We start from the raw sequence: 55,981 nt of genomic DNA, 5'->3' as shown, positions 1-55,981 counted from the left end.
GTGTTTCGTTGAGCAGGGCGATCAGCTCACCGGGCGAGGCTTCGTAGATCCGCTCCTCGTAGACGGTTTTCGGCCGCTGTGGGAACTCATGGACGGCGAGCTTCCACGTCTCGCGGGTGCGGGTCGCGGTGGAGCAGACGGCCAGGTCGATGGGGATACCGCTGTCGACCAGCTTGCGCCCGGCGACGGCGGCGTCCTTACGACCCCGCTCAGCGAGCGGACGCTCATGGTCGGTCACCTGCGGCCAGTCGGCTTTCGCATGGCGGAAGAGGACGATCCTGCGGGGTTCTTCGACGCTCATGAGTCCCAGCTTCGCATGAAACAGGCCACGGGGCGCAGGGAGTTGACATGCGGCTTCACCAGCGGTCCTGAGGTCCGCCCTAGCGGGTGACCAGCTGTTGCACGCGCTCGACGAGGTGGGTGATCGCCGGGTCGCCGGTGGCCGCGTGGGCGTCGGCGGGGTTCAGTATCAGCACCAGCAGGGTGACGAAGGCGAGCGTCGGGAGCGCGAGGGCCCACCAGGGCAGCCAGGTGTCGACGCCGCCCGAGGTGGCCGGGTGGGGCCGGGTGTGCGTAGGGGCCGACATGGGTGCCTCCGCTGTCTTCGAGTGGTCCGTGGACCTTGGCAGGTGGTCCGCGTCCTGCGGCCACACCTCGAAGTTACGGAATCGGCTGCCCTCAACCCATCCGGTGATCCACCCACTTGACCCTGACCCTCACCCCCTAGGGGACAGGGGGGTTAACCCCACCCCGGCCACTCGGACGGGATCGCGGGGACGGGATCGCGGCAGGGCCGATGCGGCCGGCCGTCACGGCCGGCCGTCACCTCTGGGTCGTCACGTCTGGGCAGTCACGGCCGGGCCGTCAGGGCGAGGCGATGGTCGCGATGACGGCGATGACGACGAAGATGGCGAAGAACGAGCCGAAGACGATCAGCATCTTCTTCTGACCGTTCTGGGGGTTCGGGTCGAGCACTGGCATACGGCAAGTCTCGCACCCCGCGTCCTCCGCGGTCCCGCCGGGGTCAGCGGGCGGCCTCCTCCTCCACCGTGCGGTCCCGGCCGGCCAGGACGCCCACGACCGTCTGCGGGACCATGAGGGCCGCCATGAGCGCGAGGGGCAGGCCCCAGCCGCCGCTGTGCTGGTAGAGCACCCCCACCAGGAGCGGGCCGGGGATGGAGATCAGATAGCCGGCGCTCTGCGCGAACGCCGACAGCTGCGCCGCCCCCGCGCCGGTCCCGGCCCGCATCCCGACCATCGTGAGGGCCAGCGGGAAGGCGCAGTTGGCGATGCCGAGCAGCAGGGCCCAGACCCAGGCGCCGCCGGCCGGCGCGAGGTACAGGCCGGCGTATCCGACGAGGCCGCAGCCGCCGAGCGCGAGCACGATGGGGCCCTGGTGCGGCAGCCGGGTGGCGACGCGCGGGATGACGAAGGCCAGCGGCACGCCCATCGCCATCGTCACGGCGAGCAGCAGCCCGGCCGTGCTCGCGGGCACCCCGGCGTCCCGGAAGATCTGCGGCATCCAGCCCATGGTGATGTACGCGGCGGTGGCCTGGAGACCGAAGAAGACGGCGAGCGCCCACGCGGTACGGCTGCGGGTGATGCGCAGCGGGGCGGCCGACGGCCGCGGCACGCGCGCGTGGACCCGCGGGGCGGGCCGCGGTCCCCGCTCCTGCCGCTCGCCCTCCGTACGCGCTCCGCCCGGTGCCGTCCCGCGGTGCCGTGCGAGCGGCAGCCAGGGCAGGACGGCAGCCGCCGCGAGGCCCGCCCAGAGCGCGAGGCCGGTCTGCCAACTGCCGCCCAGCGCCTCGGTCATGGGCACGGTGATCGCGGCGGCGGCGGAGGTGCCGAGGGCGAGGGCCATCGAGTACAGGCCGGTCATGGTGCCGACCCGGTCGGGGAAGTGACGCTTGACGATGACCGGCATCAGGACGTTGCTGACGGCGATGCCCATGAGGGCGAGGGCACTGGCGGCGAGGAACCCCGCCGTGCCGCCCGTGTAGGGGCGCAGGAGCAGCCCCGCCGTGATGGCGACCATGCCGGCGCACACCACCGCTCCCGGCCCGAAGCGGCGGGCGAGACGGGGTGCCATGACGCCGAAGACGGCGAAGCAGAGCGGGGGCACGGAGGTGAGGAGCCCGGCCACGCTGCCGCTCATGCCGAGCCCGTCGCGCACCTCTTCGAGGAGGGCGCCGAGGCTCGTGATGGCGGGCCGGAGGTTGAGGGCGGCCAGCACGATGCCGACGACGAGCAGCCGTGTGCCCCAGTCCCACGCGCGGGGGGCCGTTCGCGGGGGCTCGCCCGCGGCCGAGGTGCGGGTGGTCGGGGGTGTCGTCGTCCGGGTCTGCTCGCTAACCATGCCGACCATCATAGAATCATAGGATGATTGGTTGTCCATGCTCGAGTTCCCCTCGGCGGCCCCACCCGTGCGAAGGTGTGCCATGCCCCTGAGCCATCCCCGCCGCTCGGCGCTGTCCGAGCAGGTCATCGCCGCACTGCGCACCCAGATCACCTCGGGCGAGTGGCCGGTCGGCGCGCGCATCCCCACGGAGCCCGAACTGGTCGAGCAGCTGGGCGTCGCCCGCAACACGGTCCGTGAGGCCGTCAGGGCGCTCGCGCACAACGGGCTGCTGGACATCCGGCAGGGCTCGGGCACCTACGTCGTGGCGACCAGTGAACTGGCGGGCGTGATGCACCGCCGCTTCGCCGACGCCGACCCCGGCCACATCGCCGAGCTGCGCGCCACGCTGGAGTCGAGCGCGGCGAAGCTGGCGGCCGCACGGCGCACGGAGAAGGACCTCAAGCAGCTGGACGCGCTCCTCCTGCGGCGCGAGGAGGCCTGGGACTCGGGCGACACGGAGGCGTTCGTGACGGCGGACTCGACCTTCCACCTGGCGGTGGTGGCGGCCTCCCACAACGACGTCATGAGCGCGATGTACGCGGACCTCGGCGAGGTGCTGCGCGACTGGCTGCGCGAGGACGTCGGCGCGGAGCTGACGCCGGAGACGTACATGGACCACACGCGGCTGGTGGACGCGATCCGCGCGGGTGACGCGGAGGCCGCCGCCGTCGAGGCGGCCGGCTATCCCCTGCTGTGCCGGCCCGGCCGGTTCACGGCTTCTGGTGGCTGACCCAGGCCGAGCGGACCTCCTTCCAGCAACGGCCGGTGAGCCGTACGGTCTGGGCGGGGCCCGCGTCGGCGGGGGTGCCGTCGGTGTCGAGATCCCACCAGCGGTCGCACTCGATGTGCAGACGGACGCGGTCGGTGTCGGCGTAGGGGTTGTGGCAGTAGGCGACGACTCGGGAGCCGCGGATCTCGGTGCGGCACTCCGCGCCGAACGGCTCCTCGGGTGCGGCGGCGGCCTGCCGGGCCGGCACGCGCGCGTGGGACAGCGCGTCGTACGGCAGCGACAGGACGAGACAGACGGCGACGGTCACTGGGGCCAGGCTGCGAGACAGGCGCACAAGGGGACCTCCTCGGCCGTGCTGGGGAGGAAAGCGCGGTAAGGAACCCGCACTTCAGAGTGCCTTGCAGGGGCACTCCCCCGCCCGGCCGGATGGGCCGAACGGGTGACGCCCCGCTCCCCCGCGCGCGAGCGGGGGAACGGGGCGTCGACGGCGTGTCGGTGATCAGGCTCCGATGGCGTGCAGGCCACCGTCGACGTGCACGATCTCGCCCGTGGTCTTCGGGAACCAGTCGCTCAGCAGGGCGACCACACCGCGGCCGGCCGGGCCGGGGTCGTTGAGGTCCCACTCCAGCGGGGAACGGTCGTCCCACACGGACGCCAGCTCGGAGAAGCCCGGGATGGACTTGGCCGCCATGGAACCGATGGGCCCGGCGGAGACCAGGTTGCAGCGGATGTTCTGCTTGCCCAGGTCACGCGCCATGTAGCGGCTGGTGGCCTCCAGGGCCGCCTTGGCGGGGCCCATCCAGTCGTACTGCGGCCAGGCGAACGAGGCGTCGAAGGTGAGGCCGACGACCGAGCCGCCGTTCTGCATCAGCGGCAGACAGGCCATCGTGAGTGACTTCAGGGAGAACGCCGAGACGTGCATGGCCGTGGCGACCGACTCGAACGGCGTGTTGAGGAAGTTGCCGCCCATGGCGTCCTGCGGCGCGAAGCCGATGGAGTGCACGACGCCGTCGAGACCGCCGAGCTCCTCGCCGACGATGTCGGCCAGCCGGCCGAGGTGCTCGTCGTTCGTCACGTCGAGCTCGATGACCTTGGTGGGCTTCGGCAGCTTCTTGGCGATGCGCTCGGTCAGCGTGGGCCGCGGGAACGCGGTCAGGATGATCTCGGCACCCTGCTCCTGGGCCAGCTTGGCGGTGTGGAAGGCGATGGAGGACTCCAGCAGCACGCCGGTGATCAGGACGCGCTTGCCCTCGAGAATTCCGCTCATGGTGATCAGTGACCCATTCCCAGTCCGCCGTCAACGGGAATGACGGCTCCAGTGATGTACGAGGCGTCGTCCGAGGCGAGGAACCGCACCGTCGCGGCGATCTCCTCCGGCTGCGCGTACCGGCCGAGCGGGACCTGCGAGACGATGCCCGCGCGCTGCTCGTCGGTGAGCACCTTGGTCATGTCGGTGTCGACGAAGCCGGGCGCGACGACGTTGAAGGTGATGTTGCGCGATCCCAGCTCACGGGCGAGGGAACGCGCGAAGCCGACCAGGGCGGCCTTGGAGGCGGCGTAGTTCGCCTGCCCGGCGGAGCCGAGCAGACCCACGACCGAGGAGATCAGGACGACACGGCCCTTCTTGGCGCGCAGCATGGCGCGGTTCGCGCGCTTGACCACGCGGAAGGTGCCCGTGAGGTTGGTGTCGATGACCGAGGTGAAGTCCTCCTCGGTCATGCGCATCAGGAGCTGGTCCTTGGTGACGCCGGCGTTGGCGATCAGAACCTCCACGGGGCCGTGCTCGGCCTCGATCTCCTTGTAGGCCTGCTCCACCTGCTCGGAGTCGGTGATGTCGCACTTGACCGCGAAGAAGCCGGCCGGTGGCTCGCCCGAGCGGTACGTGATCGCGACGTTGTCGCCGGCATCGGCGAACGCGCGGGCGATGGCGAGGCCGATGCCCCGGTTTCCTCCGGTGACGAGAACCGAGCGGCTCAACGGATCACCCTTTCGATTGGGGTCTGACGCACCCGCCCGGAACACGGAACGGCAGGTGGCTTCCCTCGAAACCTATCGGTCTGCCTCGTCCGACGGACATTCGGGCACCGACAGTGGCTCACCGGACTGGCTGTGGGGTCTCTACAGAAAGTTTGCGGAAGCGGGGCGGAAACGTGTGGTCCGGGGCTGCCGGGCGCGACATGATCGAGGCCTTCACACGTGACGACACCAGGGAGAGACGTAGGTGCCCCACAGCATCGATGAAAGTTTCACGGCCCTACCCCTACGCGCCCTCGCCGACGCCGCTCTCGCACGCGCGCGTGCGCTGGGGGCGGAGCACGCGGACTTCCGGTTCGAGCGGGTGCGCAGCGCCTCCTGGCGGCTGCGGGACGCCAAGCCCTCCGGGTCCTCCGACACGACCGACCTCGGATACGCGGTGCGGGTGGTGCACGGCGGCACGTGGGGCTTCGCGTCCGGCGTGGACCTCACGATGGACGCCGCGGCCCGGGTCGCCTCGCAGGCCGTGGCGATGGCCAAGCTCTCCGCGCAGGTGATCAAGGCGGCCGGTTCGGACGAGAGGGTCGAACTGGCCGACGAGCCGGTGCACGCCGACAGGACGTGGATCTCGTCCTACGAGATCGACCCGTTCACCGTGCCGGACGAGGAGAAGGCGGCGCTGCTCGCGGACTGGAGCGCGCGGCTGCTGGCGGCGAACGGGATCAACCACGTGGACGCCTCGCTGCTCACCGTCCACGAGAACAAGTTCTACGCCGACACGGCCGGGACGGTGACCACCCAGCAGCGGGTGCGGCTGCACCCGGCGCTGACCGCGGTGTCGGTCGACGAGTCGAGCGGCGAGTTCGACTCGATGCGCACGATCGCGCCGCCGGCCGGGCGCGGCTGGGAGTACCTCACGGGCACCGGGTGGGACTGGGACGACGAGCTCGACCGGATCCCGGAGCTGCTCGCCGAGAAGATGCGGGCGCCGAGCGTCGAGCCGGGACTGTACGACCTGGTCGTCGACCCGTCGAACCTGTGGCTGACCATCCACGAGTCCATCGGGCACGCCACCGAGTTGGACCGGGCCCTCGGCTACGAGGCCGCCTACGCCGGCACCTCCTTCGCCACCTTCGACCAGCTCGGCAAGCTGCGCTACGGCTCGGACCTGATGAACGTCACGGGTGACCGCACCGCCGAGCACGGCCTGGCGACCGTCGGCTACGACGACGAGGGCGTCGAGGGCCAGTCCTGGGACCTCGTGAAGGACGGCACGCTCGTCGGCTACCAGCTGGACCGGCGGATCGCGAAGCTGACCGGCTTCGAGCGGTCCAACGGGTGCGCCTTCGCCGACTCCCCCGGCCATGTCCCGGTGCAGCGCATGGCCAACGTGTCGTTGCGGCCGGATCCGGCCGGGATGTCGACCGAGGGGCTCATCGGCAGCGTCGACCGGGGCATCTACGTCGTCGGCGACCGGTCCTGGTCCATCGACATGCAGCGCTACAACTTCCAGTTCACCGGTCAGCGGTTCTTCCGGATCGAGAACGGGCGGATCACCGGCCAGCTGCGGGACGTGGCCTATCAGGCGACGACCACCGACTTCTGGGGGTCGATGGCGGCGGTCGGCGGCCCGCAGACGTACGTCCTCGGCGGCGCCTTCAACTGCGGCAAGGCCCAGCCGGGCCAGGTCGCGGCGGTGTCGCACGGCTGCCCGTCGGCCCTCTTCAAGGGCGTCAACATTCTGAACACCACGCAGGAGGCCGGTCGATGAGCGCGGGCACCAACAAGGGGCAGCAGCCGCACGAGATCGTCGAGCGCGCCCTCGAGCTGTCGCGGGCCGACGGCTGTGTCGTGATCGCCGACGAACAGTCGACGGCGAACCTGCGCTGGGCGGGCAACGCGCTCACGACCAACGGCGTCACGCGCGGGCGCACGCTCACCGTGATCGCCACGGTCGACGGCAAGGAGGGCACCGCCTCCGGTGTCGTCTCGCGGGCCGCCGTCACCAAGGACGAGCTGGAGCCCCTGGTCCGCGCCGCCGAGGCCGCCGCGCGGGGCGCGGCTCCCGCCGAGGACGCGCAGCCGCTGGTCGCCGACGTCGCCCGGTCCCCCGAGTTCACCGAGGCGCCCGCGGAGACCTCGTCGGCGGTCTTCGCCGACTTCGCACCCGCCCTGGGCGAGGCGTTCGCACGCGCGCGTGCGGGCGGTCGCGAGCTGTACGGGTTCGCCAACCACGAGCTCGTCTCGACGTACCTGGGCACGTCGACCGGGCTGCGGCTGCGGCACGACCAGCCGACCGGGACGCTGGAACTCAACGCCAAGTCCCCGGACCGGACCCGCTCGGCGTGGGCCGGTCGCTCGACCCGGGACTTCAAGGACGTCGACCCGGCGGCGCTCGACGCCGAACTGGCCGTACGGCTGGGCTGGGCGGAGCGGCGGATCGAGCTGCCCGCCGGGCGGTACGAGACGCTGCTGCCGCCGACCGCGGTGGCCGACCTGATGATCTACCAGCTGTGGTCGGCTTCGGGCCGGGACGCCACCGAGGGCCGGACGGTGTTCTCCCAGCCCGGCGGCGGCACCCGGATCGGGGAGAAGCTGTCCGACCTGCCGCTGACCCTGCGCAGCGACCCGAACGAGCCGGGCCTGGAGTCGCCGCCGTTCGTCATCGCGCACTCCTCCGGCGGCGACCAGTCGGTCTTCGACAACGGCCTGCCCGTGCGGCCCACCGAGTGGATCTCCGCGGGCGAGCTGAACCGCCTGACGACCACCCGGCACAGCGCGGCCCTGACCGGCCTGCCGGTGGCGCCCGGGGCCGACAACCTGATCCTGGACGGCGGCGAGGACCGCTCCCTGGAGGAGATGGTCGCGGCCACCGGACGCGGGCTGCTGCTGACCTGCCTGTGGTACATCCGCGAGGTCGACCCGGCGACCCTGCTCCTCACCGGCCTGACCCGGGACGGCGTCTACCTGGTGGAGAACGGCGAGGTCGTCGGCGAGGTGAACAACTTCCGGTTCAACGAGTCGCCGGTCGGCCTGCTCGGGCGGGCGACCGAGGCGGGACGCACGGAAAAGACGCTGCCCCGGGAGTGGAGCGACTGGTTCACTAGGGCTGCGATGCCCGCGCTGAGGGTGCCGGACTTCAATATGAGCTCTGTCAGTCAGGGCGTATAACCTCGTAGCCGGTGGTCGCTCGACCGCCCGAACACAGTCTGAAGATCATCAAGGAGATATGAGAACCGTGACGGACATCGTCGACGAACTGCAGTGGCGCGGGCTGATCGCCCTCTCCACTGACGAGGACGCATTGCGCAAGGCGTTCGCGGACGGTCCCGTCACGTTCTATTGCGGCTTCGACCCGACCGCGCCCAGCCTGCACCTCGGCAACCTCGTGCAGATCCTGACGATGCGCAGGATCCAGCAGGCGGGCAACCGTCCGCTGGGTCTGGTCGGGGGCGCCACCGGGCTGATCGGCGACCCGAAGCCCACCGCGGAGCGGACGCTGAACTCGCCCGAGGTCGTCGCCCAGTGGGTCGAGCGGCTGCGCGCGCAGATCGCGCCGCTGCTCGACTTCGACGGCCCGCACGCGGCGGTCATGGTCAACAACCTGGACTGGACGCAGGGCCTGTCGGCCATCGATTTCCTGCGGGACGTCGGCAAGCACTTCCGCGTCAACAAGATGATCGCCAAGGAGGCCGTCTCCCGGCGGCTCAACTCCGAGGCGGGCATCGGCTACACCGAGTTCAGCTACCAGATCCTCCAGGGGATGGACTTCCTGGAGCTGTACCGGCGGCACGGCTGCACGCTCCAGACCGGCGGCAGCGACCAATGGGGCAACCTCACCTCGGGCACCGACCTGATCCACCGGGTGGAGTCCGACGCCGTGGTGCACGCGCTGGCCACCCCGCTGATCACCAAGGCGGACGGCACCAAGTTCGGCAAGACGGAGTCCGGCACGATCTGGCTCGACCCCGAGATGACCACGCCGTACGCCTTCTACCAGTTCTGGCTGAACGCGGACGACCGGGACGTGTCGAAGTTCCTGCGCATCTTCAGCTTCAGGTCCCATGCCGAGATCGAGGAGCTGGAGCGGCAGACCGAGGAGCGTCCGCAGGCCCGGGCCGCCCAGCGCGCGCTGGCCGAGGAGCTGACGACGCTGGTGCACGGCGCCGACCAGACGGCCGCCGTGGTCGCCGCGTCCAAGGCCCTCTTCGGCCAGGGCGAGCTCGGCGAGCTCGACGACCGGACGCTGGCCGCGGCCCTCTCCGAGGTGCCGCACATCAAGGTCGCCGAGCTCGGACCGGTCGTGGACCTGTTCGCCGAGGTCGGCCTGGTGGCCAGCAAGTCCGCCGCGCGGCGGACCGTGAAGGAGGGCGGGGCCTACGTGAACAACGTCAAGGTCACCGCGGAGGACGCCGTCCCGGCGAAGGACGAGCTCATCCACGGGCGGTGGCTGGTGCTGCGGCGTGGGAAGAAGAACCTGGCCGCGGTCGAGGTCACCGACGTCTGAGGGGCGCGGTTGCGCTTCGCGGATTGCGCGTAGGGGGTGCGCCGTAGGGGTGCGGGTTTCTGCCGGCCGCGGCTTTCGTCGTGGCTTGTCGCGCAGTTCCCCCGCGCCCCTCCCGGGCGCCCTGCTCAGGCGCGGGTCTTCCTCTTGCCCAGCGTCGCCATGTAGAGCATGTCGCCCAGGGCGACGATGATGATCGCGGCGATCAGCTGGAACAGGTGGCGGCTCCAGTCGATGCCGGACGTCTCCTCGACCCCTGCCGCGCGGGCGATCGAGTTGCCCACGATCGCGCCCAGCATGCCGAAGATGGTGGTCAGCCAGAGCGGGCTGTGCTGCTTGCCCGGGATGATCGCCTTCGCGATCAGGCCCAGCACGAATCCCACGATGATCGCCCACAACCAGCCCATGGCTGCCTCCTCGTACGGCTCTACGTGAGCATTGCACCCAAGTCTCGGTCCGCTCGCCGTACGGCGCATGTCGGGTGCGGCCATACGCGGCACGGCGCAGAACGTTCGCCCGGGCGGCGAGTGACCCGGTCTCGAAGGCGGCGCAGTCGCGGCGTAACGTGGACGGTGTCCGGGCCCGGCTCCCCGATCGGGTGCGGGCCGGAGAGGAGCCGGGGCAAGGCCGATGCTGGCGGACGGTGGAATGTGATGCGGAAGCAGGGTGGCGGCGGCAACGTCCAGGTGTTCCGGATCACCGGTGCGCGCCAGGGACTCCAGGACGACGTACGGGGCCGGCAACGGCGGTACATCATCTCGATGTCGATCCGTACGCTCTCGGTGATCCTCGCGGCGACCTTGTGGAACGTGGAACGCCATGTGGCGATCGTGGCGTTGGTCCTGGGGGTGGTGCTCCCCTATATCTCGGTGGTGATCGCCAACGCGGGGCGGGAGAACGTGCCTTCGCTCCCCTCCACTTTCCTGACCGTGCCCGTGCGCACCATGATCGCTCCGGCGCGGGCCGAGGGTGAATCCGTGGATTCGGCGCCGGAAGAGGAGGGCTTCGCGGAACCTCTCCGGAAGGAAGCGAAGCCCGATCCGGCTGAGCGTCAGCCGTGAACAGGCCATGAGCGCACTGTGCTCCAAGCTCAGGAAGAGCTCAGATCAATCATGTTGTTCCAGTGCCGTGCGGACCGTGAGCCGTGACATACTTCGTACGCGCTCCGCATCCCCCGTCGGAGCGACGGACCGACGCCGGGCAGCTCCCCCCGTGGCTGCTCGGCGTCGCCTTTGTGTGCGTGTGGTGAGACGAATCCGTGAGTGACGAGACCCCGATCTGTTCTGCCAAGGGCTGCCGTGTCGACGCGGTGTGGGTACTGGCGTGGAACAACCCGAAGCTGCACACGCCGGAGCGGCGCAAGACGTGGCTCGCGTGCGAGGAGCACCGGGAGCATCTGTCGCAGTTCCTCGGCGTCCGGGGCTTCCTCAAGGACGTCGTCCTGCTGGCCGAGTGGGAGTCCCCGGAAGCTTCCTAGCCGCCGATCGCCGACATCGGCCTGTCCGGCTGGAGGAACGTCGGGTCGTCCAGGCCCGAGCCCGCCTTCTTGCCCCACATCGCCAGTCGCCAGATACGGGCTATCTCCTCGTCGGGCGCGCCGGAGCGCAGGGCCGCTCGCAGGTCCGTCTCCTCGCGGGCGAAGAGACAGGTGCGGACCTGGCCGTCGGCCGTGAGGCGGGTGCGGTCGCAGGCTGCGCAGAACGGGCGGGTGACGGAGGCGATGACGCCCACGCGGTGCGGGCCGCCGTCCACCAGCCACCGCTCGGCCGGGGCGGAGCCGCGCTCCCCCTCGCCCTCGGCGGTGAGGTCGAAGCGGGTGCGCAGGGAGGCCAGGATGTCGCCGGCCGTGACCATGCCGTCGCGCTTCCAGCCGTGCTGGGCGTCCAGCGGCATCTGCTCGATGAAACGCAGCTCGTAGTAGTGCTCGACGGCCCAGGCGAGGAGGTCGGGGGCCTCGTCCTCGTTCACGTCGGGCATCAGGACCGAGTTGACCTTCACCGGGGTCAGGCCTGCCTCACGGGCGGCTTCGAGGCCTTCGAGGACGTCCTTGTGACGGTCCCTGCGGGTGAGGGTCTTGAAGACGTCGGGCCGCAGGGTGTCGAGGGAGACGTTGACCCGGTCCAGGCCTGCCGCCTTGAGGGCGGTGGCGGTGCGGCGCAGGCCGATGCCGTTCGTCGTGAGGGACATCTGGGGGCGGGGTGTCAGGGCCGCGACCCGCTCGACGATGCCGACCAGGCCCGGGCGCAGCAGGGGCTCGCCTCCGGTGAAGCGGACCTCCTCGATGCCGAGTGTGGAGACCGCTATGCCGATGAGGCGGACGATCTCGTCGTCGTCGAGCAGATCGGGCTTGGCCAGCCACTGCAGGCCCTCCTCGGGCATGCAGTACGTGCAGCGCAGGTTGCACCGGTCCGTCAGCGAGACCCTCAGGTCGGTGGCCACTCGGCCGTAGGTGTCGATGAGCACGTGGGCCCCCTCCCTCGTAGCGATCGGTCTTCTTTTCCGTCCCCTGCGAGCCTACGTGACAGGGCTGACAACGACAGTGCCCGATCCCACTGGATCCTACGGAGCGGAATGCGGCCGCGTCGTAGGGATCTACGACGCGGCCGCGAGGGAGGGACGGTCAGCGGTTGCTCAGTGGGCTCCGGTGCCGGTCAGGGAGCGGACCTCCAGTTCGGCGTACTTGGCCTTGTCGGGCTCCTCCTTCGACAGCAGGGTGCCTACGACGCCCAGCAGGAAGCCGACCGGGATCGAGATGATGCCGGGGTTCTCCAGCGGGAACCAGTGGAAGTCGACGTCCGGGAACATCGAGGTGGGCTTGCCCGAGACGACCGGCGAGAACAGCACCAGACCGACCGCGGTGACCAGGCCGCCGTAGATCGACCACAGGGCTCCGGAGGTGGTGAACCGCTTCCAGAAGAGGCTGTAGAGGATCGTCGGGAGGTTGGCGGAGGCGGCGACCGCGAAGGCGAGGGCGACCAGGCCGGCGACGTTCAGGTCGCGGGCGAGGGCTCCCAGGAGGATGGAGACGGCCCCGATGCCGACGGTGGCGTAGCGGGCCGCGTTGATCTCCTGCTTCTCGGTGGCGGTGCCCTTCTTGATGACGTTGGCGTAGATGTCGTGGGCGAACGACGAGGACGACGCCAGGGTGAGGCCCGCGACGACCGCGAGGATGGTGGCGAAGGCGACCGCCGAGATGGTGGCCAGCAGGATCGCGCCCCAGTTGGAGTCCACACCGCCGAGATGGAGGGCGAGCAGGGGCGCCGCGGTGTTGCCCGCCTTGTTGGAGGCGGTGATCTCGTCCGGTTTGATCAGCGCGGCGGCGCCGAAGCCGAGGGCGAGGGTCATCAGGTAGAAGGCGCCGATCAGGCCGATGGCCCACAGGACCGACTTTCGGGCGGCCTTGGCGGTGGGCACGGTGTAGAAGCGGATCAGGATGTGCGGCAGGCCCGCGGTGCCCAGGACCAGGGCGATGCCGAGCGAGATGAAGTCCAGTTTGGTGGTGCCGGTCGCGCCGTACTTCAGGCCGGGCTCCAGGAAGGCCGCGCCCTTGCCGCTGTTGTCGGCGGCCGAGCCCAGCAGGTCGGAGAGGTTGAAGTCGAACTTCAGCAGGACCAGGAAGGTGAGCAGGAGGGCGCCGGCGATGAGCAGGACCGCCTTGACCATCTGGACCCAGGTGGTGCCCTTCATGCCGCCGATCGTCACGTAGACGATCATCAGTACGCCGACCAGGGCGACGATGCCGATCTTGCCGCTGTCGCTGGTGATGCCCAGCAGCAGGGAGACCAGGACGCCGGCGCCCGCCATCTGGGCCAGCAGATAGAAGATCGACACCACGATGGTGGAGGTGCCGGCCGCCGTGCGGACCGGGCGCTGGCGCATGCGGTACGCGAGGACGTCGCCCATCGTGTAGCGGCCGGAGTTGCGCAGTGGTTCGGCGACCAGGAGCAGGGCGACCAGCCATGCGACCAGGAAGCCGATGGAGTACAGGAAGCCATCGTAGCCGAAGAGGGCGATGGCGCCCGCGATGCCGAGGAAGGACGCGGCGGACATGTAGTCGCCGGAGACGGCGAGGCCGTTCTGGAAACCGGTGAACTGGCGGCCGCCGGCGTAGAAGTCGGCGGCGTCCTTGGTCTGGCGGCCGGCCCAGACGGTGATGACGAGGGTCGCGGCGACGAACACCGAGAACAGGATGATGATCAGCGTGCGGTGCTCGCTGGCCTCGCCTGCGGCGAGCAGGGTGTGCTGTGCGGGGCTCATGCTCCGCCCTCCATCCGGGACTTGATGGCCTCGGCCTTGGGGTCGAACCGCGCGGCGGCGGTCCGCGCGTACCACCAGGCGATGAGGAAGGTGGTGAGGAACTGGGCGAGGCCGAGGGCCATGGCCACGTTGAAGTTGCCGAAGAGCTTGGTGCCCATGAAGTCGCCCGCGTAGTTGGAAAGCAGGACGTACAGCAGGTACCAGGCGATGAAGGCGACCGTGAGCGGGAAGGCGAAGCTGCGGTAGGAGCTGCGCAGTTCACCGAACTCCGCGCTCTCCTGCACCGCGACGAACTCCTCGGGGGACGGGAGTTGGGCTGGGGATTTCGAGGGGGGCGGTGTCTCGGTGGCCACGAAGTCTCCTCGTTGCGGATGCGGGTCGGACGGCGAAGGGAGGCGAGTGTCCTCGCGCTCCCTGCCCAAGGTCACGGCGCCGCACATGGACGGGTTCAACGCGTCGGGCGGGTTTGTCGAAGTCGCCTTCGGCAGGTCATGACCAACGAGCGTGGGCCGCGTCAGGTCATGGGTCGGCAAACTCGCCGCCTGGAAGTCATTGCTGGCCGGCGAGTCAGGGAGATAGCTTCGGGCAAGCACCACCCGTCATGTACCTGCCCAAGCAGCACCTGCGCTTGGGTCAGGTCCCGTTTCCGGATGATGTGGAGACCCCATGGCTCATCTGCCTTCCAGACGCCGCCTCGCGCTCGCGGTGCCCGTCGTGCTGTCGCTGACCGCTTCCCTCGGCTTCCTGCCGACGGCGGCCTCCGCGGCGCCCGTCACGACTTCCGCCACCCAGACGGCCGATGCCGGAACCCTGGCGTACGTCGTCAACACGAAGGTGGACCACCGCACGATCGGGTCGGTGAAGAAGGCGATCGCCGCGGCCGGCGGCACCGTCGTCGCGGCGTACGACAAGATCGGCGTCCTCGTCGTCCATTCGGCGAACCCTGACTTCGGGCCGCAGATACGCGCGGTGCGCGGCGTGCAGTCGGCCGGCGCGACGCGTACCGCGCCGCTGAGCGCCGCGGGGACCACCGACGAGGGGGCCGCGCAGGTCCTCTCCAAGGCGGAGGCCGCGAAGATCGAGAAGGCGTCCGACGCGGCGGGCCAGAGCGAGCCGCTCGAGGCCGACCAGTGGGACCTGCGCGCGATCGGCGCCGACAAGGCAGCCGGGATCAACCCGGGCAGCAAGAAGGTGACCGTCGCCGTGATCGACACCGGCGTCGACGACACCCACCCGGACCTCGCGCCGAACTTCTCCGCGTCCCAGTCGGCGAACTGCGTCGGCGGCGTCGCGGACACCAGCGAGGGCGCCTGGCGCCCCTACACCGCGGACGACTACCACGGCACCCATGTCGCGGGTGAGATCGCCGCGGCCCGCAACGGCATCGGCGTGGCGGGCGTCGCGCCCGGCGTGAAGGTCGCCGGCATCAAGGTGAGCGACCCCAAGGACGGCCTCTTCTACCCGGAGAACGTCGTCTGCGCCTTCGTGTTCGCCGCCGACCACGGCGTCGAGGTCACGAACAACAGCTACTACGTCGACCCGTGGCTGTACAACTGCATGGACGACCCCGACCAGAAGGCGATCGTCGACGCGGTCAACAGGGCCCAGCTGTACGCCCAGAAGAAGGGCACGATCAACGTCGCCTCGGCGGGCAACTCCAACCACGACCTGGACTCCGACTCCCTGGTCGACGCCTCGAGCCCGGACGACTCCACGCCGGTCGAGCGGACCGTCGACCCGCACGAGTGCTTCGACGTCCCGACCCAGCTGCCCGGTGTCGTCACCGTGAGCGCGACGGGCGTCAAGGGCACCAAGTCGTACTACTCCACGTACGGCCTGGGTGCGATCGACGTCGCGGCTCCGGGCGGCGACAAGTACCAGATCCCGGACACCCCGTCCGCCAACGGCCGCATCCTGTCGACGCTGCCGAACAACACCTACGGCTTCCTCCAGGGCACCTCGATGGCGTCCCCGCACGTCGCCGGTGTGGCCGCGCTGCTGAAGTCGACCCATCCGCACGCGAGCCCGGCCCAGCTGCAGGCCCTGCTCAAGCTCCAGGCCGACAGCACGGCGTGCCCGACCGAGCCGTACGACGGCAACGGTGACGGTGTCGTGGACGCGACCTGCGTGGGCGGCAAGCGCCTCAACGGCTTCTTCGGCTTCGGCGTCGTGAACGCGCTGCGTGCCGTGAAGTAGTCGCCCGAGAGGCGGTGGGAGGGCCGGGCGGACATCCGCCCGGCCCTTCGTGCGTGTACGCGGCGTGCGGACATGCGGGTCGGCGGGTCGGCGGGTCGGCGGGTCGGCGGGTCGGCGGGTCGGCAGTGATGCATGTCGTGGCGTCTCCCGCGTGCACTCTCGACGCTTATGTTGATTGAATCAATAATGCATAGTGCAGTCATGACTGGAATCAGGTTTGCCTGGTCGGAGCTGGGCGGCGATCCCGCCCTCCTCGCGCGCGTTTCGACCGTCGTCCGGGAGGGCGCCCTACAGGCACGTCTTCCCGTACGGGAGCTGGCGCGCGCCTGTGTGGGCGTGTGCGCGCTGGCCGCCGCCGAACTGGGGGCGCGGCGGGCCGGCCTCCCCGAGGTGCCCGGGGTGCGGGTGGACGACGCTGCGGTGGCCACCGCGTTCGCCAGCGAGCGGCAGCTGCTGGTCGACGGGCGGGCGCCGGTCGCCTTCGCCCCGCTGTCACGGTTCTGGCGGACCGCCGACGGATGGGTGCGCACCCACGCCAACTATCCGCACCACCGCGCGCGGTTGCTCAGGGCGCTGGCGCTGCCGCAGGGCGCGGACGCGGCCGCCGTCGAGGCGTCGCTCGCGGAACGCTCCGCCCTGGAGGTGGAGGACGCGGTGTACGCGGCCGGGGGCCTGGCCGTCGCGTCCCGCACACCCGAGGAGTGGGCGGAGCACGAGCAGGCGGCCATGATCGCGGCTCGCCCCCTGGTGGAGCGAGGCCGGTCGGACGAGGCACGCGTGCGTACGTTCGCGCCGCTGGAGAGCGGCCCGCTGCTGCCCGCCGCCGGACTGCGCGTCCTGGACCTGACCCGGGTCCTGGCCGGGCCGGTCGCCACCCGCACGCTCGCCCTGCTGGGCGCGGACGTCCTGCGGGTCGACGCTCCCCGTCTGCCCGAGCTGCCCGACCAGCACGCCGACACGGGTTTCGGCAAGCGCTCGACGCTGCTGGACCTGACGACGGACCGGCGCACCTTCGAGGAACTGCTCGCGACGGCGGATGTCGTGGTCACCGGCTACCGGCCGGGCGCCCTGGACCGCTTCGGACTCTCCCCGCAGGCGCTGGCCGAGCGTCGGCCCGGGCTGGTCGTGGCGCAGGTGTCGGCGTGGGGCGCGTACGGGCCGTGGGGCGGGCGGCGCGGCTTCGACAGCCTGGTCCAGGTGGCCACCGGCATCGCGACCGTCGAGGGCTCCGCCGGGCGGCCGGGCGCACTGCCCGCACAGGCCCTCGACCACGGCACCGGCTATCTGCTGGCGGCGGCCGTGCTGCGGGCCCTGACCGAGCAGTCGTACGACGGCGGCAGCCGGTTCGTGAGGCCGGCGCTGGCCCGGACCGCGGGGTGGCTCACCGAGGGAGCCTGGGCGAGCGGGAGCGAGGCCCTCCACGGCGGGGGCGGCGGGCCCGTGGACATCCGAAGCGAGGGCGTCCGGATGGACGAAGGGGACGGCAAAGGGATGACCAAGGCGCGGGAACGGCAGGTGAGCGGGGGTGAAAGTGTCGATCCCGGCCGCCGGCTCGCGGAGACCGACAGCCCTCTCGGGCGGCTGCGCCACGCCCTTCCACCGGTGTCGTTCGACGGTGGGCCGGGCGACTGGGCACGCCCGCCGGGGCCTTGGGGAGCCGATCCGGCGCGCTGGCTCTGAGCCCCCGGACCATCGACTCCCGTGCCGACACCGGACCCACCTGACCGGTTCAGAATGAGTTGCCCTGTTTTGCCGGTGATGGTGAAGATCCTGGCATGGCCCTCATACGACCGACCGAAGCGACCGAATCCGTACGCCGTACCGGCCCGGGCCGGGCGGTGGCGCTGCTCGTCCTGGTGGGGCTCGCGGCCCTGATCCCGCTGCTCGGGCCCTCCGTCGCCACTCACGGCACCGGAGAGACCGCCCCCGCGTACTCCGGCGTGGTCGCGCTGCTGCGGGTGCTCGTGTTCGCGGCGCTGTGCGTGCAGGTGGGCGAGCTGTTCGCGGCCGGTCTCACCCGGTGGGTGCCCGGCGCCCCGCCCGGCCGGCCGGTCGGCTGGGCGCCGTACGCCGCGGTCGTGGGGTTCTCGGCCGCGGCGGCCGCAGGTGAGCTGGCACCGCACGGCCACGGCTCACGGGGCGGCGTTCTCGCGCTGCTGGAGGCGGTCGCGTTCGCCGTGGCGGGGCTGTGCGCGCTCACGCGCCGGCCGAACCGTCAGGCGTGGCCGCTCGCGGCGGTGATCCTGGCGGAGGCGCTGCGCGCGCACCCGCCGACCGAGTCCACTCCGCTGATCGGCTCCGGGCTGACCGTGGCGCATCTGACGTGCTCGGCACTGTGGGCGGGCGGTCTGCTGAACGTGCTCCGCATGCTGCGGGGGTGGGGTGACACCAAGGCGGGCGCCGCGCTGCTGGGGCTCTACGCGCGCGTGGCGGCCGTTCTGTTCGCCGGGGTCACCACGACCGGGCTGTGCAGTTCACTGCGCCGGATGCCGTCGGAGGCGGTGCTCGACCAGTTGACGACGACGGCGTACGGGCGCGTGCTGGTCGCCAAGGTGCTCGTCGTGGGCGCGGTCGCCCTGCTCGCCCTGTGGGCGCGGACCCGGCTGCGCCAGGCCCCCGACCCGCTGGCCGCCTGTTCCCCCGCGCGCGTGGAGATCGTCGCGCTGGGGGTGGTGGTCGCGGTGTCGGGGCTGTTGACCGCGTTGCCGCTGCCGGTCAAGGGTTGAGGAGCACGGCCTGATGATCAATGGTTGAGGCGCATGGGTCGCGGGTCAGGGCCGGCGATCCATGGTTGAAGCGCACGGGCCGAGGATCAAGAGTTCACGATCAAGGGCGGCCGCGGGTCAACTGTCGTATGACGGGGGCCTGTTGCGCCCAGAGCCAGCAGCACCTGTGCGGCGATGTAGGTGAGCATGATCCACAGGTCCGGACGCGGAGGCTGCGGCCAGTCGGCGACACCGGTGGCGATGAGGGTGTCGGAGAGCAGGAACAGCGCGCCACCGGCACCGGCGACCGGGCCGAGCCGGGTGGTGGCGAAGTACGCCATGGCCGTGAGCAGGGTGCTGTATACGGCGACGGGGAGACGCAGGTCCGCGGGGAGGTCGGGCCACAGCAGGACGACGGTGGCGATCAGGGCGGTGGCGTAGCAGGGGGCGAGGAGGGCGCCGCGCGCGTGGGGTCGGCCGATGCGGGCGAACAGCGCCAGATAGCAGACGTGCCCTGCGGCGAACGACGCCATGCCGGCGAGGAAGGCGGGGTCGGCGTCGGACAGCAGCAGGGTGTCGCCGCCCCAGCCGCACAGAAGGGCGGCGACCAGGAGCCGGGACGCGCCCCGCGAGGCCGCCCAGGCGGCCAGGAGCGGCATCAGAAGGGGCTTGGCCGCCGTGTGCCCGGCGTCGGAGCCGACCGCGAGGGCGAGCAGGTCGACGGCCGCGGCGAGGGCGAAGAGGCCGAGGAGGACGCGGGAGCGGGTCACGCGGCCGTGGCCTCCTCGGCCGTGGTGGTGGAGGCCGTGGCGGCCGAGGCCGTGGTGGTGGAGGCCGTGGTGGAGGGTGCCGGAGCGGACGCGGGCTGCCAGCCGGGCCCGCGGAACACGCGTCCCGTCCGCTCGCGCCAACTGGCCGCCGCCTTCACGTCCTTGAAGATCGCGACGTACTCATGCGTGGCCACCTTGATCGGGTTGAACGTGTTGATGTTCTTGGTCAACCCGTAGACGGGCCGGTCGACCTCGGGCACGAACGACCCGAAGAGCCGGTCCCAGACGATGAGGATGCCGCCGAAGTTGCGGTCCAGGTAGCCGCCCTGCGAGGCGTGGTGGACGCGGTGGTGGGAGGGCGTGTTGAACACGAACTCGAACCACCGGGGCATCCTGTCGATCCGCTCGGTGTGGATCCAGAACTGGTAGACGAGGTTGACCGAGGAGCAGAACGCGAGTGCGGCCGGGTGGACGCCGAGGGCGATGAGCGGGACGTAGAACGGCCAGACGGTCAGCGTGGTCCAGGGCTGGCGCAGGGCGGTGGTGAGGTTGAACTTCTCGCTGGAGTGGTGGACGACATGACAGGCCCACAGCACGCGGATGACGTGGTGGCCGCGGTGCGACCAGTAGTAGAAGAAGTCCTGCGCGAGCAGCATCAGCAAAAGCGTCCACCACAGGACCGGGACTCGGAGCGGGGTCAGTTCGTAGATCGCTGTGTAGATCGCGACGATCGGGATCTTCCAGACGAAGTCGAACACGAGACTCCCGAGCCCCATACCGACGCTCGTCGCGGCGTCCTTCGTCTCGTACCCGGCCGCAGCGCCCTCGGCGGCAGGATGGAGCCGGACGCTGATCACCTCGACAACGGTGAGCAGCACAAAGGCGGGTATCGACCACAGCACGACATCGGGCAGGTTCGGCATGGGGGCACCGTAGAACGGCTGATGGGCTGCGGCTAGACGTTGTTACCCACAAGTATTACCGACGGTACGCGCTTGCTTGTTGGCGATCTCCGCCAATCGGCGGGCGGGTCATGCCGACGACGCCGAGGAGGGACGCGACTTCGCGCCATGGCGTTCGCCGGCAAGCCTCCCGACGCCGTCAGCGGTCGTGGCCACACGGAAGGCCCTGGGCGCGGCGGGCTGATCCGCCCTCAGGAACCCACCCACCGGGCACAGGACGTTGCCTCCATGTCTCTGTATCTCCATATCTCCATGCCTCTGGTCTGCGGTCTCCGGCCTCTGGTCTCCGGCCTCTGGTCTGCGGTCTCCGGTCTCCGGTCTCCGGTCTCCGTCCTGACCCTCACACCCCAGCTGCCCCCAGCAGCGATCCGACGAGGTATGTCACCCCCATCGCCAGCGCCCCGCCGCCCACGTTGCGCAGGACCGCGCGGCCCGGTGCCGCCGCTCCCAGGCGGGCGCTGCTCCAGCCGGTGCCGGCCAGGGCCGCCAGGACCGAGGCGACCGTCACCGGAAGGCGCCAGTCCGCCGGGGGCAGCACGATGGCGAGCAGCGGGAGCAGGGCGCCGACCGTGAAGGCGAGAAAGCTGGCCCAGGCCGCGTGCCAGGGGTTGGTGAGGTCGTCGGGGTCGATGCCGAGCTCCACGCGCGCGTGGGCCCTCAGGGCGTCCCGTTCCGTGAGCTGGACGGCGGCCTCCCGGGCCACGTCCCGGGACAGCCCGCGTTCCTCCAGCAGCCCGGTCAGCTCGGCCAGCTCGGCCTCCGGCTGCTCGCGCAGTTCCCGCCGCTCCAGCGCGAGGGCGGCCTTCTCGGAGTCCCGTTGGGTCGACACGGAGACGTACTCCCCCGCCGCCATGGACATCGACCCGGCGAGCAGACCGGCGAGGCCCGCCGTCAGCAGGGCCGAGCGGTCGTCCGTCGCGCCGGCCACGCCGACGACGAGGCCTGCGGTGGAGACGATGCCGTCGTTGGCGCCGAGGACCGCGGCCCGCAGCCAGTTCAGCCGGGATCCGAGCGAGCCTGCGTGGGCCTCGGCGTGGGTGGGTTCCGTCACAGCACGGAGGATGGCACCCCGGGAGGCTCGTGCCCCGTACCGACGCTCGCCGCCGCGGGAGCGGGCCCGGGACCGGGCGCGACGGGCCGGGTGGACGGGAGCGTGAACCGTCGCCCGGCAGGCCGGAGTCGGCCGGGCATCGGCCGGCGGCCGCAGGCACGCGCGCGTGCGCCCCGCGAACTCCCGTACGGCCCTGAGGGCTTCGCACGGCCCCTCTTCGGGGCGGGTGCCGCAAGCTGTCAGTGGGGGCCCGTATCCTCAATGACCATGCTCGAAGACCACACGACGACAGCGTCCTCCCCCACGGAGTGGCCGACCGCGTATCCCCAGGGATACGCGGTCGTTGACGTGGAGACCACCGGCCTCGCCAGGGACGACCGGATCATCTCCGCCGCCGTCTACCGGCTGGACGCGCGCGGCGAGGTGGAGGACCACTGGTACACGCTGGTCAACCCGGAGCGCGACCCGGGCCCGGTGTGGATCCACGGTCTGACGAGCGATGTGCTCGAGGGTGCGCCCCTCTTCCAGGAGGTGGCCGCCGAGTTCGCCGCCCGGCTCGACGGGCGGGTGCTCGTCGCGCACAACGCGGTCTTCGACTGGCAGATGATCGCGCGGGAGTACGCGCGCGCGGAGCGCGAGGCGCCGGTGCGGCAGCGGCTGTGCACCATCGCGCTCTCCAAGGAACTCGGCCTTCCGCTGCCCAACCACAAGCTGGAGTCCCTCGCGGCCCACTTCGGCGTGGTCCAGCAGCGGGCCCACCACGCGCTGGACGACGCGCGTGTGCTCGCGGAGGCGTTCCGGCCGAGTCTGCGGGCCGCGGCGGCGGGCGGGGTCAGGCTGCCGCTGCTCGAGTGCCGGCCGCTGACCGAGTGGTCCGACCGGCCCGCGCCTCTGATCGGCCGCCAGGCGAGCGGTTCGGGCGGCGGCTACGGCAGCTACCGGCCCGGCAGTTGGCGACCGTCCCGCAAAAGGCCCGCATGCCCCCATCCCAACCCCGGTCGTTACGAAGACGGCAAAAGGCTCAAGCAGGGCATGCGGGTCGCCTTCTCGGGCGACACGTCGGTCGAGCGGGAGCTGCTGGAGGACCGCGCCGCCGAGGCGGGGCTGCACGTCGCCACGAGCCTGTCCCGGCTGACCAGCCTGCTGGTCACCAACGACCCCGACTCGGGCACCTCGAAGGTGGTGAAGGCACGCCAGTTCGGGACACCCGTCGTCGACGAGGCCGCCTTCGGGCAACTCCTGCGGGATGTGGAGCCCGCCGACGAGTGACCCGTGCTCAGGGGTGACCGTGCTCATGGGTGACCCGCACGCAGGGGTGACCCGTACGTACGGGTGATTGCCACGCGACTCGCCCGCCGACCGCTCGCCCGCGCGCGGGTGACGGCTCACCCTGTGGCGCATGGCGAGATGCGAAGTTTGCGGCAATGACTACGGAATGACCTTCGAAGTGCACGCGCAGGGCGCGATCCATGTCTTCGACTGCTTCTCCTGTGCGATCCACCGCATGGCCCCCATCTGCGAGCACTGCCGAGTACAGATCATCGGCCAGGGCGTCGAGGTGGAGGGTCACTGGTACTGCGGCGCGCACTGCGCCCGCGCGGAGGGCAGGGCGGGCATCGTCGACAAGGTGTGAGCCGGCCCCGCGGCTCCCGGGTACCGACGTCCGACGACACTGCCTTGCGGTACCCGGCCGAATGCGCCCCACGACCGAGTTGTACGGTCGTGGGGTGTACCGCTTCCTGTTGTCCCGGCAGTGGGTGATCCTCACGCTGGTCTCCCTCCTCCTCATCCCCACGATGATCAGGCTGGGCTTCTGGCAGATGCATCGCTACGACGAGCGCACCGCCCGCAACCAGCTGGTCTCCGACGCGCTGACCGCCGACGCGGTGCCCGTGGAGAAGCTGACCACCCCGGGGCACGCCGTCACCCGCGACGAGCGGTACCGAAGTGTCACCGCCACCGGCTCCTTCGACACCGAGCGCGAGGTCGTCGTCAGGCGCCGGGTCAACGCCGACGAGACGGTCGGCTTCCACGTCCTCACCCCCTTCGTCCTGACGGACGGCAAGGTGCTGCTGGTCGACCGGGGCTGGATCCCCGCGGACGCCCCGAGTCAGACCTCGTTCCCCGAGGTCCCCGCGCCGCCCGCCGGCCGGATCACCGTCACCGGGCGGCTGATGCCCGACGAGACGACCGCCGCGAGCGGCATCAAGGACCTCAAGGGCCTGCCGGACCGGCAGGTCATGCTGATCAACAGCGAGCAGGAGGCCCGGCGGCTCGGCGCAAAGGTGCTCGGCGGCTACATCGCGCAGACCGCGCCCGAGCCGAAGGGCGACAGCCCGGAGCTGGTCGGCCGGCCAGGCAGCGAGGACGCGGCCCTGAACTACGCGTACGCCATCCAGTGGTGGCTGTTCTCCGTGGGCGTCCCCGTCGGCTGGGTGATCCTGGTCCGCCGCGAGACCCGCGACCGGGCCCAGGCCGCCGTACGAGAGGCGGAGCAGGCCGAGCCGGCGACGGTCTGACGGACGCGAACGCGGGCCCGGGCCGCGGACACAGACCCGGCGGGCGCGGGCGCTTCCGACGGCCTCGCCGTCACTCGCCCGGCCGCAGCCCTGATTGCCCCCGGGGCCCGCCGGGAACCCGGAACTGCGTGCACCCCCGCATCGAGGACTACGCGCTCATCGGCGACGAACAGACCGCCGCCCTGGTCGGCCTGGACGGTTCCGTCGACTGGCTCTGTCTGCCCCGCTTCGACTCCGGAGCCTGCTTCGCGCGTCTCCTCGGCGAGGAGGAGAACGGCCACTGGCGCATCGCGCCCCAGGGGGTGCGGGGTCCCTGCACGCGGCGTGCCTACCGGCCCGACACCCTCGTCCTCGATACCGAGTGGGAGACCGACGAGGGCGCGATCCGGGTCACCGACCTGATGCCCCAGCGCGACAAGGCCCCCGACGTCGTACGCATCGTCGAGGGGCTGCGCGGCAGGGTCACCGTCCGCAGCGAGCTGCGGCTGCGCTTCGACTACGGCTGGATCATCCCGTGGATGCGCAGGGCCGACGGCCACCGGGTGGCGATCGGCGGTCCGGACGCGGTCTGGTTCCGCAGCGAGCCGGAGGTGCGCACCTGGGGCGAGGACTTCACCACGTACGCGGAGTTCACCGTCGCCGAGGGCGAGTCGGTCGCCTTCGTGCTGACCTGGCACCCCTCGCACGAGTCGCGCCCGCCGCTCGTCGACCCGTGGGAGGCGCTGCGGGTCAGCGTCGACGACTGGCAGGCGTGGGCCGCCCGCTGCCGCTACGACGGGCCTCACCGGGACGCCGTCGTCCGCTCCCTGATCACCCTCAAGGCCCTCACCTACGTCCCCACCGGCGGCATCGTCGCCGCGCTCACCACCTCCCTGCCCGAGGAGATGGGCGGGGTCCGCAACTGGGACTACCGCTACTGCTGGCTGCGCGACTCCACCCTCACCCTCGGCGCCCTCCTGGCGGCCGGCTACCAGGACGAGGCCGAGGCCTGGCGCAACTGGCTGCTGCGCGCCGTCGCGGGCGACCCGGCGGACCTCCAGATCATGTACGGGCTGGCGGGCGAGCGGCGGCTGCCCGAGTTCGAGCTGCCCTGGCTGTCCGGCTACGGGGACTCCAGGCCGGTGCGCATCGGCAACGGCGCCGTGGGCCAGCTGCAACTGGACGTCTACGGCGAGGTCATGGACTCGCTGTCGCTGGCCCGGACCTCGGGCATGCCGCCGCGGCCGCACATATGGTCGTTGCAGTGCGCGCTGATGAAGTGGCTCTGCGAGAACTGGCGGCAGCCGGACGAGGGCCTGTGGGAGGTGCGCGGTGGCCGGCGCCAGTTCGTGCACTCCAAGGTGATGGTGTGGGTCGCCGCCGACCGGGCCGTCCGCGCGCTGGAGGAGCACCCCGATCTGAGCGGTGACCTGGCGGGCTGGCGGGCGCTGCGCGACGAGGTGCACCGCGAGGTGTGCGAGCGGGGCTACGACCCGGAGCGGGGCACGTTCACCCAGTACTACGGCTCGCGCGACCTGGACGCCTCCCTGCTGCTCATCCCGCGCGTCGGCTTCCTGCCGCCGGACGACCCGCGGGTGGTCGGGACCGTCGACGCGGTCCGTGCGGAGCTGGGGCACGGCGGTCTGCTGCGCCGCTACAGCACGGACGGCGCGACCGTCGACGGCCTGCCGGGCGACGAGGGCACCTTCCTGGCCTGCTCGTTCTGGCTCGCGGACGCGCTGCACATGACGGGCCGCACGGACGAGGCGCGCGAGCTGTTCGAACGGCTGGTGGGCCTGGCCAACGACGTGGGGCTGCTGGCCGAGGAGTACGACCCGACGGCCGGCCGGCATCTCGGCAACTTCCCCCAGGCGTTCAGCCACATCGGCCTGGTGAACACCGCCCTCGCCCTGTTCGGCGCCGAGAAGGCAGGATAGGGCCATGGATCTTGGACTGAAGGACCGGGTGTACGTGGTCACCGGGGCGACACGCGGCCTCGGCAACGCCGCCGCGCGCGAGCTCGTCGCGGACGGCGCGAAGGTGGTGCTCACCGGGCGGGACGAGAAGCGCGTCGCCGACGCCGCGGCCGAGCTGGGGCCGAACGCCGTCGGACTCGCCGTGGCCAACGCCGAGCCCGAGGCCGCGGCGCGGCTGATCGCTGCGGCGCGTGATGCCTTCGGCGGCTTCGACGGGGTGCTGGTGAGCGTGGGCGGTCCGCCGCCCGGGTTCGTCGCGGACAACACGGACGAGCAGTGGCAGGCCGCGTTCGAGTCGGTGTTCCTCGGGGCGGTCCGGCTGGCGCGGGCGGCCGCCGCCGAGCTGGAGGCGGGCGGGGTCATCGGGTTCGTCCTGTCGGGGTCGGTGCACGAGCCGATTCCCGGGCTGACCATCTCCAACGGCCTGCGGCCGGGACTGGCCGGGTTCGCCAAGTCGCTCTCCGACGAGTTGGGGCCCCGGGGGATCCGGGTCGTGGGACTGCTGCCGGCCCGTATCGACACCGACCGGGTGCGGGAGCTGGACGGGATGTCGGCCGACCCCGAGGCCACCCGGGCCGCGAACGAGTCCCGGATTCCGCTGCGGCGGTACGGGACCCCGGCGGAGTTCGGCCGGACGGCCGCGTTCCTGCTGTCGCCGGCGGCCTCCTATCTGACGGGCCTCATGGTGCCGGTCGACGGGGGGATGCGGCACGGGTTCTGACCGGTCCCGCGCCGGGCGCGGGACCGGTCACGCTCACGCGGCAACGCCGCGGACCGTCGCCCTCCCCGCACTCCCGGGCAGCTCAACCGACCCTTTCGGCCTTGTGTCCGACGCCCTTCATCCGCACCTCCGCGGGCAGTGCCGCGAGCGCCGCCGAGTCCCGCGCATGGGTCAGGGCCCGCGCCGTCAGGTGGTCCAGCGCCGTCGCCGGGTCCACGTGGGGCTCCAGCACCAGGCGGACCCGTGCCTCGGGCGCCTCCCTCCTGCCCTTCAGCGCCACATGGGCGTGGGCGACGCCGTCCAGCCGCTGAGCCTCGGCGGCGAGTACGCCCTCCAGGGCGCGGCCGCGCAGCAGCGCTCCCGCGCCGTCGCCCGTGTCGACGAGCAGTTCGCCCAGCCGGCGGCGGCGCAGGACCGCCGTCAGCCACCACAGGGTCAGCAGGACGAGGAGCGCGAGGACGGCGATCACCGTCGGCCACCACCAGGCCTCGGCGCGCCAGCGGGTGCGTTCCGCGGTGGTGAGAAGGACGTCGTGCGGGCCCTCGTGGAGCCACCAGGAGGGCGCAAAGGCGCCCAGGCCGACGGCCAGCACCGCCCCGCCGACGGCGAGCAGTACCACGCCGACGACAGCGATGAGCACGCGGTTGACGGTACCGAGCATCGTCCTCACCCCTTCTTCCCGGGTCGCCGCACATGGACCGACAGGGAGAGCGGCCGGACCAGGCCCAGGCCACGGATCGCGTCGGTGAGGACGGCGTCCAGGTCGGCGTGCACGTCGTCCAGGTCGCGGAAGTGGGACAGCGCGCGGACGTCGGCCCTGCGACGGCCCGCGCGCACCCGTACCGACTGCACGCCGGCGACCTCCATGGCCCGGTCGCGCAGCACCAGGGCGGCCGCGTCCCGGTGGAGGCCCGCCCGTACGTCCGGGTGGGTGCGGCGCATCGGCAGGACCTCCCTGAGCCCCGGGGTCACCGCCAGGACGATCAGCCACAGACCGAAGGCCGCCGCGGCCCCGGCGCCGAGCAGCACCCAGATGTCGTCGAGGGGGCGCTCGGCGAGCTGCCGGGCGAGTCCGGTCCGCCAGGCCATGGCGGACCGGTGGGCGCGTACGGCGACCACGTCGTAGAGAAAAGCGGCCGCGACGACCAGCAGCAGCGCCGCGACGACTGCCGCCGGGACGCGGCGCGCCGACCAGAAGCGGTGGCCGGCGGGGCCCGCCGCGCCGGGGCGTTCTTCTTGCGTGGGTTTCTCCAGAACAGGCAGTGTGCCGCCCTGCAAGCCTCCGGGCTCGCTCATCGCGCCCTCCCGTACGCCACGCCCGGGGCCGCTGTCAGGTGCAGCCGTTCCACCTGGACGGCGACCTCCGGAACCTCCATTCCCACCAACGCGCCTACCCGCTCGGTGACATGCCGACGCACACGGTGACAGCGTCCGCCGATATCGGTCGGGTAGTCGAGTTCGAGATGGACCCGGACATGCGCGGTCTCGTGGCGGACGGCGACGGTGGCGTGCGGTCCCGCGGCGTCGGACGGCAGGGGGCCGACCGCCTCGCGGGCGGCCTGGGCGGCGATCTTCGCCACGACGCGGTCGGCGATGCGGGTCGCGCCACGTGCGCCCGGGGGAACGACGGACGGGCGTCCTGCGACGGCGGCGCCCTCCTCGTCCACGGAGGTCACCGGCGCCGGTCGTCGCGGGTACGGAAGAGGTCGCCGAGTTCCAGGTCCCCCTCCAGGAACCGGCCGACGACGAACCCGACGGCGCCCAGTGCCGCCACCAGGAGGAAGGCCCCGAACCCGCCGAAGTATCCGGCGAAGCCCAGCGCCATGCCGGCGATCATGCCGACTACGGCCATGCTCAAGGTGTTCTCCCCTCGGCGGTCCGGTCACCCGGCCGTCGTCTGCGTGTCACTGGATCCGGGGCTCCGGCTCCTCGTCCTCTTCGTCGGGCAGCTTGACGTCGCTCACCGCGATGTTGACCTCGACGACCTCCAGTCCGGTCATCCGCTCCACGGCCGCGATCACGTTCTCCCGCACGGCCTGCGCCACGTCGGCGATGGCCACGCCGTAGTCGACGACGATCTCCAGGTCGAGCGCGGTCTGCACCTCGCCGACCTCGGCCTTCACTCCTCGGCTCACCGACTTCGAGCCGCCGGGCACCCGGTCCCGTACGGCGCCGAAGGTGCGGCTGAGTCCGCTGCCCATCGCGTGGACGCCCAGGACGTCCCGTGCCGCGAGGCCCGCGATCTTCTCGACGACGCCGTCGGCGATGGTGGTCCGCCCCCGGGTCGCCGGGTCACCGCCGCCGCGCTTGGTCGTCCTGCGGGTCCCCAGCGGCTCGGCGCCGCCGTCGGAAACCTGCGTCCGGTGCTGCTCCGCTGCTGCCTCGGTCATCGCCGTACGTCCTTACGTCCGGTTCGTTGCTCGTCTCTTCCACCACGGTAAGCGCGGTTGCCCGACCGCGCGCCAGGGATGCGGCAGGCTGGAGCAATGACGGCGGACGGATGGACGAGCGCGGTACGGCATCAGCTGAGCCTCGGCAGGCTGCTCCCGCTGGGCGGGCCGCGGGACGGCGCATGGATCACGGAGGCGGCCGCCGAGGCGGTGCTGCGGCGGGCTGTGCGGGGTGTGGAGGGCGTGCGGATGGACGCGCTGCGGATCGCGGTGGCCGACCCGACGGGGGTGTACGAGCCCGCCGTGCCGCCTCCGCCGAGCGCCCTGCCGCCCGGGCCGCTGCGGGTGACGGCGGACATCGCCGCGTCCTCGTCCGGGCCCCTGCCGACGACGGCGTCCCACCTGCGCACGGCACTGGCGGCGGCCGCGACGGACCGGCTCGGCCTGGTGGTGTCGGAGGTGGACCTGCGGGTGACGGCCCTGCTGGACGAGGACCCGGAACCGGAGGCGGTACGGCCCGGTCCCGAGCCGCGGCACGTCGGGACCGCACAGCACGGCGACGAGGCACGCGCGACCGTCGCCGCGCTGTCGGTCCCCGGCGTGACCCGCCTGACCGACGTCGTCGGCAGGGCGGTGCACATCGAGGAACGACAGCACACGACCACCCTGCCGAACCGCCACGCACGCGTGCAGATCGCGGTGAGTGCGCACCACCGCGCCCTGGACGTGGCCAGGAGGGTGCGTGCGGGGGTGTCGGAAGCGCTACGGGATCACCCGACGGTGGCCGTTCTGGTCACGGCGGTGGAGTGACCCGGGCTCGCGAGGAGGCGGCTCACTCGCCCACGCCGGCCAGGTCCCGCAGACGGCGGCCCTGGGCGGCGCGCTCGGCGGCGCGCTGCTCGTCGTAGGTGCGGTCGCCTGCGCCGCGCAGCAGCGCCTTGGTCTCGATGACGGCCTCGCGGGGCGCGGCCAGGATCGCCGCGGCCAGCTCACGCGTCGCGGTGTCGAGGTCCTGCGCGGGCACGGCGATGTTGGCCAGCCCGGAGCTCACCGCCTCCTCGGCGTGCACGAACCGGCCGGTCAGGCAGATCTCGGCCGCACGGCCGTAGCCGACCAGGGAGACGAGAGGATGCGTGCCGGTCAGGTCCGGCACGAGGCCGAGGCCGGTCTCCCGCATGGCGAACTGCACGTCGTCGGCGACGACCCGCAGGTCACAGGCCAGAGCCAGCTGGAAGCCCGCACCGATGGCGTGGCCCTGGACGGCGGCGATGGACACGAGGTCGTTGCGCCGCCACCAGGTGAAGCCCTCCTGGAACCCGGCGATGGCGGCGTCGAGTTCGGCGTCACCACTGCGCGCGAGGTCGATGAAGGACGGCTCGCCCTCGATCCCCTCGGGCGTGAACATCTGCCGGTCGAGCCCCGCGGAGAAGGACTTGCCCTCGCCGCGCAGCACGACCACGCGGACGGAGCCCGGCACCAGCCGCCCGGCTTCTGCGAGCGCCCGCCACATGGCGGGGCTCTGCGCATTGCGCTTGGCCGGGTTGGCCAGCGTCACCGTGGCGAGCGCGTCGTCGACGGTGAGCCGTACGCCGTCCTTGTCGAGCAGAACGAGTTCCTGGTCGGGCGTGGCCATGAGGAGCCTCCGATGAGTGCGGTCAGCTAGCGGTCAGCTAAGTGACTGCACAGTAACCACCCGGCCGGTCGGACAACCGACCGGGTGGCCACCATCGAAAGCGGTGGGCCGCCCGGGTCAGGACGAGGCAGCCTTCTTGCCCCGGGTCGCCCCGCCACGCCCACGCAGCGTGACGCCCGACTCGCTGAGCATCCGGTGGACAAAGCCATACGAGCGACCGGTTTCCTCGGCCAGCGCCCGGATGCTCGCACCGGAGTCGTACTTCTTCTTCAGGTCTGCCGCGAGCTTGTCGCGCGCGGCGCCGGTCACCCGGCTGCCCTTCTTCAGAGTCTCGGCCACCCGTGCCTCCTCATGGGAAGTGCGCTCTGGTCATCCTCATGATCACCCCTCCGGCGCGCGATGGCCACCCATTCGGCAAGGTCCGTGCAACAGGGTTTTGACGACAGGAGCGCGTCCCCACAAGTGGAATCTGTGATTCCACCCGGTGGTGTTCGTGGGGCCGAACGGGTTGTCGCGCGAAGTGGCAGGTCAGAGACGCGCAACGGCCGATCCCTTGTCGACAAAGGGATCGGCCGCGAAATCGATGTAGGACACACCTCGATACGAGGAGATCTCACACAGATGATGGATCACCGGTAGGCCGAATGATCCAGACGAATGATCCAACATCGTGGATCACTTCCTGGATCACGTCCTGCGGCACGCTGTCGACCACGCGCTGGAGCACGACGTGGATCACGCTGTGGATCAGGCGTGGAGCCCGTGTTCGGTCAGGCGAGCGCGACCAGATCCGCGTAGTCGGCACCCCACAGGTCCTCGACACCGTCGGGCAGCAGGATGATCCGCTCGGGCTGGAGCGCCTCCACGGCGCCCTCGTCGTGGGTGACGAGGACGACCGCGCCCTTGTAGGTGCGCAGCGCGCCGAGGATCTCCTCGCGGCTGGCCGGGTCGAGGTTGTTGGTGGGCTCGTCGAGCAGCAGCACGTTGGCCGAGGAGACCACGAGGGTGGCGAGGGCCAACCGGGTCTTCTCGCCGCCGGAGAGCACGCCGGCGGGCTTGTCGACGTCGTCGCCGGAGAACAGGAACGAGCCGAGCGTCTTGCGGACCTCGACCAGATCCAGGTCGGGGGCGGCGGAGCGCATGTTCTCCAGGACCGTACGCTCCGGGTCGAGCGTCTCGTGCTCCTGGGCGTAGTAGCCGAGCTTGAGGCCGTGGCCCGCGACGACCTCGCCGGTGTCGGGCTGCTCCGCCCCGCCGAGCAGACGCAGCAGGGTCGTCTTGCCGGCTCCGTTCAGACCGAGGATGACGACCCGGGAGCCCTTGTCGATGGCCAGGTCGACGTCGGTGAAGATCTCCAGCGAGCCGTAGGACTTCGACAGGCCCTCGGCCATCAGAGGCGTCTTGCCGCAGGGCGCGGGCTCGGGGAAGCGGAGCTTGGCGACCTTGTCGGACTGGCGGACCGCCTCCAGGCCCGAGAGCAGCTTGTCGGCGCGGCGGGCCATGTTCTGCGCGGCGACCGTCTTGGTGGCCTTGGCGCGCATCTTGTCGGCCTGCGAATGGAGCGCGGCGGCCTTCTTCTCGGCGTTCTGGCGCTCCCGCTTGCGGCGCTTCTCGTCGGACTCGCGCTGCTGCTGGTAGAGCCGCCAGCCCATGTTGTAGACGTCGATCTGGGAGCGGTTGGCGTCCAGGTAGAAGACCTTGTTGACGACCGTCTCGACCAGGTCGACGTCGTGGCTGATGACGATGAAGCCGCCGCGGTAGGTCTTGAGGTAGTCGCGCAGCCAGACGATCGAGTCGGCGTCGAGGTGGTTCGTCGGCTCGTCGAGGAGCAGGGTGTCCGCGTCCGAGAACAGGATGCGGGCCAGCTCGACCCGGCGCCGCTGGCCGCCGGAGAGCGTGTGCAGGGGCTGGCCGAGCACCCGGTCGGGCAGGTTGAGCGCGGCGGCGATGGTGGCGGCCTCGGCCTCGGCGGAGTATCCGCCCTTGGTGAGGAACTCCGTCTCCTGGCGCTCGTACTGGCGCATCGCCTTGTCGCGGGTGGCGCCCGAGCCGTTCGCGATCCGCTGTTCGTTCTCGCGCATCTTGCGGATCAGGATGTCCAGTCCGCGCGCGGAGAGGATGCGGTCGCGGGCCAGCACGTCGAGGTCGCCGGTGCGGGGGTCCTGCGGGAGGTAGCCGACCTCGCCGGATCGGGTGACCTGGCCGGCGGCCGGGATGCCCTCGCCGGCCAGGACCTTGGTCAGCGTGGTCTTGCCGGCGCCGTTGCGCCCGACCAGACCGATGCGGTCACCCTTGGCCACACGGAAGGAGGCGTTCTCGATGAGGATGCGGGCACCGGCGCGCAGCTCGATGCCGGAGGCGGAGATCACGGACAGACTCCAGAGCGGGGGTCGTTGGCAGGATGGACGGCCGAGGACGTTCCCGCCGTCTAATGCGCGAGGAGAATGGCCATGAGGGCCAGTCTAACGGGACCGTGCAAGCACTTTTTCTGGGTTCAGGTGTTCGATCTTTCCGCGCTCCCGACGGATCTTCCTCCCGGGGGCGTTGTCGGTGGTGGGTGCCAGACTGGGCGGCGGATGACGGATCCGGCATGCATCACAAGGGAGTGATCGGCATGGCAGGCACGAACAGCGGGCGCCCGAGCATCTATCCGACGGTGCTGTACACCGACGCGAAGGCGGCGATCCGGCAGCTCACGGAGGCGCTGGGGTTCGCGGAGCTGTCCGTCTACGAGGGCGAGGACGGCTCGGTCGTGCACGCCGAGCTGGTGCAGGGCAACGGCGCGGTGATGCTGGGCTCGAAGGGCCGCGGCGGGGTCTTCGACACGGCGATGAAGGACGCGGGTCCGACCGGGGTGTACGTCGTGGTGGACGACGTCGACGCACACCACCGGCGGGCCGTGGAGCACGGCACGGAGATCCTGATGCCCCCGACGGACCAGGACTACGGCTCCCGGGACTACATGGCGCGCGATCTCGAGGGCAACCTATGGAGCTTCGGCACCTACGCGCCCGAGATACAGGGCTGAGAGGCCCGCCGGAGCCCGCGCGGAACCCGCGCGGAGCTCGTTCGGATTCAGCTGCCCCCGGTGTGCACCTGGAAGGCGGCCCGGCGGACGGCCTTGGCCAGCGCCGGGTCGGGGTGCGCGGCGGCGAGCGCCACCAGCACCTGCACGGTGCGCGGATGTCCGACGGCGCGCACCTCGGTCAGCAGGGCGGGGACGGTCGGCTGGAGCGCGGACTCCAGGTGACGTACGAGCATCGGCGCCTCCCCGTGGTCGGCGACGGCCGCGGCGGTGTCGACCCACAGCCAGGTGGCCTCCTGCCGGGTGAGCACCTCGTGGGCGTCCTCCGGGTCGACGCCGTCGTGCTCGGCGAGCCACAGCAGCGCGTACGGCCGCAGAGCGGGTTCGTCGACGACCGCGCGGACATCGGGCTCGGCGGGGGCGCCCACGACGCGCAGCGCCTCGAAGGCGAGACCGCGCAGCAGGGCGTCGTCGCCGCGGGCGGCGAACAGCAGCTCGGCGACGGCGCTGCCGACGGTCCGGGCGGCGAGCCACGCGCGGTACTCGGAGCGGGCCGCGTTGGGGCGCAGCTGGGCGCAGCCGCGGAGCATGGCCTCGGCGGACTGCTCGATGTTGCCGGCGGGGCTCTGCGCGGCGACGCAGATCTGCTCCAGCTTGACCCAGACCGCCCAGCTGCCCAGCGGCGTGAGCGTGGCCTGCCCGGCGCCGTAGGTCAGGGCGCCCACGGCGGCGAGGGCGTGCAGGGCCCAGTCGAGGAGCGGGGCGAGTTCGGCGTCCTGGGCGGGCTCCGCCGGGTCGGCGTCGACGGAGAGGACCGGGGCGATGGGGGTCGCGGGTTCCGAGCCGGCGCCGTAGGGCACCTCGCAGCGCTCGGTGCGCAGTTCGGTGACCCGCTGGCGCAGCAGGTCGAGGAGCTGCTCCACGGGGACGGGCCCGGCGGAGAGCTGGAGGAAGGAGAGCACCTGGGGCATGGCCGAGACGACCTCGGCGACGGCGGCGGGCTCCTGGTCCCCGGGTTCCGGGGAGGCGAGCGACCAGGCGTCGAACAGGGCGACCCAGCCGCGCAGGACGGCGCTGTCGTCACGGTTCCAGGCGCGCAGCCGCCAGCCGGGGCGGGCGCTGTCGCCGTGCACCTCGACGAGACCGGCGAGCCGGGCGGTGTCCCAGTCGGCGCGGATCCGGTCCGTGGTCAGGCCCAGATCACTGGCGGCCCGTTCGGCGGTCGCGTCGGAGAGGGTGGCCTTGCCGTCGGTCGTGGCGGCGTCTCGGCCGGGGCCGAGGGCGTTGTCGGCCCAGCGGGCGACACGGGCCGCGGCGGCCAGTCCGGAGCGCGCCATTCTGGCCAGCTCCGCGGGGGCCGGGGTGCCCTCCGGCGGGCGGGGTGCGGGGCGGCGCGGGCGCCGCTCGTTCACAGCTGAGGGGGCGGCGGCCAGGGGTCGCGGGCGGACGAGTCGAAGCCTGGAGTCGCGCGGGATACGGGACGTCACGGGTGCAGTCTTCCGGTTGACGGTCCGAAAACCCAAACGGAATGTCACGGGCGGCTACGGGACTGGCCAAGGCACGGGGTTCCGTGACGGGCCGAGAGGCGCCTTCAGGCCAGTGGTACGGGCTTAAACGGAACCTGCGGCACCGGTCCGGCGCCCTGTCGGGGCGCGGCTGCGCGCGTCGCGTCGGCGGGTCACATGAGCGGGGTCAGGAAGCGGCGCAGGGCCTCCTCGTAGGCAGCGGGATCGGGGTTCCACATCGCGCCGTGCGGAGCGTGCGGGACGGTGTGCAGGGTGACCAGCTCGGGGCGGAGGCCGGCGAGCCGACGGGAGGCGCCCCAGGGGGCGACGGTGTCGTCGGGGCCGTGCAGGACGAGGGTCGGGACCCTCAGCCGGTCCGGATCGGCGGCCGCGTCACCGTGGCCGCCGGGCCCGGCGTGCAGACGGGTGCGGCCCTCGGCGGCGCGGACGGCGAGCGGCAGCAGCGCGCCCGGGGTGTGCCGGGCGGCGGCCAGGGCGCGCACCGTCGTCCGCCAGTCCAGGACCGGGGAGTCCAGCACCAGCCCGGAGACGAGATCGCGCAGCCCCGAGTCGGCGGCGGCCCGCAGGGCCATGGTCGCTCCGGTGGACCAGCCGAACAGGACGACGCGTTCGGCGCCGTACCGCACGGCGTACCGCATCGCCGCGTCCAGGTCGCGCCACTCGGTGTCGCCGAGGTGGTTCAGGCCGTCCGGGGAGCGGGGCGCGCCGAGGTCGCCGCGATGGGCGAGGGCGAGGACGGGGAAGCGGCGGCGGTGCAGGAAGCCCATGATGTTGAGGGCGTGTTCCCGGGTGGTGCCCAGGCCGTGCACGGCGATCACCCAGGTGCGGCGCGGGCCGGGCACGAACCAGGCGGGCAGGCTGCCCAGCTCGCCGGGGATGTCGATGTCGGCGTGGTCGAGGCCGAGGGCTCTGCCGGGGTTGCCGACATACAGGTTGGGGGTGAGCCAGACCGCGTCGCCGGCGTTCAGGGTGCCGTGGGTGACCCGCTCCAGGCGCCGTACGACGGTGTCGGCGGAGTGCGGGGCGGTCGGCAGGACGGGGCCCACGACGGCGTGGGAGCCGTTGCCGGAGAGGCCGTAGGTGCCGGGGCGCAGTGCGGCCAGGTCACGGGTGAGGGTGATCTGGCCGGCGGCCGTGCCGTGCACGGTGAGCCGGGGTTCGGTGGGCAGGGGCCGGCCGGGCGGCGCCTTCAGTGCCGCGTCGCTGGCCAGCCGGCCGGCGGCGACACTGACGGCGGCGGCGGCCAGGACTGCGGTGACGGCGGCGGCCGTCGCGTTGACAGTGCGCACCCGTCCAGTGTCCTGGCCCGCCTTCCTCCCGGCCAGTGGTGGAGCCCGTCGGGGGACGGGTGTTCACTCCGGCTGCCCGTACCCGCGCAGTCGCTCGCCCGCCTCCGCGACCTGCGCCTCCGTCAGGAGCGTGGGGTTCAGGCCGGGCACGGACGAGGCCGTCAGCCACAGGCGGCACATCCACTCCAGTTGGGCCGTACGGTCGTACGCCTGGTCGAGGGTGGTGCCGTGGGTGAGGGTGCCGTGGTTCTGAAGGAGGCAGCCGCTCCGGTCGGCGAGGGCGCGGAGCATGTTCTCGGCCAACTCCTCGGTGCCGTAGGTCGCGTAGGGGGCGACCCGGACGGATCCGCCGAGCGCGCCCGCCATGTAGTGGACGCGGGGAAGCTCGGTGACGAGGGTCGAGACGGCGGTCGCGTGCACGGCGTGGGTGTGGACGACCGCTACGGCGTCCGTGGTGCGGTAGACGGCGAGGTGCATGGGCAGCTCGCTCGTCGGGCGCAGGGTGCCGAGCACCTGCCGGCCGGCCAGGTCGACGCCCGTGACGTCGTCCGGGGTGAGCCGCTCGTACGGTACGCCCGACGGGGTGACCAGCACGGTGTCGCCGACGCGTACGGATACGTTGCCGGAGGTGCCGACGACCAGCCCGTCGGTCACGGTGCGGCGGGCCGCCGTCACGAGGGCCTCCCAGGCTCTCGCCTCCTCGAGGACCGCATGCCTCCCCCGGCGCTCCGCCACGTTCTGTACGCCGTCCCGGCCACCCCGGGCGTCCCCCTGCTCGCGTCGCTGCTCAGCCATGCGGCGATCCTGCCAGGAGGCGCCGGGGAACGCCGGGGGACGCCGCCGGGCTGTTCCGCGGCGCGTGCCGCCTCGCTCTGCCGGACAAGGGCTCGGGCGGGGAGCGGGCCGGGTGGTTCGTACACAATGGCGGCGGCCTGAGCGCCGACGGCCGGACCCCGCCGTCCGCGCTCGACGCCCGGCGCCACCCTGCGGCAGGGGCGCCGGTGCCACGTCCCGACCGGGGCCCGGACGGTCCCGTGGATCACGCCCTGTGGGTCGCCCGTCACGGGGCGTCCGACGCCGGGACACCGCCGACCGGACAGCAGACAGGGGCCTCCCCACGGCACTTCTGACAGTACGCCGACAGCGGCGGCCGCCGGGTGACCGAAATCTCTTCTGCGGCTCCGCGAGCCGGTTGCGCGGGCTCGCCGAAGACGGGCGACCGTACGGCGCTTGACCCCGGCCCCGGCGGTGCGACGGAGGACCGCCGCACCCCCCTTGCACATACACCCGGATGCCCTTCCCAGTTCATCTTCCGTTCACCCGGATTGCTTACGGTCAACGCGCCAATGACTTCGAACGATTGCCTGGGTAAATGGAAAACTTCTCGCTGATCCTCGCGATTGTGGTCGTCACCGCACTCGCGTTCGATTTCACGAACGGTTTCCACGACACCGCCAACGCGATGGCCACCACCATCTCGACCGGTGCCCTCAAGCCCAAGGTTGCGGTGGCCATGTCCGCCGCGCTCAACCTTGTGGGAGCTTTCCTCTCGGTGGAGGTCGCCAACACGATCTCCAAGGGTCTCGTCGACGAGACCGGCATCCGTCCCGAGGTCATCTTCGCCGCCCTGGTCGGCGCGATCCTCTGGAACCTCCTGACCTGGCTGGTGGGCCTGCCCTCCAGTTCCTCGCACGCCCTGATGGGCGGTCTGATCGGCGCCACCATCGCCTCGGCCGGCATGGGCGCGGTGCACGGTGACGCCCTGGTCACCAAGGTGCTGATCCCGGCGATCGCGGCACCGATCGTCGCGGGCGTCGCGGCGATGCTCGCGACCCGCCTCTCCTACACCCTGGGCAAGAAGGCCGACGGCAAGGCGGCGGCCAAGGGCTACCGCGCGGGCCAGATCGCCTCGGCCGGCCTGGTCTCCCTCGCGCACGGCACCAACGACGCGCAGAAGACGATGGGCATCATCACCCTGGCCCTGGTGGCCGGCGGTGCCGTGGCCCCCGACTCCGACCCGCCCACCTGGGTCATCCTCTCCGCCGGCCTGGCCATCGCGCTCGGCACCTACCTCGGCGGCTGGCGCATCATCCGCACCATGGGCAAGGGGCTGACCGACCTCCAGCCGCAGCAGGGCTTCGCCGCCCAGACCAGCGCGGCCACGGTCATCCTGGCCTCCTCGCACCTCGGCTTCTCCCTCTCCACCACCCACTCGGTCTCCGGTGCGGTGATGGGCGCGGGGCTGGGCCGCAAGGGCGGTGTGGTCCGCTGGTCGACGGCGACCCGGATGTTCGTCGCGTGGGGCCTGACGCTCCCGGCCGCGGCCCTGGTGGGCGCGCTCGCCGAGTCCGTCACCGGCCTGGGCGACTGGGGCACGGCCCTCGTCGCGGTCTTCCTGATCGCCTCCAGCGCGGCCATCTGGAAGATCTCCCGGCGCGAGGTCGTCGACGCCTCGAACGTCAACGAGCACGACGAGCCGGCGGGCGTCGTCACGACGGCGATCGCCGCCGTCACCCCGCCGCCCCCGGGCACCCTGGCCGAGGACCTCGCGGACCTGACGGCCACGATCCCCGGCCCGGCGGCAGAGCCCGCGACCCCCGCCGCTCCCCCGGCCGCGGCCGTCTGAGCCCGCGCACCCGGCACGAAGGAAGAGAAGCAGCATGAAGATCGACTGGGCAGCCCTGGGCTCTGTCTTCGGCGTCAGCCTCGTGGTCACCGTGGGCCTCGTCGCCCTGTTCACCCTCGGCGTCATGGGCCTGTCGCGGCAGGAACGCGCGTCGGCGCAGGGCGGCTCGGCCACCCTCGCGGTGACCGGCGCGTACGCGTGCTTCGCGGCCTGCGCGGCGGCGGTGGCGTACGGGATCTCACTGATCGTCGCCTGACGCGCCATCCGGACACCCTCGAGGTGCGGGACGGATCACCGTCCCGCACCTCTTGTCGTTCGCGGCCCCGCCGACGCGCCCTGTGTGGGGTTCTGCACACTCGAGCCGCGCAGGTCAAAGGCAAGTTGACGGCTCTTGCGGGCCGTGGTGGACTGCCCGAGCCATGTACGGCAGCAGAAGAGGAAGCCGGTGTGAATCCGGCGCGGTCCCGCCACTGTGACCGGGGTAGAAACCCCCGGGAGCCAGGAACTCTCGCCGCCGGTCTCGTCGAACCAGGGCGTGGACACCCTGAGTGAGGACATATCGCCATGCTCGCTCGGCCGTTGAGGTACAGCACCAGGTCGCTGCCCGACCCCACGGCCGGCTGAGCCGATGCGTGCCGATCGCCTCTACGCGTACGGCGCCGCCACCGGCCTTCTGGGCGACCTGCTGTTCGGAGATCCCCGCCGAGGGCATCCCGTCGCCGCGTTCGGGCGGGCCGCCGGCGCCGTCGAACGGCTGCTGTGGCGGGACCACCGGGGACGCGGTGCCCTGCACGCCGTCGTGTGCGCCGGCGGGGCCGTGGCCCTGGGAGCCGTCGCTCAGCGGGCCGTACGCCCCTCCCCCGCCGCCACCGTCGCTCTCGTCTCCGCCGCCACCTGGGCCGTGGTCGGGGGCAGTTCGCTGGTCCGGGAGGCGCGGGCCATCGGCCGGGCGCTCGAGGCGGGGGACGTCGAGGCCGCCCGGGAGCGGCTGCCGCGTCTGTGCGGGCGGGATCCGCAGGCGCTGGACGCCGACGGGATCGCCCGCGCGGTCGTGGAGTCCGTCGCCGAGAACACCTCCGACGCCGTCGTGGGGGCGCTGGTGTGGGGGGCCGTGGGCGGGGTGCCGGGCCTGGTCGGGTTCCGGGCCGTCAACACCCTGGACGCCATGGTCGGTCACCGGTCGCCGAGGTATCTGCGCTACGGCTGGGCCGCCGCCCGTCTCGACGACGTCGCCGGATGGCCGGGAGCCCGGCTGACCGCCGTGCTCGCCGCCCTCGCGGGGGACGATCCGCGGGGCGCCGTGCGGGCCTGGCGGGCCGACGCCCGACGGCATCCGAGCCCCAACGCCGGTCCGGTGGAAGCGTCCTTCGCGGGCGCCCTCGGGGTGCGGCTGGGCGGGACCCTGTCGTACGCCGGGCGGGTCGAGCACCGGCCCGTGCTGAACGGCGCGGCCGGGCGGCCCGTCGTCGCCCGGGACATCGAACGTGCCGCGCGGCTCTCCCGCCGCGTCGGCCTCCTCGCGCTCGGCGTCACCGTCGCCGCGCGCGCCGTCGCCACGAGCATCGTCGCGGGCGAGGGGCGCAACCGGATCAACCAGCTGAAGGGGCGTACGACATGAGCGGGGGTCTCCTCGTCGCCGGCACCACCTCCGACGCCGGCAAGAGCGTCGTCACGGCCGGGATCTGCCGGTGGCTGGTGCGGCAGGGGGTGAAGGTCGCACCGTTCAAGGCGCAGAACATGTCCCTCAACTCGTTCGTGACGAGGGAGGGCGCCGAGATCGGGCGGGCCCAGGCCATGCAGGCCCAGGCCTGCCGGGTGGAGCCGACCGCGCTGATGAACCCCGTGCTGCTCAAGCCGGGCGGCGAGCAGAGCAGTCAGGTCGTGCTCCTCGGCAAGCCGGTGGGCGAGATGACCGCCCGTGGGTATCACGGAGGGCGGCAGCAGAAACTCCTCGGAACCGTCCTCGACTGCCTCGCCGAGTTGCGGGGCACGTATGACGCGGTGATCTGTGAGGGGGCGGGCAGTCCGGCCGAGATCAATCTGCGGCGGACCGACATCGTGAACATGGGGATCGCGCGGGGCGCGCGGCTGCCCGTGCTCGTCGTCGGCGACATCGACCGCGGGGGCGTCTTCGCCTCCTTCTTCGGCACCGTCGCCCTGCTCTCGCCCGAGGACCAGGAACTGGTCGCCGGGTTCCTGGTCAACAAGTTCCGGGGGGACGTCTCCCTGCTGGAGCCGGGCCTGGACATGCTGCACGGGCTCACCGGGCGGCGGACGTACGGCGTGCTGCCGTTCCGGCACGGGCTCGGCATCGACGAGGAGGACGGGATGGGGGTCCCCCCGCTCGAGCGAAGCCGAGAGTGGGGGAGGGTCTCGCTGCGCGGGACCGTGCGGGAGTCCGACACCGCCCCGCCCGTCGGCGAGGACGTGCTGCGCGTCGCCGTCTGCGCCGTCCCGCTCATGTCCAACTTCACGGACGTGGACGCGCTGGCCGCCGAACCCGGCGTCGTCGTGCGGTTCGTGGACCGGCCCGAGGAACTGGCCGACGCCGACCTGGTGGTGATTCCGGGGACCCGGGGAACCGTGCGCGCCCTGGAGTGGCTCCGGGAGCGGGGGCTGGCCGAGGCGATCCTGCGCAGGGCCGCCGAGCAGCGGCCCGTCCTCGGCATCTGCGGTGGCTTCCAGCTCCTCGGCGAGCACATCGAGGACGAGGTCGAGAGCCGGCTCGGACAGGTGGCGGGCCTCGGAGTCCTCCCGGTCCGGGTGCGGTTCGCCCGCGAGAAGACCCTGACCCGGCCGGTGGGGGAAGCCCTCGGCGAGCGGGTCGAGGGGTACGAGATCCATCACGGGGTCGCCGACGTCCAGGGGGGCGAGGCGTTCCTCACCGACGACCGAGGACACGGCCTGGACGGCTGCCGGGTCGGACAGACCTGGGGCACGCACTGGCACGGCTCGCTGGAGTCGGACGGATTCCGGCGGGCCTTCCTGCGCGAGGTGGCGGCCGCCGCGGGCCGCCGCTTCGTGCCCGCCGCCGACACCTCGTTCGCCGGGCTGCGCGAGGAGCAGCTCGACCGCCTCGGCGACCTGATCGAACAGCACGCGGACACCGACGCGCTCTGGCGGCTCATCGAGTCGGGCGCGCCGCAAGGACTGCCTTTCATTCCACCGGGAGCGCCCGCATGAGCACAGTGTTGTTGTTGTCGACCGCCGACACGGATCTGCTGGCGGCCCGGGCCGCTTCCGGCGCCTCGTACCGGATCGGCAACCCGACCCGGGTGGATGTCGCCGGGGAACTCCCCGCGCTCCTCGACGGCGCCGACCTCGCGGTCGTGCGGCTGCTCGGCGGCAAGCGGGCCTGGGAGGACGGGCTCGCCGCGCTCAAGGCGTCCGGCGTGCCGACCGTGCTGCTGGGCGGCGAGACCGTGCCCGACGCGGAGCTGATGGCCGAGTCGTCGGTGCCCGCCGGTGTGGTGGCGGAGGCGCTGCGGTATCTCGTCGAGGGCGGCCCGGCCAACCTGACCGAGCTGGCCCGGTTCCTCTCCGACACCGTGCTGCTGACCGGTGAGGGTTTCGTCGAGCCGCAGAAGATGCCCGAGTACGGCGTCCATGGCGAGCGTGCCTTCGTCGAGGGCCGGCCGACCATCGGGGTGCTCTTCTACCGGGCGCACGAACTGAGCGGCAACACCGCCTTCGTGGACACGCTGTGCGACGCCGTCGAGGCACACGGCGCCAACGCCCTTCCCGTGTACTGCGGTTCGCTGCGCGGGGCGGACCCGGGGCTCTACGAGATCCTCGGGCGGACCGACACCCTCGTCGCCACGGTCCTCGCCGCCGGCGGCGCGCACGCCTCGCAGGCCTCGGCGGGCGGGGACGAGGAGGCCTGGGACATCGGCGCGCTCGCCGACCTCGACGTCCCCGTGCTGCAGGGGCTGTGCCTCACCTCGTCGAAGAGCGCCTGGGAGGAGTCCGACGCCGCGCTCTCCCCCATGGACGCGGCGATGCAGGTCGCCATCCCGGAGTTCGACGGACGGATCATCACGGTCCCCTTCTCCTTCAAGGAGCAGGGCCCGGACGACGTGCCGGTGTACACCGCCGACCCCGAGCGGGCCGCACGCGTCGCCGGGATCGCCGTACGGCACGCCCGGCTGAGGCACAAGCCGAACGGCGAGAAGAAGCTGGCGCTCGTCTTCACCGCCTACCCGACCAAGCACTCGCGGGTCGGCAACGCGGTCGGCCTCGACACCCCCGCCTCGGCCATCCGGGTCCTGGACGCGCTGCGGGACGCCGGGTACGGGGTCCAGGGGCATCCGGACAACGGCGACGAGCTGATCCACCGGCTCATCAACGCCGGTGGCCACGACGTCGAATGGCTCACCGAGGAGCAGCTGGCCGCCGCGCCCGCCCGGGTCCCGCTGGCCGACTACCGGGCCTGGTTCGACAAACTCGACCCGCGCCTGCGCGACGGCATGCTGGAGGCGTGGGGCGAGCCGCCGGGTTCGCTGTACGTCGACGGGGACGACGTCGTACTGGCCTCCCTGCAGTTCGGGAACGTCGTCGTGATGATCCAGCCGCCGCGCGGCTTCGGCGAGAACCCGATCGCGATCTACCACGACCCCGACATGCCGCCGTCGCACCACTACATGGCGGCCTACCGGTGGCTGGAGAACAGTTTCGGCGCCGACGCCGTCGTGCACATGGGCAAGCACGGCACGATGGAGTGGCTGCCGGGCAAGGGCCTCGGGCTGAGCGGGGGCTGTGCACCGGACGCCGTCCTCGGTGATCTGCCGCTCGTCTACCCGTTCATCGTCAACGACCCCGGCGAGGGCACCCAGGCCAAGCGGCGCGGGCACGCCACCGTCGTGGACCATCTCGTGCCGCCGATGGCACGCGCCGACACCTACGGCGACCTGGCCAAGCTGGAGCAGCTCCTCGACGAGTACGCGCTCGTCTCCGACCTGGATCCGACGAAGGCACCGGCCGTGCGCGCGCAGATCTGGACGCTGGTGAAGGCGGCCGAGCTGCACCACGACCTGCACGTCGACGACCAGCCGGACGACGACGCGTTCGACGAGTTCGTCATGCACATCGACGGCTATCTGTGCGAGATCAAGGACGTGCAGATCAGGGACGGGCTGCACATCCTCGGCGGCGGTCCGGTCGGCGAGGCGCGGGTGAACCTCGTGCTGGCCGTGCTGCGCGCCTCTCAGGTGTGGGGCGGTCAGGCGAACGCGCTGCCGGGACTGCGGGCCGCGCTGGCCGCCCATTTCGGGCTGGCCGAGAAGGAGCTGCTCGCCGAGCCGGGCGCGCCGGTGAAGGTGCCGGTCGAGCTGACGGATCTCGTCGAGGGCCCCTCCCGTACCGGAGCCGACGCCGTCGACCTGCTGGAGCAGCTGTGCCGGCGGATCGCGGAGGGCGCGGAGGAGCACGGGTGGGCCGTCGCCGGGAGCCGGGCGCTGGTCCGTGAGGTGCTGGGCACCGAACTCCCGGACGCCGTCGCGGTGCTGGAGTTCGCGTGCACGGAGGTCGTACCGCGGCTGGAGCGGACCACCGACGAGATCGGGCACATCCTCAAGGCGCTGGACGGCGGTTACGTCCCGGCCGGTCCGTCGGGCTCGCCGACGCGCGGACTGGTCAACGTCCTGCCGACCGGCCGGAACTTCTACTCGGTCGACCCCAAGGCCATTCCCTCCAGGCTGAGCTGGGAGGTCGGGCAGTCCCTCGCGGACTCCCTCGTGCAGCGGTACCTCCAGGACACGGGCGACTACCCCAAGTCCGTCGGCCTGACGGTCTGGGGCACCTCCGCGATGCGCACCCAGGGCGACGACATCGCCGAGATCCTGGCGCTGCTCGGCTGCCGTCCGGTGTGGGACGACGCCTCGCGCCGGGTGACGGGCTTCGAGATCGTGCCCCTGGACGAGCTGAACCGGCCGCGCATCGACGTCACGGTCCGTATCTCCGGGTTCTTCCGGGACGCGTTCCCGCACGTGGTGGGGCTGATCGACGACGCGGTGCGGGCGGTGGCCGAGCTGGCCGAGCCCGCCGAGTCCAACTTCGTGCGCGCCCACGTGGACGAGGACGCCGCCGAGCACGGCGACCGGCGGCGCGCGACGGCCCGTATCTTCGGCTCCAAGCCGGGGGCCTACGGTGCCGGTCTGCTGCCGCTGATCGACGCCCGCAACTGGCGCTCGGACGCCGACCTCGCCGAGGTGTACGCCGTCTGGGGCGGCTACGCCTACGGGCGCGGGCTCGACGGGCGGGCGGCGCGCGGGGACATGGAGACGGCGTTCAAGCGGATCGCCGTCGCGGCCAAGAACGTGGACACGCGCGAGCACGACCTCGTCGACGCCGACGACTACTTCCAGTACCACGGCGGCATGGTCGCCATGGTGCGGCACCTGACGGGCGCCAACCCCGAGGCGTACGTGGGCGATTCAGCGACACCGGACCAGGTCAGGACGCGCACGCTCGGCGAGGAGACGCACCGCGTGTTCCGGGCCCGGGTGGTCAACCCGCGCTGGATGGCGGCCATGCGCCGGCACGGCTACAAGGGCGCCTTCGAGATGGCGGCGACCGTCGACTACCTCTTCGGGTACGACGCCACCGCCGGAGTCGTCGACGACTGGATGTACGAGAAACTCAGCGCCGAGTACGTCTTCGACGCGGAGAACCGGGACTTCATGAAGAAGTCCAACCCGTGGGCCCTGCGGGGCATCACCGAGCGGCTCCTGGAAGCCGCCGACCGCGGACTGTGGGCCGAGCCGGACGCCGACACGATCGAGCGGCTGCGCGCCACCTATCTGGAGCTGGAAGGCGACCTGGAGGGCGACGAGAAGTGAGTACTCCTTTCCCGTTCACGGCCGTCGTAGGCCAGGACGACCTGCGGCTCGCGCTGCTGCTGAACGCCGTCTCGCCGAAGGTGGGCGGGGTGCTGGTCCGTGGGGAGAAGGGCACCGCCAAGTCCACGGCCGTCCGCGCCCTCGCGGCGCTCATGCCCGCCCTGGACGTGGTGGTCGGCTGCCGGTTCTCCTGCGACCCCGACTCCCCCGACCCCGCGTGCCCGGACGGACCGCACGAGCCGGGGGCCTTCGAGACCCGGCCGGCCCGGATGGTCGAACTGCCCGTCGGCGCCTCCGAGGACCGGCTGGTCGGCGCCCTCGACATCGAGCGGGCGCTCGCCGAGGGCGTCAAGGCCTTCGAGCCCGGACTCCTCGCGGACGCGCACCGCGGGATCCTGTACGTCGACGAGGTCAACCTCCTGCACGACCACCTGGTCGACCTGCTGCTCGACGCGGCCGCCATGGGCGCCTCGTACGTGGAGCGCGAGGGTGTCTCCGTGCGCCACGCCGCGCGGTTCCTGCTCGTCGGGACCATGAACCCCGAGGAGGGCGAGCTGCGGCCGCAGTTGCTCGACCGGTTCGGGCTGACGGTGGAGGTGGCCGCCTCGCGCGAGCCCGACCAGCGGGTGGAGGTCGTCCGGCGCAGGCTCGCCCACGACGACGATCCGGCCGCCTTCGCCGAGCGGTGGGCGGACGAGGAGAGCGCCCTGCGCGGGCGGATCGTGGCGGCGCGCAAGCTGTTGCCCTCGGTGCGGCTGGGCGACGGGGCGCTGCGGCAGATCGCGGCGACCTGCGCCGCCTTCGAGGTGGACGGCATGCGGGCCGACATCGTGATGGCGCGGACGGCCACCGCGCTGGCCGCCTGGGCCGGGCGCGGGGACGTGCTCGCGGAGGACGTACGGCAGGCGGCGCTGCTGGCGCTGCCGCACCGCCGGCGCCGCAACCCCTTCGACGCCCCGGGGCTCGACGAGGACAAGCTGGACGAGACGCTGGAGGAGTTCGCCGGCCCGGACGACGAGGACCCCGACCCCGACCCGGACGGGCCCGGCGGCGGGGACGGCGGGGAGCCGCCGCGGTCCGACGGTGACGGGCCGCAGGGCGACGACGACACCGCCGCCCGTCCCGAGACGGACGACAGCACGGCGGGCACGGAGAGCGGCGAGGGCGGGGAGCCGCGGCCCGCCGGTTCCGGTGCCGGGGAGCAGTCCGCCGTACGGGCCGCCGAGCCGTTCCGTACGAAGGTGCTGAGCGTGCCCGGGATCGGTGAGGGCGCGGCCGGACGGCGCTCACGCGCGCGGACCGAGCACGGGCGCACGACGGGTGCGCGGCGGCCCCGCGGGACGCTGACCAAGCTGCACCTGGCCGCCACGGTGATGGCCGCCGCCCCGCACCAGCGGCAGCGGGGGCGGTCCGGGCGCGGGCTCGTCGTCCGCCGGGACGATCTGCGGCAGGCGACCCGGGAGGGGCGTGAGGGCAACCTCGTGCTGTTCGTCGTGGACGCGTCCGGGTCGATGGCGGCCCGGCAGCGGATGAGCGCGGTGAAGGGCGCCGTGCTGTCGCTGCTGCTCGACGCCTATCAGCGGCGCGACAAGGTGGGGCTCGTCAGCTTCCGGGGGACGGCCGCGGACCTCGCGCTGCCGCCCACCTCGTCGGTGGACGCCGCCGCCGTACGGCTGGAGTCGCTGCCCACCGGCGGGCGGACGCCGCTCGCCGCCGGGCTGCTCAGGGCGCACGACGTACTGCGGGTCGAGCGGCTGCGGGATCCGGCGCGGCGGGCGCTGGTCGTCGTGGTGACGGACGGACGGGCCACCGGCGGCCCTGAGCCGGTCGCCCTCGCCGGGCGGGCGGCACGGTTGTTCGCCGCCGAGTCGATCGCGTCGGTGGTCGTCGACTGCGAGTCGGGGCCCGTGCGGCTGGGGCTCGCGGGGCAGCTCGCGAACGAGCTGGGGGGCAGCGCCGTGACGCTGGACGAGCTGCGGGCCGACTCCATCGCCGGGCTGGTCAGGGACGTGCAGGGGACTTCGAGGAGGGCCGCGTAATGCCTCAGGGACAGCCGAGTGTGGTGCCGGACGACGGGCTGACCACACGTCAGCGACGCAACCGGCCGCTGGTCGTCGTGCACACGGGCGTCGGCAAGGGCAAGTCCACCGCCGCCTTCGGACTCGCGCTGCGGGCCTGGAACCAGGGGTGGCCCATCGGGGTGTTCCAGTTCGTCAAGTCGGCGAAGTGGAAGGTCGGCGAGGAGAACGCGCTGCGCGTGCTGGGCGCCTCCGGCGAGGGCGGGAGCGTCGACTGGCACAAGATGGGCGAGGGGTGGTCCTGGGTCCAGCGGGACTCCCAGACGGACAACGAGGAGAAGGCCCGCGAGGGCTGGGAACAGGTCAAGCGGGATCTCGCCGCCGAGACGTACAAGCTGTACGTGCTCGACGAGTTCGCGTACCCGATGCACTGGGGCTGGGTCGACACGGACGAGGTCGTCTCCGTGCTGCGGGACCGGCCCGGTACCCAGCACGTCGTGATCACCGGGCGGAACGCGCCGGACAAGCTCGTCGACGTCGCCGACCTGGTCACCGACATGTCCAAGGTCAAGCATCCGATGGACGCGGGCCAGAAGGGGCAGCGGGGTATCGAGTGGTGACGCCGTGCTGACCTCCCCGTCCTCCGTGCCCCGGCTGGTCGTCGCCGCGCCCTCCTCGGGCTCCGGCAAGACCACCGTCGCCACCGGGCTGATGGCCGCGCTCACCGCGCGGGGGCTCGCCGTGTCCCCGCACAAGGTCGGGCCGGACTACATCGACCCCGGGTACCACTCGCTCGCGACCGGCCGGGTGGGGCGCAACCTCGACGCGTACCTGTGCGGTCCCGAGCTGATCGGGCCGCTGTTCGCGCACGGCGCGCGCGGGTGCGACATCGCCGTGGTCGAAGGGGTCATGGGGATGTTCGACGGGGCCGCCGGGGAGGGTGAGCTGGCGTCCACCGCCCAGGTGGCGAAGCTGCTGCGGGCGCCGGTCGTGCTCGTGGTCGACGCCTCCTCGCAGTCGCGGTCCGTGGCCGCGCTCGTGCACGGGTTCGCCTCCTGGGATCCGGAGGTGCGGATCGGGGGCGTCATCTTGAACAAGGTCGCGTCCGACCGGCACGAGGAGTTGTTGCGGGAGGCGCTCGAGTCGGCCGGGGTGCCGGTGCTGGGTGTGCTGCGGCGGGTGGCTCAGGTGGACACGCCGTCCCGGCATCTGGGGCTGGTGCCGGTCGCCGAGCGGCGGGCTTCGGCGGTGGAGGCGGTTGCGGCGATGGCCGCGCAGGTTTCCAAGGGCTGCGATCTCGAGGCTCTGCTCGCGCTGGCGCGTGGTGCGGGCGTCTTGTCGGGTGCGGCCTGGGACGCGGCCGAGGCGCTGGCTTCCTCGCCCCCGCCGCCCCTGCCCTTCCCGTCCCCGGGGGCTGCCGCTCCCGGACCCCCGCTCTCGGCCCTGACCGGGCCTCGTCCTCCGACTCCCCCGGAGGGGGGACCCCCGGACGGGCTGAAGAGGAAAGTGCGGGTCGCCGTCGCGGGTGGGGCCGCGTTCACCTTCTCCTACGCCGAGCATGCCGAGTTGCTCGCCGCCGCCGGGGCCGAGGTCGTCGTCTTCGATCCGCTGCGGGACGAGGCGCTTCCGGAAGGGACCCGTGGGCTGGTCGTCGGGGGTGGGTTTCCCGAGGTGTACGCCGCCGAGCTGTCCGGGAACGAGGCGCTGCGCAAGGAGGTCGGCGAGCTCGTGGCGGCCGGTGCCCCGGTCGCCGCCGAGTGTGCCGGGCTGCTGTACCTGTGCCGGGAGCTGGACGGGCAGCCCATGTGCGGGGTGCTCGACGCCACCGCGCGGATGAGCGAGCGGCTCACGCTCGGGTACCGGGACGCCGTGGCCGTGAGCGACAGTGTGCTGGCCGTGGCCGGGACGCGGATGCGCGGACACGAGTTCCATCGGACCGTCGTCGAGCCCGGCTCGGGGGCGGCACCCGCCTGGGGAGTGCTGGCCCCGCGTCGGGTCGAAGGTTTCGTGGAGCGCGGTGTGCACGCGAGCTATCTGCACACGCACTGGGCGTCCGAGCCCGGTGTGGCCCGTCGGTTCGTGGAGAGGTGCCGGACGTCATGAGCAGCAGGCTGGTCGGAGTCGGGGTGGGTCCCGGGGATCCGGAGCTGGTGACCGTCAAGGGCGTCAACGCGCTGCGGGCCGCCGAGATCGTCGTCGTGCCCGTGATGGACAGCGGGGAGCGCGGACGGGCCGAGGCCACCGTGCTGCACTACGCGCCGGCGGAGAAGATCGTCCGGGTCGTCTTCGCGCTCAACGAGCGGACCGACCGGGCGCGGCGGGAGGCCGCCTGGGACGCCGCGGGGGAGCGGGTCGCCGAGCTGCTGCGGCAGCACGGCAGCGTCGCCTTCGCGACCATCGGCGATCCCAACGTGTACTCCACCTTCACCTATCTCGCACAGACCATCGTGGAGTCGGTGCCGGGCGTGGTGATCGAGACCGTCCCCGGGATCACCGCCATGCAGGATCTCGCGGCGCGGTCGGGCGCCGTGCTGACCGAGGGCACCGAGCCGTTGACGCTGGTGCCGGTGACCGCGGGTTCGGCCGTGCTGAAGGACGCGCTCGCCAGGCCGGGGACCGTCGTGGCCTACAAGTTCGGACGGCAGGCCGCCGAGGTCGCCGAGGCACTGCGGGAGACCGGGCGGCTCGGGGACGCCGTGTGGGGCTCGGCGCTCGGTCTGGCGGAGGAGTCCATCCGGCCCGCCGGGGAGCTGGACGGCGAGCCGCTGCCGTATCTCTCCACGCTCATCGCGCCCGCGCGGCGCGAGGGCGGCCGGGGCGGCAAGCTGTGAGTCCGTCCGCCGCCGGGTCACGAGGCCAGGCCCACCACCAGCCAGATGAAGGCCGCGCCCGCGACCGTGCACAGCACGGTCGAGCGGGCGGGGTGTTCGTGGTGCGCCTCGGGGAGGATCTCGGCGGCCGCCAGATAGAGGAGCGCGCCGCCGAAGAAGCCCAGATAGGCGCCGAGCAGCTGCTCGGGGATGGTGACGAAGGACGTCGAGGCCGCGCCGACGACCGGTGCGGCCGCGTCCGCGAACAGCATGGCCAGGGCCTTGCGGCGGTCGTTCCCGTACAGGCTCGTGATCGTGTAGGTGTTGAAGCCGTCCGCGAAGTCGTGGGCGATGACCGCCAGTGCGACGGCGATGCCCATGCCGCCGCCCACCTGGAAGGCCGCGCCGATCGCCACGCCGTCCATGGCGCTGTGGCCGACCATCGCCGCGGCCGCCGTCAGGCCGACCTCGGGGGCCCGGCCGTCGTGCTCCTCGGCGCCGTGCGCGGCCTGCCGTACCGCCAGCAGGCGTTCCACCAGATGGGCCAGCAGGAAGCCCGCCACGAAGAGCAGCAGCGCGGCCGGGACGCCGAAGACCTCGGTGCCGGCCGCCTCCAGTGCCTCCGGCAGCAGATCGAGGCCGACGACGCCCAGCATCAGGCCGCCGGCCAGGCCCAGCACCAGGTGGCGGCGGTCGGTCACGCGCTGTGCCGTCCAGCCGCCGGCCAGCGTCATGAGGAACGCGCCGAGCGCGACGAAGACCGCCATAGGCCCTTGCTATCCGATCAACCCCCGATCGCGCACATCCGCGCCGCCCGCCGGCCCCGCAAATCAGCGGTAACGCACACACAACGCCCGTGATGAGAGGACCCGAACCCATGGCCGATGCCCCCACCGGCAAGGTGACCTTCGTCGGTGCCGGCCCCGGCGCCGCCGACCTGCTGACGTTCCGCGCCGCGCGTGCCATCGCCGACGCCGACGTCGTGATCTGGGCCGCGAGCCTGGTCCAGGCGGAGGTTCTCGAGCACGCGCGCGAGGGCGCGGAGATCCTCGACTCGGCGACCATGTCCCTGGAGGACGTCGTCGCCGTGTACGAGCGGGCCCGCCGGGAGGGGCTGAAGGTCGCCCGCATCCACTCCGGCGACCCCGCCCTCTGGGGCGGTACGCAGGAGCAGCTCGACCGGTGCGAGGAGCTCGGCCTCGAGACCGAGATCGTGCCCGGGGTCTCCTCCTTCTCGGCCGTCGCCGCGCTCGCCCGGCGCGAGCTGACGATCCCCGAGGTCGCGCAGTCGGTCGTCCTCACCCGGCTCGGCGGCGGCAAGACGCCGATGCCGCCCGGCGAGGAGGTACGGGAGTTCGCCAAGCACGGCACGACCATGGCGATCTTCCTGTCGGCCGCGCGCAGCGGTCAGCTGGTGCGGGAACTGCTGGAGGGCGGCTACCCGACCGCCACCCCGGTGGTCATCGCCTACCAGGCGACCTGGCCGGAGGAGCTGGTCGTGAAGTGCACGATCGAGACGCTGGAGGAGACCGTCAAGGAGCACAAGCTCTGGAAGCACACCCTCTTCCTGGTCGGCCCCGCCCTCGACGCGCACGGCACCCGCTCGCACCTCTACCACCCCGGTCACTTCCACGGCTATCGCAAGGCCGACCCGGAGGCCCGCCGGGCGCTGCGGACACGGGGTGCCGGTACGTGAACCGACCGATCACCGGCCGGCCGGTCACCGTCGTCGGTACGGGCACGGGGACGGCGCCCGGCGAGGACGTCCTGGCCTGCGCCGAACTCGTCGTGGGCGGGCGGCGCCATCTGGACGCCGCGGAGCTGCCCGCGTCCGTCGAGCGGATCGTGCTCGGTCCGCTCGCCCCGGCCCTCGACGCCATGGAGGAGTACGTCGCGAAGGACCGGCGCGTGGTCGTGCTGGCCTCCGGCGACCCCGGCTTCTTCGGGATCGTGCGGGCGCTGGCCGAACGGTTCGGGGCGCACCGGCTGGACGTCCGGCCCGGTGTCTCCTCCGTGGCCACCGCCTTCGCGCGGCTCGGACTGACCTGGGACGACGCCGTCGTCGTGAGCGCGCACGGGCGCGATCCCCGCACGGCCGTCAACGTCTGCCGGGCGCACCCGAAGGTCGCCGTCCTGACCGGGCCGGGCGCCGGGCCCGCCGAGCTGGGCGCCGCGCTCGCGCGCAGCGCGCCCGGCCGGGTGCTCGTCGTGGCCTGCGCGCTCGGCGACCCGGCGGGCGAACGCGTGGAGCGCGTCTCCCCCGGCGAGGCCGCCGGACGCGACTGGGGTACGGCGGTGAGTGTCGTCCTGTGCCTGGACGAGGCGCGGACGCTCGGTCCGGTACGGACGCTGGCCGGGCCCGGGTTCCGGCCCGCCGGGTGGGCGCTGGACGAGGGCGACTTCGCCCACCGCGACTCGATGATCACCAAGTTCGAGGTGCGGGCGCTGGCCCTGGCCCGGCTCGGACCGCGCTCCGGCGATCTGGTCTGGGACGTGGGCTCCGGGTCGGGATCCGTGGCCGTGGAGTGCGCGCGGCTCGGCGCCGCCGTCAGCGCCGTCGAGAGGGCGGCGGACGGGGTCGCGCGGATCCGCGCCAACGCCGAGGCGCACGGCGTCGACGTGCACGTGGTGCACGGCGGCGCGCCCGACGCGCTGGCCGGACTCGACGATCCCGACGCCGTGTTCGTCGGCGGCGGCGGGCGCGAGCTGCCGGGCATCGTCGCCGCGTGCGCGCGGCGGGCCCGGCGGACCGTGGTCGTCGCGATGGCCGCGCTGGACCGGGTCCCGGCGGTGCGGGCCGCGCTCGGCGACGCCGGGTTCGGCTGCGACGGTGTGCTGCTGCACTCCTCACGGCTCGCGCCGCTGCCGGGTGACGTGACCCGGCTGGCCGCGACCAATCCCGTTTTCCTGCTGTGGGGTGTCAAGGACGCCGTCGGCGCGCACCCTGTTCACCGAGAAGGAGTAGCCCTGTGATCGGCCTCATTTCCGCCACCGCGGCGGGGGCGGCGGCGCGCGACCGGCTGGCCGCGGCCTGGCCGGACCGCACGCGCGTGTACGACGGCCCGGTCGGGGACGCCGTCCGGCGGGCGTTCGCCGAGTGCGAGCAGCTCGTGTGCTTCCTGGCGACCGGGGCGGTCGTCCGCCTGGTCGCGCCGCTGCTGTCCGACAAGACGTGCGACCCGGGTGTGGTGTGCGTCGACGAGGCCGGGCGGTTCGCCGTCCCGGTGATCGGCGGGCACGCCGGCGGAGCCAACGAACTCGCTCTGGCCGTGGGCGAGTTGCTGGGTGCGCAGCCGGTGGTGACCACGGCCACGGACGCCGTCGGCATCCCCGGTCTCGACACGCTCGGCCTTCCCGTGGAGGGCGACGTGGCCGGCGTGACGCGGGCCCTGCTGGACGGCGAGCCGGTCGCGCTGGCCGCCGAGGTGGCGTGGCCGCTGCCGCCGGTGCCGTTCGCGGAGCGGGGGTCGTACACCGTGCGGCTGACGGACCGCGCGGTCGAGCCCGGGTCCAAGGAGGTGCTGCTGCGTCCGCCGTCCCTCGTCGTCGGTGTCGGCGCGTCCGGGGGCGCCCCGGCCGACGAGGTGCTCGGCCTCGTCGAGGGCGTGCTGCGGGAGGCGGGGCTGTCCGTCCGCAGTCTCGCCGAGCTCGCCACCGTCGACGCCAAGCGGTACGAGCCGGGCATCGTCGAGGCCGCCCGGCGGCTCGGCGTGCCCGTGGTGACGTACCGCGCCGAGGAGCTGGCGGGCGTCGAGGTGCCGAACCCGTCCGACGCGCCGCTCGCCGCCGTCGGCACGCCGTCCGTGGCGGAGGCGGCGGCCCTGATCGGCGGGGGTGAACTCCTCGTCCCCAAGCGGAAGTCGGAGCGCGCGGACGGGCGGCCCGCGATGGCCACCTGTGCCGTCGTACGGCGCCCCGCGCGCGGGCGGCTCGCGGTGGTCGGGCTCGGGCCCGGCGCCCGGGACCTGCTCACGCCGCGGGCGAAGGCGGAGCTGGAGCGGGCCTCGGTGCTCGTCGGCCTCGACCAGTACGTCGACCAGATCCGCGACCTGCTGCGACCCGGCACCCGGATCCTGGAGTCGGGGCTCGGCGCCGAGGAGGAGCGGGCCCGGACGGCCGTCGAGGAGGCCCGGCGCGGGCGGAGCGTGGCGCTGATCGGCAGCGGGGACGCGGGCGTGTACGCGATGGCCTCCCCCGCGCTCGCCGAGGCGTCCGACGACATCGACGTGGTCGGGGTGCCGGGGGTGACCGCCGCGCTCGCGGCCGGCGCGATCCTCGGCGCGCCGCTGGGCCACGACCATGTGTCGATCAGCCTGTCCGATCTGCACACGCCGTGGGAGGTCATCGAGCGGCGGGTGCGGGCGGCGGCCGAGGCGGACATCGTGGTCACCTTCTACAACCCCCGTTCCCGGGGACGCGACTGGCAGCTCCCCAAGGCGCTCTCGATCCTCGCCGAGCACCGGGAGCCGACGACACCGGTGGGTGTCGTGCGCAACGCCTCGCGCCCGGACGGCACCGCGCGGCTGACGACGCTCACGGAACTCGACCCGGCCTGGGTCGACATGATGACGGTCGTGACCGTGGGCAACACGGCGACCCGGAACATCGCGGGGCGCATGGTGACGCCGCGCGGCTACCGATGGCAGGACAACTCCCCGGAAGGCTCGCGGGACGACTCCCTGGAGGGCGCCCTGTGAACCGTGTGGTCCATCCGATCGAGCAGGAGTCCTTCCGGCGGCTGCGTGCCCGCCTGGACACCTCGCACTTCGCGCCGCTGAGCCGGGCGGTGGTGGAGCGGGTCATCCACTCCGCCGCCGATCTGGAGTACGCGCACGATCTCGTGCTGGACGAGGCCGAGTTGGCGCAGGCGCACGCCGCGCTGCACGCCGGGGCGCCGGTCGTCGTCGACGTGGAGATGGTGGCCGCGGGGATCACCCGGCGGGAGACCGTCTGCCGTCTCAGGGACGCCACGGCCGGCCCCGGTCTCACCCGGTCCGCCCACGCGATCCGGCTGGCGTACGAGGAGGTCGGGCCCGGCGCCCTCTGGGTGATCGGCTGCGCGCCGACCGCCCTGGAGGAGCTG

The 55,981-nt window shown here is 72.5% G+C and carries 55 protein-coding genes and 1 riboswitch (2 of these 56 running past the window's edge); of the genes, 29 read left to right on the top strand and 26 right to left on the bottom strand.

Going from position 1 to position 55,981, the window contains the following annotated elements; genetic code table 11:
• The 4 genes from QQM72_RS21635 to QQM72_RS21620 all read right to left on the bottom strand — a co-directional run.
• Positions 1–301, bottom strand: the 5' portion of a protein-coding gene (locus QQM72_RS21635) for a SixA phosphatase family protein (protein ID WP_314222509.1). It extends 218 nt beyond the left edge of the window; only the first 301 of its 519 coding nucleotides appear in the window; it begins with the start codon at positions 299–301; its stop codon lies off the left edge, out of view.
• 79 nt (positions 302–380) lie between these two features.
• Entirely contained in the window at positions 381–587 is a 207-nt protein-coding gene (locus QQM72_RS21630; protein ID WP_314222508.1) for a hypothetical protein, read from the bottom strand.
• A gap of 277 nt (positions 588–864) precedes the next feature.
• Positions 865–981 (bottom strand): SGM_5486 family transporter-associated protein, encoded by a 117-nt coding sequence (locus QQM72_RS21625; protein WP_107095507.1) that lies wholly within the window; start codon positions 979–981, stop codon positions 865–867.
• A 43-nt stretch (positions 982–1,024) separates the two neighbouring features.
• A complete protein-coding gene (locus QQM72_RS21620; protein WP_399078091.1) occupies positions 1,025–2,371 on the bottom strand; it encodes a CynX/NimT family MFS transporter in 1,347 nt (448 codons plus the stop codon).
• 70 nt (positions 2,372–2,441) lie between these two features.
• On the opposite strand from QQM72_RS21620, the gene QQM72_RS21615 reads away from it, so the two are divergent.
• On the top strand, positions 2,442–3,131 hold the full coding sequence (locus tag QQM72_RS21615) for a FadR/GntR family transcriptional regulator (protein WP_314222506.1): 690 nt from the start codon (positions 2,442–2,444) through the stop codon (positions 3,129–3,131).
• Here QQM72_RS21615 and QQM72_RS21610 read toward each other — a convergent pair.
• From QQM72_RS21610 to fabG, 3 genes are all read right to left on the bottom strand, one after another.
• On the bottom strand, positions 3,112–3,465 hold the full coding sequence (locus QQM72_RS21610; protein ID WP_314222505.1) for a hypothetical protein: 354 nt from the start codon (positions 3,463–3,465) through the stop codon (positions 3,112–3,114). The two genes, QQM72_RS21615 and QQM72_RS21610, sit on opposite strands and share 20 nt — an antisense overlap.
• Positions 3,466–3,630: 165 nt before the next feature.
• Positions 3,631–4,398 (bottom strand): enoyl-ACP reductase FabI, encoded by a 768-nt coding sequence (gene fabI, locus QQM72_RS21605; protein ID WP_020130401.1) that lies wholly within the window; start codon positions 4,396–4,398, stop codon positions 3,631–3,633.
• A gap of 5 nt (positions 4,399–4,403) precedes the next feature.
• Entirely contained in the window at positions 4,404–5,108 is a 705-nt protein-coding gene (fabG, locus tag QQM72_RS21600; protein WP_314222504.1) for a 3-oxoacyl-[acyl-carrier-protein] reductase, read from the bottom strand.
• Positions 5,109–5,352: 244 nt separating this feature from the next.
• Here fabG and QQM72_RS21595 point away from each other — a divergent pair, with 244 nt between their 5' ends.
• The 3 genes from QQM72_RS21595 (at position 5,353) to tyrS (ending at position 9,612) form a co-directional block, all read left to right on the top strand.
• Positions 5,353–6,876 (top strand): TldD/PmbA family protein, encoded by a 1,524-nt coding sequence (locus QQM72_RS21595; protein WP_020130403.1) that lies wholly within the window; start codon positions 5,353–5,355, stop codon positions 6,874–6,876.
• A complete protein-coding gene (locus QQM72_RS21590) occupies positions 6,873–8,276 on the top strand; it encodes a metallopeptidase TldD-related protein (RefSeq protein WP_314222503.1) in 1,404 nt (467 codons plus the stop codon). The genes QQM72_RS21595 and QQM72_RS21590 overlap by 4 nt, the downstream gene beginning before the upstream one ends.
• A 67-nt stretch (positions 8,277–8,343) precedes the next feature.
• On the top strand, positions 8,344–9,612 hold the full coding sequence (gene tyrS, locus QQM72_RS21585; RefSeq protein ID WP_314222535.1) for a tyrosine--tRNA ligase: 1,269 nt from the start codon (positions 8,344–8,346) through the stop codon (positions 9,610–9,612).
• A gap of 125 nt (positions 9,613–9,737) precedes the next feature.
• Here the strand turns inward: tyrS and QQM72_RS21580 are convergent, their stop codons facing one another.
• Entirely contained in the window at positions 9,738–10,016 is a 279-nt protein-coding gene (locus tag QQM72_RS21580) for a GlsB/YeaQ/YmgE family stress response membrane protein (RefSeq protein ID WP_314222502.1), read from the bottom strand.
• Positions 10,017–10,262: 246 nt separating this feature from the next.
• Here QQM72_RS21580 and QQM72_RS21575 point away from each other — a divergent pair, with 246 nt between their 5' ends.
• Positions 10,263–10,670, top strand: a complete 408-nt coding sequence (locus tag QQM72_RS21575; protein ID WP_314222501.1) for a DUF3099 domain-containing protein — start codon at positions 10,263–10,265, stop codon at positions 10,668–10,670.
• Between the two features lie 197 nt (positions 10,671–10,867).
• Positions 10,868–11,086: a hypothetical protein gene (locus QQM72_RS21570; RefSeq protein ID WP_314222500.1), complete on the top strand. Its 219-nt coding sequence runs from the start codon at positions 10,868–10,870 to the stop codon at positions 11,084–11,086.
• Here the strand turns inward: QQM72_RS21570 and moaA are convergent.
• The 3 genes from moaA to QQM72_RS21555 form a co-directional block, all read right to left on the bottom strand.
• Entirely contained in the window at positions 11,083–12,072 is a 990-nt protein-coding gene (gene moaA / locus QQM72_RS21565) for a GTP 3',8-cyclase MoaA (protein WP_314222499.1), read from the bottom strand. The two genes, QQM72_RS21570 and moaA, sit on opposite strands and share 4 nt — an antisense overlap.
• Positions 12,073–12,240: 168 nt before the next feature.
• Complete coding sequence (locus QQM72_RS21560) at positions 12,241–13,866, bottom strand: solute symporter family protein (protein ID WP_314222498.1); 1,626 nt, start codon at positions 13,864–13,866, stop codon at positions 12,241–12,243.
• Positions 13,863–14,219, bottom strand: coding sequence for a DUF485 domain-containing protein (locus QQM72_RS21555; protein WP_314222497.1), 357 nt, complete (start codon positions 14,217–14,219; stop codon positions 13,863–13,865). The genes QQM72_RS21560 and QQM72_RS21555 overlap by 4 nt, the downstream gene beginning before the upstream one ends.
• 313 nt (positions 14,220–14,532) lie before the next feature.
• On the opposite strand from QQM72_RS21555, the gene QQM72_RS21550 reads away from it, so the two are divergent.
• From QQM72_RS21550 to QQM72_RS21540, 3 genes are all read left to right on the top strand, one after another.
• A complete protein-coding gene (locus tag QQM72_RS21550; RefSeq protein ID WP_314222496.1) occupies positions 14,533–16,062 on the top strand; it encodes a S8 family serine peptidase in 1,530 nt (509 codons plus the stop codon).
• Between the two features lie 201 nt (positions 16,063–16,263).
• Positions 16,264–17,742 carry a CoA transferase gene (locus QQM72_RS21545; RefSeq protein ID WP_314222495.1) on the top strand — a complete coding sequence of 493 codons (1,479 nt, stop codon included), beginning with the start codon at positions 16,264–16,266 and terminating at the stop codon, positions 17,740–17,742.
• Between the two features lie 95 nt (positions 17,743–17,837).
• On the top strand, positions 17,838–18,788 hold the full coding sequence (locus tag QQM72_RS21540) for a CopD family protein (protein WP_314222494.1): 951 nt from the start codon (positions 17,838–17,840) through the stop codon (positions 18,786–18,788).
• An 86-nt stretch (positions 18,789–18,874) separates the two neighbouring features.
• Here the strand turns inward: QQM72_RS21540 and QQM72_RS21535 are convergent, their stop codons facing one another.
• The 3 genes from QQM72_RS21535 to QQM72_RS21525 all read right to left on the bottom strand — a co-directional run bounded on the left by QQM72_RS21535 (position 18,875) and on the right by QQM72_RS21525 (position 21,550).
• Positions 18,875–19,537, bottom strand: a complete 663-nt coding sequence (locus QQM72_RS21535) for a lysoplasmalogenase (RefSeq protein WP_314222493.1) — start codon at positions 19,535–19,537, stop codon at positions 18,875–18,877.
• Positions 19,534–20,460 (bottom strand): sterol desaturase family protein, encoded by a 927-nt coding sequence (locus QQM72_RS21530; protein ID WP_314222492.1) that lies wholly within the window; start codon positions 20,458–20,460, stop codon positions 19,534–19,536. Before QQM72_RS21530 ends, QQM72_RS21535 begins: the two co-directional genes overlap by 4 nt.
• 379 nt (positions 20,461–20,839) lie before the next feature.
• Positions 20,840–21,550, bottom strand: a complete 711-nt coding sequence (locus tag QQM72_RS21525) for a VIT1/CCC1 transporter family protein (protein WP_314222491.1) — start codon at positions 21,548–21,550, stop codon at positions 20,840–20,842.
• Between the two features lie 267 nt (positions 21,551–21,817).
• Between QQM72_RS21525 and QQM72_RS21520 the strand changes: the two genes are divergently transcribed.
• The 5 genes from QQM72_RS21520 (at position 21,818) to QQM72_RS21500 (ending at position 26,745) form a co-directional block, all read left to right on the top strand.
• Positions 21,818–22,819, top strand: a complete 1,002-nt coding sequence (locus QQM72_RS21520; protein ID WP_314222490.1) for a DEDDh family exonuclease — start codon at positions 21,818–21,820, stop codon at positions 22,817–22,819.
• A gap of 130 nt (positions 22,820–22,949) precedes the next feature.
• Positions 22,950–23,183: a hypothetical protein gene (locus tag QQM72_RS21515; RefSeq protein ID WP_078615750.1), complete on the top strand. Its 234-nt coding sequence runs from the start codon at positions 22,950–22,952 to the stop codon at positions 23,181–23,183.
• A gap of 94 nt (positions 23,184–23,277) precedes the next feature.
• Positions 23,278–24,069 (top strand): SURF1 family cytochrome oxidase biogenesis protein, encoded by a 792-nt coding sequence (locus tag QQM72_RS21510; protein ID WP_314222489.1) that lies wholly within the window; start codon positions 23,278–23,280, stop codon positions 24,067–24,069.
• A 128-nt stretch (positions 24,070–24,197) separates the two neighbouring features.
• Entirely contained in the window at positions 24,198–25,985 is a 1,788-nt protein-coding gene (locus tag QQM72_RS21505) for a glycoside hydrolase family 15 protein (protein WP_314222488.1), read from the top strand.
• A gap of 4 nt (positions 25,986–25,989) precedes the next feature.
• Positions 25,990–26,745, top strand: coding sequence for an SDR family oxidoreductase (locus QQM72_RS21500; RefSeq protein ID WP_314222487.1), 756 nt, complete (start codon positions 25,990–25,992; stop codon positions 26,743–26,745).
• Positions 26,746–26,827: 82 nt separating this feature from the next.
• Here the strand turns inward: QQM72_RS21500 and amaP are convergent, their stop codons facing one another.
• The 5 genes from amaP to QQM72_RS21475 are packed head-to-tail and all read right to left on the bottom strand — an operon-like array spanning position 26,828 to position 29,135.
• Entirely contained in the window at positions 26,828–27,406 is a 579-nt protein-coding gene (gene amaP, locus QQM72_RS21495; protein WP_399078074.1) for an alkaline shock response membrane anchor protein AmaP, read from the bottom strand.
• Positions 27,407–27,411: 5 nt separating this feature from the next.
• Positions 27,412–28,041, bottom strand: coding sequence for a DUF6286 domain-containing protein (locus tag QQM72_RS21490; RefSeq protein WP_314222485.1), 630 nt, complete (start codon positions 28,039–28,041; stop codon positions 27,412–27,414).
• Positions 28,038–28,421, bottom strand: coding sequence for an Asp23/Gls24 family envelope stress response protein (locus tag QQM72_RS21485; RefSeq protein ID WP_314222484.1), 384 nt, complete (start codon positions 28,419–28,421; stop codon positions 28,038–28,040). Before QQM72_RS21485 ends, QQM72_RS21490 begins: the two co-directional genes overlap by 4 nt.
• On the bottom strand, positions 28,418–28,603 hold the full coding sequence (locus tag QQM72_RS21480) for a hypothetical protein (protein ID WP_028806947.1): 186 nt from the start codon (positions 28,601–28,603) through the stop codon (positions 28,418–28,420). The genes QQM72_RS21485 and QQM72_RS21480 overlap by 4 nt, the downstream gene beginning before the upstream one ends.
• 46 nt (positions 28,604–28,649) lie before the next feature.
• A complete protein-coding gene (locus QQM72_RS21475; RefSeq protein WP_314222483.1) occupies positions 28,650–29,135 on the bottom strand; it encodes an Asp23/Gls24 family envelope stress response protein in 486 nt (161 codons plus the stop codon).
• Between the two features lie 96 nt (positions 29,136–29,231).
• Here QQM72_RS21475 and QQM72_RS21470 point away from each other — a divergent pair, with 96 nt between their 5' ends.
• Positions 29,232–29,945 carry a nucleopolyhedrovirus P10 family protein gene (locus QQM72_RS21470; RefSeq protein ID WP_314222482.1) on the top strand — a complete coding sequence of 238 codons (714 nt, stop codon included), beginning with the start codon at positions 29,232–29,234 and terminating at the stop codon, positions 29,943–29,945.
• 22 nt (positions 29,946–29,967) lie between these two features.
• On the opposite strand, the gene QQM72_RS21465 is transcribed toward QQM72_RS21470, so the two are convergent.
• The 3 genes from QQM72_RS21465 to QQM72_RS21455 all read right to left on the bottom strand — a co-directional run bounded on the left by QQM72_RS21465 (position 29,968) and on the right by QQM72_RS21455 (position 33,137).
• Positions 29,968–30,768 (bottom strand): enoyl-CoA hydratase/isomerase family protein, encoded by an 801-nt coding sequence (locus QQM72_RS21465; RefSeq protein WP_314222481.1) that lies wholly within the window; start codon positions 30,766–30,768, stop codon positions 29,968–29,970.
• A 117-nt stretch (positions 30,769–30,885) separates the two neighbouring features.
• A complete protein-coding gene (locus QQM72_RS21460; RefSeq protein ID WP_004002281.1) occupies positions 30,886–31,107 on the bottom strand; it encodes a helix-turn-helix domain-containing protein in 222 nt (73 codons plus the stop codon).
• A 431-nt stretch (positions 31,108–31,538) separates the two neighbouring features.
• Positions 31,539–33,137 carry an ABC-F family ATP-binding cassette domain-containing protein gene (locus QQM72_RS21455; RefSeq protein ID WP_171396457.1) on the bottom strand — a complete coding sequence of 533 codons (1,599 nt, stop codon included), beginning with the start codon at positions 33,135–33,137 and terminating at the stop codon, positions 31,539–31,541.
• Positions 33,138–33,382: 245 nt separating this feature from the next.
• Here QQM72_RS21455 and QQM72_RS21450 point away from each other — a divergent pair, with 245 nt between their 5' ends.
• A complete protein-coding gene (locus QQM72_RS21450) occupies positions 33,383–33,796 on the top strand; it encodes a VOC family protein (RefSeq protein WP_314222480.1) in 414 nt (137 codons plus the stop codon).
• Between the two features lie 47 nt (positions 33,797–33,843).
• On the opposite strand, the gene QQM72_RS21445 is transcribed toward QQM72_RS21450, so the two are convergent.
• From QQM72_RS21445 to QQM72_RS21435, 3 genes are all read right to left on the bottom strand, one after another.
• Complete coding sequence (locus tag QQM72_RS21445; protein WP_314222479.1) at positions 33,844–35,280, bottom strand: hypothetical protein; 1,437 nt, start codon at positions 35,278–35,280, stop codon at positions 33,844–33,846.
• A gap of 191 nt (positions 35,281–35,471) precedes the next feature.
• Entirely contained in the window at positions 35,472–36,608 is a 1,137-nt protein-coding gene (locus QQM72_RS21440; protein ID WP_314222478.1) for an alpha/beta hydrolase, read from the bottom strand.
• A 63-nt stretch (positions 36,609–36,671) separates the two neighbouring features.
• Positions 36,672–37,403: a class II aldolase/adducin family protein gene (locus tag QQM72_RS21435; RefSeq protein WP_314222477.1), complete on the bottom strand. Its 732-nt coding sequence runs from the start codon at positions 37,401–37,403 to the stop codon at positions 36,672–36,674.
• 577 nt (positions 37,404–37,980) lie between these two features.
• On the opposite strand from QQM72_RS21435, the gene QQM72_RS21430 reads away from it, so the two are divergent.
• The 9 genes from QQM72_RS21430 (at position 37,981) to cobI (ending at position 50,919) form a co-directional block, all read left to right on the top strand.
• Entirely contained in the window at positions 37,981–39,234 is a 1,254-nt protein-coding gene (locus tag QQM72_RS21430) for an inorganic phosphate transporter (RefSeq protein WP_314222476.1), read from the top strand.
• Positions 39,235–39,268: 34 nt separating this feature from the next.
• The gene (locus QQM72_RS21425) at positions 39,269–39,490 is read left to right on the top strand and encodes a hypothetical protein (RefSeq protein WP_020130440.1); all 222 of its coding nucleotides are present in this window, start codon (positions 39,269–39,271) and stop codon (positions 39,488–39,490) included.
• A gap of 131 nt (positions 39,491–39,621) precedes the next feature.
• A riboswitch (cobalamin riboswitch) is annotated at positions 39,622–39,761 on the top strand.
• Between the two features lie 101 nt (positions 39,762–39,862).
• Complete coding sequence (locus tag QQM72_RS21420; RefSeq protein ID WP_314222475.1) at positions 39,863–40,852, top strand: cobalamin biosynthesis protein; 990 nt, start codon at positions 39,863–39,865, stop codon at positions 40,850–40,852.
• Positions 40,849–42,417 (top strand): cobyric acid synthase, encoded by a 1,569-nt coding sequence (locus tag QQM72_RS21415; RefSeq protein WP_314222474.1) that lies wholly within the window; start codon positions 40,849–40,851, stop codon positions 42,415–42,417. Before QQM72_RS21420 ends, QQM72_RS21415 begins: the two co-directional genes overlap by 4 nt.
• Positions 42,414–46,070 carry a cobaltochelatase subunit CobN gene (gene cobN / locus QQM72_RS21410; protein ID WP_314222473.1) on the top strand — a complete coding sequence of 1,219 codons (3,657 nt, stop codon included), beginning with the start codon at positions 42,414–42,416 and terminating at the stop codon, positions 46,068–46,070. Before QQM72_RS21415 ends, cobN begins: the two co-directional genes overlap by 4 nt.
• Positions 46,067–48,109, top strand: coding sequence for a putative cobaltochelatase (locus QQM72_RS21405; protein WP_314222472.1), 2,043 nt, complete (start codon positions 46,067–46,069; stop codon positions 48,107–48,109). Before cobN ends, QQM72_RS21405 begins: the two co-directional genes overlap by 4 nt.
• The gene (cobO, locus tag QQM72_RS21400; protein WP_314222471.1) at positions 48,109–48,708 is read left to right on the top strand and encodes a cob(I)yrinic acid a,c-diamide adenosyltransferase; all 600 of its coding nucleotides are present in this window, start codon (positions 48,109–48,111) and stop codon (positions 48,706–48,708) included. The genes QQM72_RS21405 and cobO overlap by 1 nt, the downstream gene beginning before the upstream one ends.
• A 4-nt stretch (positions 48,709–48,712) precedes the next feature.
• Positions 48,713–50,191, top strand: a complete 1,479-nt coding sequence (locus QQM72_RS21395) for a cobyrinate a,c-diamide synthase (RefSeq protein ID WP_314222470.1) — start codon at positions 48,713–48,715, stop codon at positions 50,189–50,191.
• On the top strand, positions 50,188–50,919 hold the full coding sequence (gene cobI, locus QQM72_RS21390; protein ID WP_314222469.1) for a precorrin-2 C(20)-methyltransferase: 732 nt from the start codon (positions 50,188–50,190) through the stop codon (positions 50,917–50,919). Before QQM72_RS21395 ends, cobI begins: the two co-directional genes overlap by 4 nt.
• Before the next feature lie 17 nt (positions 50,920–50,936).
• Here cobI and QQM72_RS21385 read toward each other — a convergent pair whose 3' ends face one another.
• The gene (locus tag QQM72_RS21385) at positions 50,937–51,665 is read right to left on the bottom strand and encodes a ZIP family metal transporter (RefSeq protein ID WP_310436508.1); all 729 of its coding nucleotides are present in this window, start codon (positions 51,663–51,665) and stop codon (positions 50,937–50,939) included.
• A gap of 110 nt (positions 51,666–51,775) precedes the next feature.
• Here QQM72_RS21385 and cobM point away from each other — a divergent pair, with 110 nt between their 5' ends.
• The 4 genes in view from cobM to QQM72_RS21365 are tightly spaced (each overlapping or abutting the next) and all read left to right on the top strand, a layout consistent with a single transcriptional unit that may run on beyond the window.
• Positions 51,776–52,594 carry a precorrin-4 C(11)-methyltransferase gene (gene cobM / locus QQM72_RS21380; RefSeq protein ID WP_314222468.1) on the top strand — a complete coding sequence of 273 codons (819 nt, stop codon included), beginning with the start codon at positions 51,776–51,778 and terminating at the stop codon, positions 52,592–52,594.
• On the top strand, positions 52,591–53,871 hold the full coding sequence (gene cbiE / locus QQM72_RS21375; RefSeq protein WP_314222467.1) for a precorrin-6y C5,15-methyltransferase (decarboxylating) subunit CbiE: 1,281 nt from the start codon (positions 52,591–52,593) through the stop codon (positions 53,869–53,871). Before cobM ends, cbiE begins: the two co-directional genes overlap by 4 nt.
• On the top strand, positions 53,868–55,595 hold the full coding sequence (gene cobJ / locus QQM72_RS21370) for a precorrin-3B C(17)-methyltransferase (RefSeq protein ID WP_314222466.1): 1,728 nt from the start codon (positions 53,868–53,870) through the stop codon (positions 55,593–55,595). Before cbiE ends, cobJ begins: the two co-directional genes overlap by 4 nt.
• A protein-coding gene (locus QQM72_RS21365; RefSeq protein WP_314222465.1) for a precorrin-8X methylmutase crosses the window boundary here: on the top strand, positions 55,592–55,981 show its 5' portion. 201 nt of this gene lie beyond the right edge of the window; 390 of the gene's 591 nt are visible here — the first part of the coding sequence; the start codon lies at positions 55,592–55,594; its stop codon lies beyond the right edge, outside the window. Before cobJ ends, QQM72_RS21365 begins: the two co-directional genes overlap by 4 nt.

This window comes from Streptomyces zaehneri, assembly GCF_032248645.1.
GTDB classification, from domain to species: Bacteria; Actinomycetota; Actinomycetes; order Streptomycetales; family Streptomycetaceae; genus Streptomyces; species Streptomyces coriariae.
The sequence above is the reverse complement of the archived record's forward strand: the minus strand, read 5'-3'. Positions and strand labels throughout refer to the sequence as shown.

Coding starts and splice junctions, on each gene's coding strand:
- cobO (WP_314222471.1), top strand. CDS start 48,109: ATGCCTCAGGGACAGCCGAGTGTGGTGCCGGACGACGGGCTGACCACA.
- QQM72_RS21490 (WP_314222485.1), bottom strand. CDS start 28,041: ATGAGCGAGCCCGGAGGCTTGCAGGGCGGCACACTGCCTGTTCTGGAG.
- QQM72_RS21620 (WP_399078091.1), bottom strand. CDS start 2,371: ATGATGGTCGGCATGGTTAGCGAGCAGACCCGGACGACGACACCCCCG.
- QQM72_RS21515 (WP_078615750.1), top strand. CDS start 22,950: ATGGCGAGATGCGAAGTTTGCGGCAATGACTACGGAATGACCTTCGAA.
- QQM72_RS21520 (WP_314222490.1), top strand. CDS start 21,818: ATGCTCGAAGACCACACGACGACAGCGTCCTCCCCCACGGAGTGGCCG.
- QQM72_RS21545 (WP_314222495.1), top strand. CDS start 16,264: ATGACTGGAATCAGGTTTGCCTGGTCGGAGCTGGGCGGCGATCCCGCC.
- QQM72_RS21540 (WP_314222494.1), top strand. CDS start 17,838: ATGGCCCTCATACGACCGACCGAAGCGACCGAATCCGTACGCCGTACC.
- QQM72_RS21630 (WP_314222508.1), bottom strand. CDS start 587: ATGTCGGCCCCTACGCACACCCGGCCCCACCCGGCCACCTCGGGCGGC.
- amaP (WP_399078074.1), bottom strand. CDS start 27,406: ATGCTCGGTACCGTCAACCGCGTGCTCATCGCTGTCGTCGGCGTGGTA.
- QQM72_RS21475 (WP_314222483.1), bottom strand. CDS start 29,135: ATGACCGAGGCAGCAGCGGAGCAGCACCGGACGCAGGTTTCCGACGGC.
- QQM72_RS21580 (WP_314222502.1), bottom strand. CDS start 10,016: ATGGGCTGGTTGTGGGCGATCATCGTGGGATTCGTGCTGGGCCTGATC.
- QQM72_RS21415 (WP_314222474.1), top strand. CDS start 40,849: ATGAGCGGGGGTCTCCTCGTCGCCGGCACCACCTCCGACGCCGGCAAG.
- cobN (WP_314222473.1), top strand. CDS start 42,414: ATGAGCACAGTGTTGTTGTTGTCGACCGCCGACACGGATCTGCTGGCG.
- QQM72_RS21560 (WP_314222498.1), bottom strand. CDS start 13,866: ATGAGCCCCGCACAGCACACCCTGCTCGCCGCAGGCGAGGCCAGCGAG.
- QQM72_RS21530 (WP_314222492.1), bottom strand. CDS start 20,460: ATGCCGAACCTGCCCGATGTCGTGCTGTGGTCGATACCCGCCTTTGTG.
- QQM72_RS21420 (WP_314222475.1), top strand. CDS start 39,863: ATGCGTGCCGATCGCCTCTACGCGTACGGCGCCGCCACCGGCCTTCTG.
- QQM72_RS21590 (WP_314222503.1), top strand. CDS start 6,873: ATGAGCGCGGGCACCAACAAGGGGCAGCAGCCGCACGAGATCGTCGAG.
- QQM72_RS21615 (WP_314222506.1), top strand. CDS start 2,442: ATGCCCCTGAGCCATCCCCGCCGCTCGGCGCTGTCCGAGCAGGTCATC.
- QQM72_RS21575 (WP_314222501.1), top strand. CDS start 10,263: ATGCGGAAGCAGGGTGGCGGCGGCAACGTCCAGGTGTTCCGGATCACC.
- QQM72_RS21385 (WP_310436508.1), bottom strand. CDS start 51,665: ATGGCGGTCTTCGTCGCGCTCGGCGCGTTCCTCATGACGCTGGCCGGC.
- QQM72_RS21465 (WP_314222481.1), bottom strand. CDS start 30,768: ATGGCCACGCCCGACCAGGAACTCGTTCTGCTCGACAAGGACGGCGTA.
- QQM72_RS21470 (WP_314222482.1), top strand. CDS start 29,232: ATGACGGCGGACGGATGGACGAGCGCGGTACGGCATCAGCTGAGCCTC.
- QQM72_RS21625 (WP_107095507.1), bottom strand. CDS start 981: ATGCCAGTGCTCGACCCGAACCCCCAGAACGGTCAGAAGAAGATGCTG.
- QQM72_RS21425 (WP_020130440.1), top strand. CDS start 39,269: ATGAAGATCGACTGGGCAGCCCTGGGCTCTGTCTTCGGCGTCAGCCTC.
- QQM72_RS21500 (WP_314222487.1), top strand. CDS start 25,990: ATGGATCTTGGACTGAAGGACCGGGTGTACGTGGTCACCGGGGCGACA.
- fabI (WP_020130401.1), bottom strand. CDS start 4,398: ATGAGCGGAATTCTCGAGGGCAAGCGCGTCCTGATCACCGGCGTGCTG.
- cobI (WP_314222469.1), top strand. CDS start 50,188: ATGAGCAGCAGGCTGGTCGGAGTCGGGGTGGGTCCCGGGGATCCGGAG.
- QQM72_RS21450 (WP_314222480.1), top strand. CDS start 33,383: ATGGCAGGCACGAACAGCGGGCGCCCGAGCATCTATCCGACGGTGCTG.
- QQM72_RS21550 (WP_314222496.1), top strand. CDS start 14,533: ATGGCTCATCTGCCTTCCAGACGCCGCCTCGCGCTCGCGGTGCCCGTC.
- QQM72_RS21435 (WP_314222477.1), bottom strand. CDS start 37,403: ATGGCTGAGCAGCGACGCGAGCAGGGGGACGCCCGGGGTGGCCGGGAC.
- QQM72_RS21430 (WP_314222476.1), top strand. CDS start 37,981: ATGGAAAACTTCTCGCTGATCCTCGCGATTGTGGTCGTCACCGCACTC.
- cobM (WP_314222468.1), top strand. CDS start 51,776: ATGGCCGATGCCCCCACCGGCAAGGTGACCTTCGTCGGTGCCGGCCCC.